Consider the following 55,111-nt stretch of genomic DNA (forward strand, 5'->3'; position numbering starts at 1 on the left):
ACGCCGACCACGCCGGTGATCAGCGCGCCCCGGCGGAAGTCGATGAGACGGGGGGCCAGGTTGGCCAGGTCGTAGGCCGGGGAGACGACGTTGGCCGCGATGTTCACCGAGATCGTCGCGATGAGGACGGTGACCAGGGCGAACAGCAGCCCGAAGACGCTGTCGGTCTTGGCGACGAGCTCCACGGGGTCCCAGATCGGGGCCCCGTACACCGCCTCCGAGCCGGAGGTGACGAACACCGACAGCAGCGCGAAGAGGGTCATCGTCGTGGGCAGCCCGAGGGTCTGCCCGAGGATCTGGGAGCGCTGGCCCGCGCCGAAGCGGGTGAAGTCGGGGATGTTGAGGGAGAGGGTGGACCAGAACGCGATCATCCCCATGAGGGAGGGGAAGAAGACGGGCCAGAACTCCGCGCCCCAGCCGAGCCGCGACGGCTGGTCGAGCAGTTCGCCGAAGCCGCCCGCCTTCGTCCCGATCCACACCAGCAGGGTCAGCGCGCCGACGATGACGAAGGGTGCGGCCCAGTTCTCGAAGCGTCTCAGGGCCTCCATCCCCCGGTAGATGATGGCGAGTTCGAGGGCCCAGAAGACGACGAAGCACAGCCACAGCGTCCACGGCTCGCCGCCGATCTCGGCGGCCCCCGCCCAGCCCCCGAAGATCTTCCCGAGCAGGACGAAGATGCCGGAGCCGCCGATCCAGGTCTGGATCCCGAACCAGCAGCAGGCCACGGCTGCCCGGATGAGCGCGGCCAGGTTGGCTCCGCGGACCCCGAACGAGGCCCGGGCCAGAACGGGGAACGGGATCCCGTACTTGGGGCCGGCGTGCCCGGTGAGGAGCATCGGCACGAGCACGACGAGGTTGGCGAGCGCGATGGTGAAGACGGCCTGCTTCCAGTCCATCCCCAGGGCGACCAGCCCGGAGGCGAGCAGCCAGGAGGGGATGTTGTGCGCCATGCCGACCCACAGGGCGGTGAAGTTGTACGTCGTCCAGCGCCGCGCCCCGACCGGTACGGGGAGCAGGTCGGGGTTGGCGAAGCGGCCGTCGGAGGGGACTTCGCCGGGGGCGAGCTCGACGCGGTCCCCGGTCTCGGAGGTCGAGTGGTCGGGCATGTACGCACACCCCTTCGGGTCGGGTGGAGAAGCCGGTCGGGAGGGGACCCGGTGCGGGACTCCCCTCCAGGAGCCCCTCCATCGTGTCGCCCCGCACCGCTCGGGAGCGAGAGGGACACCATGCCTTCCCGGCACGCGCCGCGCCACGGGTTCCGCCTGCCCATCGACTCCGTGCGCCGGCGGCGGCGCGCGCTGTCGGTCGGCTGTCGGCGGGGGCCGCCTTCTGTCGGTGCGGTGTGAGCGGACTCCGGGACCTTGGGAGGCGGGCAGGGACCGGCCGGTGAACGGACCGGGGCCGCCCGCCGTGACCACACCCCTGAGCATCCGGGAGCCACCATGCCCTCCACCCCCTCCGTGCCCCTCACCCCGCCGTGGGACGTCCACCGGCTGCCTTCCGCCGCCGGGAAGACCTTCCTGGTCACCGGCGGCAACGCGGGCATCGGCTACTTCGTCGCCGAGCAACTCGCCGGCACGGGCGCCACGGTCGTCCTCGGCAGCCGCGACAGGGCGAGGGCCGAAGCGGCGATCGCCTCGATCGGTGCGCGCGTCCCCGGCGCAGCCGTGCGGCACGTGCCCCTGGACCTGGCCGATCCCGCTTCGCTCAGGGCCTGCGTGGACGCGCTCGGGCTGGACCGCCTCGACGCGGTCGTGCACAACGCCGGCGTGGCCCTCGACCACCCACCGCGCCGGGACACCGCGGACGGCCACGAGCTGATGTTCGCGACCAACCACCTGGGCCACTTCGCACTGACCCACCACCTGGCCCCCCTGCTCATGGCGGCTCCCGGCAGCCGGATCGTCACCACCGGCAGCTTCGCCGCCAAGTCGGAGCGCCTGGACCTCGACGATCTCCAGAGCCGCCACGACTACCGGCCCAAGCGCGCCTACGCGCGTTCCAAGCTGGCCCAGATGCTCTTCGCCCTGGAGCTGGACCGCCGTCTGCGGGCCGCCGACAGCACGACGCTGAGCGTGCTCGTCCACCCCGGCGGCGCGCTCGACTCCCTCACCCCCTCGCGCCCGCCCGTCCACGTCCGCACCCCGGGCGCACGGCTGAGCCGCCTGCCGCTGCGCCTCGTCGTCCAGGGCAAGGACGCCGCCGCGTGGCCCGCCGTCCGGGCGGTGCTCGACCCGGCGGTGCGCGGCGGCGTGATGCTCGGCCCCCGGGCGTTCGGGCTGCGCGGCACGCCCAGGATCGAACCCCTCTGGGAACACCTGGCCGACACCGCGACCGCGGCCCGGCTGTGGGCGGCCAGCCGCGACCTGACCCGGCTCGAACCGGCTTTCAGGTGACGGCCGTTCGGGATTTCCCAAAACCCCTTGCCCAATGGTCAAGAAGCGTTGACCATTGCTGTCATGCCTACCGATGATCTTCCCGAGACGTTCCACGTCACCACGGACGAGCAGCTGCGCGCCGTCTCCAACCTCACGCGCCACCGGATCATGGCCGTGCTCCGCTTCGAGCCCGCGACGATCACGCAGATCGCCGCCCGGGTCGGCCTCGCGAAGGGCAGTTCCAGCTACCACGTGCGGCTGCTGGAGCGGGCCGGCCTGGTGAAGGTGGTGCGGACGCGGAAGGTCCGCGGGGTCAACGAGCGGTACTACGCGATGGCCGCGCGGTCGATCCTGCTGCCCGACCCGGGCGAGGGCGAGCCGGACCTGCTGATGCGGCACGCGGTGGCGGACCTGGAGGCCGCGCCCGCGAACAGCGAGCGGCACGTGCGGATGGCGCACCTGCGGCTCACCGACGAGCAGTTCGCGGAGCTGGGGGCGCGGCTGATGGCGCTCGCGGACGAGTTCCGCGAGCTGTCCGACCCGTCGCTGCCCGACGCGTCGCTCGTCTTCGCGCTGTTCCACCCGGCGACGGGCGAGCAGGCCGCAGGGGAGGCCCAGTGACCTCCGAACTCCGCAAGCTCCCGGCCGGCTTCGGCCGGCTGTGGACCGCGCAGACGGTGTCGTCGCTCGGCGACGGGGTGATCCACGCCGCGCTGCCGCTGATCGCGCTGACCCTGACCCGGGACCCGCTCGCCCTCGCCGTCGTCACGGCCGCCGGAACGCTGCCCTGGCTGCTGTTCGGGGTGCTCGGCGGTGCGCTGGTGGACCGCTGGGACCGGCGGCGCACGATGTGGGTCACGGACGCGCTGCGTGCGGCGCTGCTCGCGATACCCGTGACGGCGGCCGCGCTCGACGTGCTGAGCATCGCGCTGCTCGCGGCCGTCGCCTTCCTGCTCGGCCTCGGCGGACTCTTCTTCGACACGGCCGCCACCGCCTATCTGCCGGACCTCCTCGGCCGCGACCCCGCGCTCCTGGAGCGCGCCAACTCCCGCCTGCGCGGCACCCAGACGGCCGCGTCCGGCTTCGCCGGGCCGCCCGCGGGCAGCGCCCTGCTCGCCCTCGGGCGGGCCGTGCCCCTGCTCGCCGACGCGGTCTCGTTCGCGGTCTCCGCCCTGCTCGTGCGGTCGCTGCCCGCCGTGCCCCGGCCGGTGCCGCAGGCCCGCGAGTCGCTGCTGCGCCAGGCACGGGCCGGCGCCTCCTACGTGTTCCGGGACCGGCTGCTGCTGGGACTGGCACTGCGCCCGGCGGTCGGGAACGTCGCCTTCCTCGCCGTGGAGACCGTCCTCGCCCTGTTCGCGCACGACCGCCTCGGCATCGGCACCCTCGGCTTCGGCCTGCTCCTGACGGCGGAGGCCACGGGCGGTCTGCTCGGCGCCGCCACCGCCTCCTTCCTCGGCCGCCGCCTCGGCACCGGCACCGCCCTGACCTGCACGGCCGCGATCGAGGGCCTCGCCGTCCTGGGCCTCGCCGCCGCCCCGAACCCGTACGTCGCCGGCCTGGCGCTCGCCGTCTGCGGCGCGGGCATGGGCGCCACGATGGTGCTCGCCCCCTCCCTGCGCCAGACGATCGTGCCGCCCGAGCTGATGGGCCGGGTCGCCTCCACCTCCCGGATGCTCGCCATGTGCGCCGCCCCGTTCGGCGCCTTCCTCGGCGGCTGGCTGGCGACCGCCTACGACGTCCGCACCCCGCTCTACACCGCCGCCGGCCTCCTCCTCGCGATGACGGCCGTCACCGCGACCATGACGAGCAACCGCCGGGTCGAGGCGGCGCTGCGCGGCGTCGCCCCTGCGGCCGGGGAGCCCCCGACGGCCGGGGAGCCGGCCCGGGAGGGCGCGCTCGGCGCCTCGTGACCCGGGCCCCCCGCCCCTCGCCCCCTCAGTCGGCGGCGTGGGGCGCCGCCGTGCGGGCGCGTACCTGCTCGGGGGTCAGGTAGTCGTCTCCGTGCTCGAACTCCCGCAGGGTCGGCGGCTTGCCGGCCCGCAGGCCCATCCGGACGAAGTCGTCCCCGGCCACGGCGTTGAGCAGCCAGTTGGTCAGGACGCGCGTCTTGGCCACGTTGGTGCGCAGCGCGGACCAGTGGTAGCCGCGGGCCACGGCCTGGGCCGGGAGGCCGCGCAGCGGGACGCCCAGGGGCTTGGACACCGCGTCGGTGCCGCCGAGGTCGACGACGAGCCCCAGGTCCTTGTGCACGTACGGCCGCAGCGGCCGGTTGCGCAGCGTCGCGATCAGGTTGTCCGCGAGGACGCGGCCCTGGCGCAGGGCGTGCTGGGCGGTGGGCGGGCAGACGGCCCCCTCCTGTCCGGAGGCGAGGTCGGGGACGGCCGCGGCGTCGCCCAGCGCGAAGACCCCGGGGGCGTCGGGCACCGTCATCTCGGGCGTCACCAGCAGCCTGCCGCGGACGGTTTCCGCGCCGAGCGTGCCGATCAGGGGACTGGCCGCCACCCCGGCCGTCCAGATGAGGGTCCTGCTGGGCAGGACCCGGCCGTCGGTGAGGGTCACCTCCGTGGGTCCGGCCTTGGCGACGCTGACGCCGAGGGAGACCTGGATGCCGCGGCGGCGCAGCACGTCCAGGGCGGTGCGGCCCAGGGAGTCGCCGAGTTCGGGCATCAGCTTCGGGGCGAGGTCGAGGAGGTGCCAGGTGATCTCGCGGTGGTCCAGCCGGGGGTAGCGCTTGACGGCGTGGTGGGTGAGCCGTTGCAGGCAGGCCGCCGTCTCGGTGCCGGCGTACCCGCCGCCGACCACGACGAAGCACAGCCGCGAGGCCCGTTCCGCCTCGTCCTCGCTCGCGTCGGCCAGGTCCAGCTGGGAGATGACGTGGTCGCGCAGGTGGGTGGCCTCGGCGAGGGTCTTCATGCCCCGGGCGTGCTCGGTGAGTCCGGGGATGTCGAAGGTGCGGGTGATGCTGCCGGGAGCCAGCACCAGATGGTCGTACGGCTGGTCCACCAGCTCGCCGGTGATCTTGCGGATGACGCAGACCTTCGCCCGGGTGTCCACGCCGACGGCGCTGCCGGGGATGATCCGGGTGCGGTGGCGGCTGCTGCGCCGCAGGGAGACGGCGACGGACTGCGGGGTGAGCACTCCGGACGCCACCTGGGGCAGCAACGGGAGGTAGAGCTGGTAGGAGTTGGGGGTGACCAGGGCGATGTCCGCCTCGGCGGGCGCCAGCCCGCGCTCCAGCCGGCGGATGCACTCCACCCCGGCGAATCCGGCTCCCACCACGAGGATCCTCGGTCGTTCCACGGTGTCCGTCCCTTCTCGGGCCTGCCAGGTCTCCCCTTCACCTGCCCGCCGCGGGCGAGGCGGAACGGATCGGTTCCGCGCTACTCCCGGGCGGGGAGCCCGCTGCTCCGTGCGGGCTATGCCCGGCGGCATCGCGGCTTACCGGGCGACGGGCAGGGCAGGTGTGGAGGCGTGAGAGAACACGTGAACCACCGCTACGCCGTCGCCGTCCTCCGCCGCGGCGGCGGCTGGGAGTGCGTCCGGCTGGAGCGCACCGCGCTGACCGGACTCGACGAGGCGATCGGCGCGGTGCGCCAGGCGGCGACCGAAGACGCGGACGCGGTGTTCGGGTTCTTCAACGCGGACGAGGCGTTCTTCCTGATCGTGCGGCCCACGGAGGCCGGCACGGACCTGATGCTGTCGGACACCCGGGCCGCCGAGCAGCACACGCTCGCCGCCGAGGTCCTGGACGTCCTGCGCCCCGGCGCGCCCGCGCAGGGTGTGGCCGGGCCTTCGCCGGCCGGCGCGCTGGGCATCCTGGCCGACGCCGGGATCGGCCCGGCCGACATGGCCGCCCTCCTGCGGGCGGGTGGCGTGCCCGACGAGCAGTTGCGGAGCCTGGCCGAGCAGGCGGGTTTCGGAGCCGGGTTCGAGGACGCCCGGCGGTAGCGCGCCGTAGCCGAACTCCCGTTAGTTGAGCGGAAAATATCTATTTGGAAGCCGTGCTGGCCGAAAATATTTTCCCAATTTGGTGATCGACGTACTGATGTTTCATCATCATGACTGAGCGTCACATCCTGGCGCACATCGAGCGGGCGGCCCGGACCGTGCCCGCTCGCGCCGCGCACAGCCGCGGCTCCGTACCGATCCGTCACCTAGGCAAAGGCCCATGTCCGCCCAGCAGCTCTCGGACCTCATACGTTTCGCCCGCCACAACTCGCCCTTCTACCGGGACCTCTACGCGTCCCTGCCGCCCGGCACCGACCGCCTCACCGATCTGCCGGTGGTCGACCAGCAGGCGTTCTGGGCAGCCAACACCCCGCAGGACAACCGCGTCCTGACCGGCCCGCTCAGCGAGGCCACCGTCTACAAGACCGGCGGCACCACCGGGTCGCCCAAGTTCTCCGTCTACACCCGCGACGAGTGGCGCACCTTCGTCACCGCCTTCGGACAGGGACTCGTGGACACGGGCCTGCGCCCGGGACACCGTGTCGCCGACCTCTTCTACGCCGGGGAGCTGTACGCCAGCTTCCTCTTCGTCCTCGACTCCCTCGCCCACGCGCCCGTGGACAACGTCCGCCTCCCCATCGGCGGCGGCGCGCCGCCGGAGTCGACGATCCCCACCCTGCGCGACCTCGCGGCCCAGGTGCTCGCCGGAACGCCGACCACCTTGTGCCGGCTCGCCGAGCAGGTCGTCTCGTCCGGTGTCCGGCTCGACGCGGTGGAGCTGCTGCTCTTCGGCGGCGAGGCCCTCTTCGACGACCAGCGGCGCCTGCTGGCCACCGCGTTCCCTCGCGCCGAGGCCCGTTCCGTCGGATACGCCAGCGTCGACGCCGGACTGCTCGGCCGTCCCGTCCCCGGCCCCGACACCCGGGTGCACCGCCCCTTCGCGCCGTACTCGGTCGTCGAGATCCTCGACGACTGCACCGGTGAGCCCGTCACCGAGCCGGGCCGGCCCGGCCGGGTCGTGGTCACCAGCCTCTTCCGCCGCCTCATGCCGATCATCCGCTACCCCGCGGGCGACCGGGCCGAGTGGACCGGCACGGGGCCCGGGCACTTCCGGATCCTCGGCCGGGCCGAGGAGGGCGTACGGGTGGGACCCGTCTCCCTCTACACCCAGGACGCCCAGGACGCCGTCGCCGCGGCGGACACCGCCGGGCAGGTGGTCGGCGTGCAGCTCGTCGTCCGCCGCTGGGAGGGCCGTGACGGCCTCGTCCTGCGGCTGGCCGCCGCCCCCGGTGCCGGGCAGGGCCGGGAGGAGCTGGCCGGGTCCGTCGTCGCGCGGCTGGAGGAGGTCCGGCCGCTGTATCCGGACAGCGTGCGCGCCGGGTTCGTGCACCCGCTGTCCGTGGAGTGGGTGCGCCACCGCGACCTCGCCGTCAACCCGCGCTCGGGCAAGCTCGTCCGGGTCCTCGACGAGAGGCCGACCGCATGACCACCACCCCGCCCACCGCCGAGACCCCGACGCGGCCGACGACCACGACACCGGACGCGACGGAGAAACCGACCGCGCCGGAGACCGGGACCGCGGCCGGCCGGCGGCGCGCTCCGCTGGTCCTGCGCAACCGCGCATTCGGCGCCGTGTGGCTCGGCCAGGTCCTCACCCAGGCCGCCGTGCGGATGTTCCAGGTCGGCGTGGCCTGGTGGATCGTCGCCTACGCCGTGGAAGAGGCGCGCGGGCTCGCCTCCGGGCTGTTCATGGCGGCCTGCACGCTGCCCGCCGTGGCACTGGCGCCGGTGGTGGCCGCGGCGGTCGCCCGGTGCGCGCACCGGGCGGTGCTGCGCAGCGCCGCCGCCCTGGCCGGATGCGCCTCGGGGGCCCTCGCCCTCTCGGCGTACGGCGGCGGCCTCCCGCTCGCCGCCGTGTACGCGTCCGGTCTCGCCCTCGCGGCCTGCCAGGCGTTCTTCGACCCCTGCCTGACCACCTCGGTGCCCGAAAGCGTCGACGACGCCGACGTCGAGACGGCCACCGGCTTCGAGCTGTCCACCCAGTCCCTGGCCGGGCTGGGCGGAGCGCTGCTCGGCGCGCTGACCGTCGACCGGGCCGGTGTGGCCGGGCTGGCCGCCGGCTGCGCGGCCGCCTACCTCGGCGCCGCCCTCCTCGTCGCGAGCGCCCGGTTCCGTACCGACCGCACGGGAGCCGAAGCCGAGGCCGACGCCCAAGGCGCGGCCGCGGACCCGCCGCGGCGGCGCACGCTGCGCGGCATCCTCGGGGACCTCCCCTACGTACGGCGGATCCTGGTCTGCTTCACCGCGGCGAACCTCTTCACCGCCGCCGTGTTCGTCGTCATCCCCCTCTACACCCGTTCGGTCCTCGCGGGCGGTGGCGGCACCGTGGCCCTGCTGGAGGCCGCACTGGGCACCGGCACGCTCGTCGGCGCCTTCACCGGCACCCGCCTGCCGGGCCGCCCCACGGTCGCCGGCGCGTACGCTCTGGGCCTGATGGCCCTCGCCCTCGCGCTGCCGGGGCTGTTCGCACACCGCCTGGTGATCATGGGCTGCCTGGCGGTGGCCGGCTGGTGCGCCGGGGCCGTCAGCGTCCGTTTCGTGGCCCTGTTCCAGCGGCTGGTGCCGCCGGCCGACAAGCCCGGCTTCTTCGCCGTGATGCAGGCCGTGCTGGGTGCCTCGCTGCCGGTGGCCTCCCTCGCGTTCGGACTCGCCGGGGACTTCCTCTCCCCGCGGGTGCTGTGCCTGGTGCAGGGCGCCGGACTGGTCCCCGCGGCCTTCGCGCTGGCCCTGCTGAAGGCCCCCGCTGCCGCGTCCGCCGGAGGTGAGCGGTGAGTCCCGTCGTCACCCCCGCCGCGTGCTCGGACATCGCCGAACTGCGCCAGCTCTACTACGCGGTCTACGGACCCCACTACCCCGTGGCCCTCGGCACGGACCCGGCCGAGATGGCCCGGCTGATCGAGGACCCGCACTCGCTGTGGCTGGTCGCCCGCTGCGCCGACACCGGGGCGCTGACCGCGTCCGCCGCCATCCACGGCGAGGCCGGCAGCCGGATCGGCCGCCTGGAGGGCATCGCCGTGCACCCCGGGCACCGCTCGGCGGGCCTGGCCGCCACCCTCACCGGGGCCCTGTGCGCGGGCATGCTCGACACGGGCCGGCTGGACTCGGTGTACGCGACCGTGCGCACCGTCAGCGCCGGCCCGCAGCGCGTCGTCGCCCGCAACGGCTTCCGGCCGCTGGGCATCCTGCCCAACGCGGTGGATCTCCGCAGCCGCGAGAGCCTCGCACTCTACGCGCGTCACTCCGCCGGGGTGCTGGACCGGCGGCTCCCCGTCGCCGAAGTACCCGCCCCGCTCCTGCCGTTGCTGCGCACCGCCGAGGCGGCGCTGGGCATCGGCTACCCCGGGGTGCGGGCCGCCGCCGGCCCGCGTCCGGCCCCGCCCGCGGTGCGGAATCCCACGGACGACCGGCTGGAGGTGGTCGAGGCGCCGGCCTTCGTCCGCCGCCGCTTCCGCGAACGGTTCCCCGGCGCCGAGGGCTGGTTCTACCCGCTGCACACCCCGAACGTGCTGCTGACCCCCGAGGACGGCCGGTTCGAGGTGTACGCCTACCTCAACCGGGCCGGCGGCTACTGCTCCCTGCTGACCGCCCACCCCGACCCGGCCGCCGCGGCCGCGTGCCTGGAACCCGTCACCCGGGCCCTGGCCCGGGCCGGGGCGGGATACGTCGAGGCCCTCGTACCGCTCGCGCACCAGGAGGTCCTCGCGGCCTTCCTGGCCGAGGGGTTCGTCGCCGGAGCCGTCTACCCGGCGATGCGCGCGGACGGCGACGGCTTCCACGACTACGCCGTCCTGTCCCGGTCGAGCGAACGCATCGACTTCCGCGGCGTCGCCGTCGAACCGCCCCTCCAGCCCTATCTGGACTGCTACGTGTCGGCCTGGGCGTCGACACACCTGCCCACGTCATCCGAGGTTGCCCCATGAACCCCCATCTCGCGCCGGTCGCCGTACCCGACCCGGCCCTCCTGCCGCACGTACAGCAGCTGTGCGACCTGACCGACCCCTACGCCTTCGGCGCGGCCGAGGACGAGCTGTTCGCCGCCGCCATGGCGGAGACCAACGCCTGGCACGCCGAACGGTCCCCCTTCTTCCGCTCCCTGTACGAGGCCACTCCCCCGGCCGAGCCCTACCGCACACCGCTCGTCCACGCGAACTTCTTCAAGCGGCACGAGGTGCTCTCCATCCCGCGCGAGGACGTCGAGCTGCACCTGACCTCCTCCGGCACCACCGGCCAGAAGTCGCAGATGTTCTTCGACCGGTGGACGATCCGCTCCGCCCAGCGGATGGTCGCCCGGATCTTCGAGCGCAACGGCTGGATCACCCCCCGCCAGGAGGTCAACTACCTCCTGTACAGCTACGAACCGGCCCCCTCCCTCAACCTCGGGACCGCCTTCACCGACAACTACCTGTGCGACTTCGCCCCGGCGCGCAGCGTGGAGTACGCCCTGCGCAACACCGGCGGCGACCACGAGTTCGACCCCTTCGGCTGCATCGCCGCCCTGCGCCGCTTCGAGCGGGAGGACGCACCCGTCCGCATCCTCGGCTTCCCGGCCTTCCTCTTCTTCACCCTGGAGCGGATGCGGGCCATGGGGCTGCCCCCGCTGCGCCTGCCCGAGGGCTCCCTCGTCGTCCTCGGCGGCGGCTGGAAGGGGCACGCCGACCGGCGCATCGGCAAGGAGGAGCTGTACGCCCGCGTCACCGAGCAGCTCGGCATCCCGGGCGAGCGGATCCGGGACACCTTCGGGTCGGTCGAGCACTGCGTCCCGTACATCGAGTGCGACCACCACCGCCTCCACGCCCCCGTGTGGTCCCGGGTCACGATCCGCTCCACGCGCACCCTCGAACCCCTGCCCTACGGGGAGCGGGGCTACCTGCACCTGGTGTCCCCGTACATCACCTCGGTACCGGCGCAGAGCGTGGTCATGGGCGACCTCGCCTCCCTGCGGCCGGGCGAGGCCTGCGGGTGCGAGCTGAGGACCCCCTGGTTCACCGTCCACGGCCGGGCCGGGGTGAGCCGCAACCGCAGCTGCGCGGTGGCCGCAGCGGAACTGATGAAGGGCATGGCCTGACCGTGACGGAGAACATGACCGCGACCGCGTACGCACGGCACGGCGCGGCGGACGCCCCCCACTACTGGCAGGGCGCCTTCATCGGCGACGAGGAGGCGGGGCGCCGCCTCGCCGCCCTGCCGACCGCCGTGGAGGCCGCCCTGGCCACGGTGCTGGAGACCGAGACCGTGCTGGCCGCCTGCGCGGCCCTCGCCGCCGCCCTGCGCGACCCGGCACACCCGGTGCACGCCCGGCTCGCCGCGCAGCTGCCCGAGGGAGAGGACCCGGCCGTCCTCGCCGAGCTGGGCGGTCTGCTGGACCGGCGGGAGCTGACCCGCAAGCTGCGCCGCGAACTCGGCGGCGCCTCTCCCGGACGGCTCAACCGGGCCGATCCGCGCGAGAGCGTCTACGAGGCGTGGGCACCCGTCGGCCTGGTCGCCCACATCGCCCCCGGCAACGCCGCGACGGTCGCGCCGCTGAGCATCGTCGAGGGCCTCCTGGCCGGGAACGTCAACGTCCTGAAGACCAGTGGCGCCGACTCCCTGTTCACCCAGCACCTGGCGGCCGAGCTGGCGGCCCTCGATCCCACCGGCGCGCTCGCCGCCCGGGTGATCGTGCTGCGCTTCCCGTCCGCCCGGCAGGAGTGGCTGCGCCTGATGTGCGCGCCCGCGGACGCCGTCGCCGTGTGGGGCGGGGAGGACGCCGTCCAGGGGGTGGCGGCCCATGTACCGGCCGGCTGCCGACTGGTGGAGTGGGGGCACCGGATCTCCTTCGCCTATCTGACGGGTGACGTGTGGTCGGATCCGGGCACGCTGGAAGCCCTCGCGGACGATGTGTGCCGGTACGAGCAGCAGGCCTGTTCCAGCCCGCAGGTGGTCTACCTCGACACCGAGGACGAGGAGGAGCTGTTCGCCTTCGCCGGGCGTTTCGCCGCGGTCCTCGCGACCCGCCCGCCGGCGCCGGACACCGCGTCGCGGAGCGGGGCGGACCCCGCCGAGGCCGCCGAGCTGACCACCACCGAACTGGTGGCCCGGCTGGAGGAACACCTCGGGCTGACGCGGGTGTTCGCCGCGCCCGACGGCTCGTGGCGGGTCATGGCCGACACCCGCTCACCGCTCACGGCCTCGCCGCTGCACCGCAGCGTGTGGGTCAAGCCGCTGCCCCGCGAGCGGCTCATCGCCACGCTGCGCCCGATGCGCCGCTACCTGCAGACGGCGGGCATCGCGGGCAGCCGCTGCGACGTCGCCGAGCTGTCGCGCACCGCGCTGGCCGCGGGCGTCACCCGTGTCACGCCGGTCGGCGCCATGCAGGCCAGCTACGCGGGCGAGCCGCACGACGGGGTCTACGCCCTCCAGCGCTACAGCCGCCGCGTCGCCGTCCAGGCGGACCCGGCCGCGTTCGCCACCACCGCCTGCCTCGACGACCTGGTCCGCCCGGTCGTCCTGCCGCCGCCGACGGGCCCGCTGCTGGGCAAGGAGGACGTGCAGGCCCCGGCCCGGGGGCTGGCGCGGGCCGATGCCGAGCTGTACTTCCGCAGCGGCGGCAGCACGGGGGCTCCGGCCCTGTCGGTCTTCAGCTACGACGACTACGACGTCCAGATGCACGCCGCCGCGCGGGGCCTGCTCGCCGCCGGCTACGACCCGGCCGGGGACCGGACCGCCAACCTCTTCTACTGCGGGGGCATGTACGGCAGCTTCATCAGTTTCTTCTCCGTGCTCGAACGGCTCGGCGGGGTGCAGCTGCCCCTGGCCGCGGGCCCGGACCACCGGGCCACGGCCGAGGCGCTGATCGAGCACGGGGCCGACACCCTCTTCGGCATGCCCTCCTACCTGTGGCAGCTGCTGCACGCGGAGGCCGACGCACTGCGCGCGTACGGGGGCCTGCGCAAGGTCTTCTACGGCGGGGAGCACTTCACGCCGGAGCAGCAGCGCACGCTCAAGGCGGAGTTCGGCATCGAGGTCGTCCGCTCGATCACCTACGGCAGCACGGACCTCGGCCCGCTGGGCTACCAGTGCGCGGACAGCTCCGGCGGTGTCCACCACCTGCACGCCGATCTGCACACCCTGGAGATCGTGGACCTGGCCGAGGACCGGCCGGTGGCCCCGGGCGAGACGGGCCGGCTGGTGTTCACCACGCACGCCCGGCGCGGCCAGGACCTGGGCCGCTACCTGATCGGCGACCTCGGCCGGGAGATACCGGGCCGCTGCCCGTGCGGGCGGCGGGCGCCCCGCTTCGAGCTGATGGGGCGCACCGGTGACGTGATGCGGGTGGCCACGTACTTCCTCCACCACCGGCGCTTCCTGGCGCTGGCCGAGGAGCGGGGCGGCCACCGCGGCGAGCTGCAGATCCGGCTCGACGGCACGCAGGCGCGCGAGCGGCTGACCGTACGGGTGGAGAAGGCGCCGGCGACGGAACCGGAGCGGCTGCGGGAGGTCTTCCTGTCCGGCTACCCGGAGCTCCGCTCGGCGGTGGCGGAGGGGCTGCTGGACCTGGTGGTCGAGCCGGTCGACGGGGCGTCGCTGGACCGCAGCCCCACCAGCGGCAAGCTCCTCGCGGTGGTGGACGCCCGCCGCTAGCCGTCTCCTTCGGATCCTGTCGGTCAGGCCCGCGTCGGCCGGCGCCTCTCCCCCGCCCCTCCCGGCCCTGGTCCGGGAGGGGCGGGTGGAGGCGTCCGTCAGCGGTCGAGGGGCGCGTGGGCGCTCTCCGGCAGCCGCAGGTACACCGCCGAGGAGCACAGGCACAGGGCGGCGACGTACCAGGGGAACAGTCCGGGCCGGCCCAGGTCCTGCAACAGGGTGCCGAGATAGGGGGCCGTGCCGCCGAAGAGGGCGACGGTCAGCGAGTACGGGAAGCCGATGCCCGCCGCCCGCACCCGGGCCGGGAAGACCTCCGCGTTCACGGCCGCCGAGACCGAGGTGAAGCCGGTGAGCAGCACCATGCCGGCGCACTGGACGAGCAGCAGGGACAGGAACGAACCGTCCAGCGCGCGCAGCAGCGGTACGACGAGCAGGGCGAAGCCGAGTCCGAAGAACAGCAGGGCCGGCTTGCGTCCGTAGCGGTCGGACAGCAGGCCGCCCAGCGGTTGGAGCAGGGCGAAGAACGCCAGGGACAGCGTGCCGGCGAGCAGCGCGTCGCCCTTGGCGATGCCGGTCCGGAGCTCGGCGTACGTCGGCAGGTACGAGGTCCACGTGTAGTACGCGAGGGTGCCGCCGGCGGTGATGCCGGCGATCCGCAGGGAGGCACGGGGGTGGTGGCGCAGCGCGTCGAAGAGGCCGGGGCGCGGCGCGGCGGGGCGCGCGGCGAGGGTCTCCTGGGCGCCGCGCCGGATCCAGAACCCCGCGAGGCTGAGGACGGCGCCGAGCAGGAAGGGCACGCGCCACCCCCAGCCGCTCATGGCGTCCTCGGGGAGCAGGGCCACGAGCAGCGCGGCCAGGCCGGAGGCGGCGAGCTGGCCGATGGTGGTGGAGACGTACTGGAACGAGGAGAACAGGCCCCTGCGGCCGGGCCCGGCGGACTCCACGAGGAAGGTGGTCGAGGCGGCGAACTCCCCGCCGACGGACAGGCCCTGGAGCAGCCGCGCGGCCACCAGGACGACCGGGGAGAGCAGGCCGGCGGCCGCGTACGGCGGGGTGAGGCCGACCAGCAGGCTGCTGCCTCCCATGAGCAGGATGGTGGCGGTCAGCGCGGTGCGCCGGCCCTTCCGGTCGGCGATCGCGCCCATCAGGAGCCCGCCGACCGGGCGCATGAAGAAGCCGACGGCGAAGACGGCGAAGGTGGAGAGCAGCGGGAGGAGGGAGTCGCCGGCGCCGGAGGGGAAGACCTGCCGGGCGATGTGGGTGGCCAGGAAGGTGTAGGCGTACCAGTCGTACCATTCCACGGCGTTGCCGACGGAGGCGGACAGCAGCTGGCGTAACGGGTGGCGCGGCGGGGCGGGAGCGCGCGTCTCAATCTCTGTCATGATCACGTCCTACCCGGAGGGGGCGGTGCGGCACTCCCCGCCCGAGGGCGGCGCACGACGGCGGCAGACGGCCGTGATGGGTCTATACCTGTCGGCGGGCGGCCCCGGAGACTGCGGGGATGGACCCGCTGCGGAACCCCCGCCTCCCCGACCTGCCCCTGCACCGCCTCGAAGTCCCCCTCCCCCACCTGATGCCCTTCGCCATCGGGACCTTCGACACCATCGGCCCCCTGTCACGCGCCTCCTTCCCGCACCGGCACACCTTCTACGAGATCGTCCACGTGACCGGCGGGAGCGGCGCGCACGTGCTGGACCTGGTGCGCCGCCCGGTGGAGCCCCCGCAGCTGTGCGTGATCACCCCCGGCCAGGTCCACCACTGGGCCGAGGCGGACGGGCTCACCGGGCAGGTGGTCCTCTTCGACGAGGACTTCCTGCTGCCCCACGCGGACGACGCGGCCGCCCTGCGGGTGCTGGCCGGCCGGCCCGGGCACCCGGCCGCCGACCAGGCCGCGCCGATCGCCGCTCTCCTGGCCGAGATGGGCCGCGAGTACCGTGACCTGCGGCCCGGCTACCGGAACGTGCTGCGGGCCTGCCTGCACATCCTGATCACCCGGGCGTCCCGGACGCCCGGCCCTCCCCCGGGCGCGCCGGCCCCGGCGCGCGACCGGTCCGCCGAACTGGCCGCGGCCTTCGGCCGACTGCTCTGCGAACCCGGCGGAGCGGGCCGCCCGGTCGGCTGGTACGCACGGGAACTCGGCCTGTCGGCGGGGCACTTCCAGACGCTCGTGCGGCGGGCCACGGGCCTCTCCCCCGGCCGTCTGATCCGCCGGCAGCAGACACTGGAGGCGAAGCGGCTCCTCTCCGGAACCACCATGACCGTCCGTCAGATCGCCCATCTGACGGGGTTCTCGGATCCGGCGTACTTCTGCCGGTTCTTCAGGAGGGAGACGGGAATGTCGCCGGGCGAGTTCCGGGACCGGGCCGGTCGAAATCACCACGATCCCCGGATCGAGTCCATCGCCGCGCACCCGGACGGACCGTAGGTTGGCTACCGGCCGCGATCGGACGGGCCGCCCGGGCCGACGGCCCCGGCGGGCTCCGCCCTCCCCCGTCGCGCCCCCACCCCCGCCCCACCCACCCGTCCAGGCGAGGAGGCCTCGATGCCCACACCCACACCACAGGAGTCCACCCCGGCACCGGAACCCATCGGCGAAGGACGCCGGGTCAGCCGCAAGGCCGTCCTGCGCGCGGCCGCCGCGCTCGGCGCCGCCCCGCTGCTGCTCGGGGGGCGCGTGGCGCTCGCCCGTGACCTGCCGGCGCCGGGCCCCGCCGGCCTCGCCCCGACCCCGGACTGCCACGACGGCGACGAACCGACGGTGGAACAGACGGAGGGACCGTACTTCAAGCCCGCCTCTCCGCTGCGCGATTCGCTGATCACGCCCGGTACGCCCGGCACCCGGCTCACGGTCACCGGGTACGTCTTCGGGCGCGGTTGCCGGCCGATCCCGGGCGTGCTGTTGGACTTCTGGCAGGCGGACGACAACGGCGCGTACGACAACAGCGGCTACGCCTTCCGCGGGCACCAGTTCAGCACGGCGCAGGGCTCGTTCAGCCTGACCACCATCGTGCCGGGGCTCTATCCCGGGCGCACCCGCCACCTGCACGTCGAACTCCAGGCACCCGGGCGCCGGGTGGTCACGACGCAGTTGTACTTCCCGGGCGAGCCGCGCAACGGCACGGACTCCCTCTTCGACAGCCGCCTGCTGATGAACCTGCGCCAGGCGGGGCCCGGCCAGGAGGGCACCTTCGACTTCGTCCTGGACGTGCCCCAGGACCCGACCACCCCGCCGACCACTCCCCCGCCGACGACTCCGCCCACGGGCACCTGGACGGCGGGCCGGGCGTACCGGGCCGGCGACGGGGTCACGTACGCCGGGATCGCCTACCGCTGCCTGCAGGCGCACACCGCCGTCGCGGGCTGGGAGCCGCCGAACGTCCCGGCGCTCTGGCAGCGCCTCTGAGGACCGCCCGGCCGGCCGGCCGACCGGATGCTTTCGCGAGACGAAACGTCTTGTTAGGGACCTGGGTGATCACCTAGAGTTTGGCGAGACGGAACGTCTCGTCGAACGAAAGGGGTGGGCCTGTGCGTGCTTCAGAGGGTGGTAGCCAGGTCGTGCTGGCCGAGGTCGGCAAGCGGTACGGCACCCGGACCGTGCTGGACCGGGTCGGGTTCTCCGTGCGGCCCGGGGAGCGGATCGGGGTCGTGGGGGACAACGGGGCGGGCAAGTCGACGTTGCTCAGGCTGCTGGCCGGATGGGAACGCGCGGACGCGGGCGAGGTCCGCGTACGGGCGCCCGGCGGGGTGGGATACCTCGCCCAGACCCTCGAACTCCCGCCCGGGGCACGGGTCGGCGACGCCGTGGACCGGGCACTGGCCGGCTTGCGGGAGCTGGAGCGGCGGATCCGGGCCGCCGAGGAGCGGCTCCACCTGGCCGGCCCCGAGGAGGTCGAGGCGTACGGGCGGCTCGTCGCCGAGTACGAGGTGCGGGGCGGACGGGACGCCGACCGGCGGGTGGCCGCCATCCTGCGACGCCTCGGCGAGCGGGAGCCGATCGAACGGGGCCGGGTGCTGGGCACGCTGTCCGGCGGCCAGCGCCAACGGCTGGCACTGGCCGCGGCCCTGGCGGCCGAGCCGGAGCTGCTGCTCCTCGACGAACCCACCAACGACCTGGACGACGAGGCGGTCGGATGGCTGGAGGACCATCTGGTGCGGCGGACCGGCACCCTCGTGGCCGTCACCCACGACCGGATGTTCCTCGACCGGGTCACCACCGCGATCCTGGAGGTCGACCACGAACGGTCCACCGTGCACCGGCACGGCAACGGCTACGCCGGCCACCTGGTCGCGCGCGCCGCCGCACGCGCACGCCGGGAGCGGGAGTACGAGGAATGGACGGCGGAGAAGCAGCGGGTGGAACGGCTGGCCGACGGCAACATCGGACGGCTCGCCCAGATCCCGCGCAAGGCGCCCGCCGCGTTCAGCGGGGCGGGGGCCTTCCGCGCCCGGTCGCGGGCGCACGGGGCGATGAGCCGCATCCGCAACGCGCGGGAACGGCTCGCGCGGCTGACGGAGCATCCGGTCGAGGCACCGCCGCAGCCCCTGCGGTTCACCGGGCGGTTCGGGGCCGACGGGGGCCCGGCCGGCGGGGTGGACGTCCAGGACCTGGCCGTGCCGGGGCGCCTCGCCCCGGTGTCGTTCCGGCTGGCTCCGGGTGAGCGGATGCTCGTCACGGGGCCCAACGGGTCCGGGAAGTCGACCCTGTTGCAGGTGCTCGCGGGTCTCGTGCCGGCCGGGCACGGGAGCGTACGGGCACCGGAACGGGTCGGGCTGCTGCGGCAGGACGACCCCTGGTCCGGCGAAAGCCGGTGCGCCGCGGCGGCGTTCGGGGAGGAGGTGGCGCAGGCCCTGGTGCGGTACGGGCTGCTGGGCACTGCCGACGCGGGCAAGCCGGTACGGGAGCTGTCCGCGGGGCAGCGGCGCAAGCTGGAGCTGGGCCGGCTCGTCGCGGGCGGACCCTACGACCTGCTCCTCCTCGACGAGCCGACCAACCACCTGGCGCCCGGCGTCGTGGAGGACCTCGAGGCGGCGCTGGGCCCGTACACCGGGACCCTGATCGTCGTCAGCCACGACCGGCGGCTCCGCTCCGGGTTCACCGGGAAGCGCCTGGAACTGAGCCGGGACGAGGCCCCGGAGCTCCGCTCCCGGACCGGGCGGCACCCGCGTCAGCGCCCGGTCGAGCCGTCGATCCCCTCACGCAGGATGTCCGCGTGACCCGCGTGCCGGGCGGTCTCCTCGATCATGTGGACCAGCACCCAGCGCATCGACGGCGGCGGGGTCTCCCGCAGCGAGCGGGCGCCCGGGCGGTCGAGGTCCGGGCAGGCGAGGACGACCTCGTTCGCCCGGGCGGCCGCCTGACGGTAGGCGTGCGCCAGGCCCGCCGCGGTGTCGTCGGCGCGGACCGCTTCCTCGTCGTCCCAGGGGTCGCGGTCGGCGCCGTCGTAGGCCCAGACGAACCAGTTGAGCTCGACGGCCGTCAGGTGCTTGAGCAGGCCGAGCAGGCTGGTCCCGGAGGGCACGCCGGCCGTGCGGACGGCCGGCTCCGGGACCCCTGCCGCCTTGGCGAGGACGGACTCGCGCAGGTAGTCCAGGAAGGCCAACAGGGTTTCCCTCTCACCGGCGTTCAGGCTGGGAGGCCGGAGATCGGGGCGGGGCTCGGCGGTCGTCACGGCACCACCGTAGACGATCGCCCAACGGCCCCGGCGTGCGCGTGGCGGACATCGTCGAGGTGCGGGGCGGAGGCGCCCAACTGAACGGCGCGGTCGACGCGCTCGGCGGCGACGGCGAGTGGTCCGCGCGCCTTGTCGGTGGACCGGCGCCCTGCTGGGGCCTGTACGGCGGATCATGGCCGGACAGGCCCTGGCTTCGAGCGATTTGATCACTCGGAGGGGGAGGTGGCCGGAGGTGACCAGCTCCGGGGTCCGGCGCGTGGCCGGGTTCGTACTGCTCGCGGCGGTCGCCGGGTGCGGAAGTCCGGCGCGGCCGCACCCGTCGGCACCGGCCTCGCCGACGCCGCCGCTGTCGGCCGCCGAGCTGCGCACGCACCTCCTGCCCGCGGTCATGCCGGGCGGCTGGACCTCCCAGGCCGACCCCCAGGACCAGAGCCCGAAGACCTCGTCCCCGCCCCCGGCGCCCTCGTCCTGCGGGGGCCTGCTGGACGGGCAGAGCGTCGTGGACGCGAGCACGACGGCCGCCTCCGCCGACGCGACCGCCATGTTCAGCGGCGGGCACTCCGCCGGAAACGGCGTCATCCCCGGCATGGAGAAGCTGTACGCCTTTCCGGACGGCGGCGCGCACCGGGCGATCGAGGACATCCGCGCCCCGGTGGCCCGCTGCCGGAACGTGGAGTCGCCGCACGCGACGGGCGAACCGGCCGAGACCGCCGGCTTCGCCGTCGCCGCGGGTCCCCGGCTCGGGGCGGGCATAGGGCGTCGGCGGACCGGGGGCGGGGGCGCAGCGTCCTCGGCCAGGGTGCGGACCGCGCCGCGCCGCGCCGCGGCCTGACGGTCATCGGCGGGCCCCGGGCTACCGACGCTCCTGCCGCGCACCGGCACCGGCACCGGCACCGGCACCGGCTGATTCACATCCTCCGGTGCGCGTGCAGGAGGTATTCCTCGCGGTTCAGCGGATTGTGGTCGCCGCGCGCCCGCACGCGCGGGGTGCGGGCCGGGCGGTGGTGGGCGAACTCCGTCTCCAGGACGCCCGTCCCGCCGGTGAGCTCCGGCAGTTCCCGCTCCAGGCCGTGCACCCGGTCCGCCGGCAAGTGGCCCTCGACCACGTACGCGTCCCCCGCCGCCACCGGGGGGCCGGGCAGGGCCCCGTGGCGGGCCAGGGCCAGCGCGACCGCGGGGTAGGCGTCCTGCGCGAACTCCAGCCGGAACCGGTGCACCGGTTCGTGCACCCGCGTCGTGGCCCGCCGCAGCGCGGCCATCAGGACGAGCGGCGTCAGGGCCCTGAACTCGCCGGCCGTGCTGCGGATGCTGCAGAAGCCCGAGTGGGTCATGGTCACCGCGCAGTCGGGCACCTGCCAGCCGGACAGGCCCTGCCGCAGTGTCGTGCGCACGGTCTCCTCGACGGCCCGCATGTAGCCCGGCGGGAGCGAGCCCAGTTCGACCTCCCGGCGGAAGACGACCCCGCTGCCGGGCGGAGCCGGCTCCACCCGCAGCCCCACCGTCGCCAGGAACGGGTTCCCCTCGTGGTCGAGGACCTCGTACGCGGCGCCCGTCCCCGTGACGCGTTCCACGCAGATCGGTGTCGTCTCGCGGAAGGAGACCTCGATCCCGTACTCCTCGGCGAGGGTGGCCGCGAGGACCTCCTTCTGGACCTCTCCGTAGAGGGACACCGACGGCTCACCTCCGTGCGGGTCCTGGCGCAGGCCGATCAGCGGATCCTGCTCGGCGAGCTGGGCGAGGGCCGTGTGGAGGTCGCCCGCGCGCTCCGGACCGGCCGTGGGCACCACGACGCTCTCCAGGGTGGGCGCGGCGAAGACACGGCCGTACGGGCGGCCTTCGGGCTCCCGGCCCACCACGTCCCCGATCCGGACCGTCGGCAGGCCGCGGAGCGTCGCGATCTGCCCGGCCCGCGCCGCCGTACGGCGCACCGCCGTGCCGCGGTCGAAGACGGCCAGCCCCGTGACCTTGTGCCCGGTGCCGCGGACCGTGACCTGCTCGCGGGTCCGGAGCTCGCCCGAGAACAGCCGGACGTAGGCGATCCGTTCACCCCTCTCCCCGCGCTCCACCTTGAACACCCGTCCCGACAGCGGTCCGCCGGCATCTCCGGGGGCGGCGGGCAGCAGGTCCCCGATGCCCTCGACGAGGGCATCGACGCCGGCGCCGGTGATCGCCGAGCCGACGTACACCGGGTGCAATCGCGCACGGCTCGTCTGCCGCGCGAGCGAGGTCCGCAGGCGGGCGTACGGGAGGGAGGTCCCGTGGTCCAGGTAGGCGGCGAGGAGGTCGTCGTCGTGGGTGGTGAGCACGTCGAGGAGGTCCCGGGTGAACGCCTCGTCCTCCCCGGCGGGTGCCGAGATCCGGGCCGTCCTCGTGCCGAGCCCGGAGGTCACCCGTCCCATGGGGACGACGGGCACGGCGAGTTCGCGCGCGATCTGCCGCAGCACCCGGACGTCGTCGGCGCCGGGCCGGTCGACCTTGTTGACGAACACCAGGGCCGGGATGGAGAGCCGCCGCAGCGTCCGCATCAGGACGCGGGTCTGCGGCTGCACGCCCTCGACCGCGGAGACGACGAGCACGGCGCCGTCGAGGACGCCGAGGACGCGTTCCACCTCTGCGATGAAATCGGGGTGACCGGGGGTGTCGATGAGGTTGACGGAGACGGCCGACTCCCCGCTCCCGAGGGGGAAGTTGACCACCGCCGCCTTGATGGTGATGCCGCGGCGGCGTTCCAGTTCCAGGCTGTCGGACCGGGTGTTGCCGGCGTCGACGCTGCCGATCTCGTCGATGACCCCGGCCGCGTACAGCAGCCGCTCGGTCAGGCTGGTCTTACCGGCGTCGACGTGGGCGAGGATCCCCAGGTTGAGCGTGCGTGGCGTGGGTTGCACAGAGCGTCATGTCCTTCGGGTGGATGATCGTTCCTTTCGCGGGGGACATGAACGGTCGGCGCATCGGTGGTCTCCTCGGAGGCGGCGGGCTGTCCCCGGAACGGTCGCACACCGGCTGCGGGGACACCACCGAATACTGGGGGGGATGCCACCGGATACTGGGGGGATGCGTGCCGCCCGCCTGATCCGTATGGCCCTCCTGATCCAGTCCCATCCCGGTCTGACCGCGGCCGCTCTCGCCCGTGAGCTGGAGGTCTCCGAGCGGACCGTGATCCGTGACGCCCAGGCCCTACAGGAGGCCGGCGTGCCCGTCCGGTCGGAACGGGGGCGGGTGGGCGGGTACTTCCTCGCCGCGGGCTACCGGACGCGGCTCACCACGCTGCACCCGAGCGAGGCGGAGACCCTCTTCCTGTCCGGTCTGCCCTCGGCGCTGCGGGACCTGGGGCTGTCGGACGCGGCGCAGACCGCCCGGCTGAAGCTGACAGCGACCCTGTTGCCGTCGCTGCGGCAGGCCGCCGAGTCCTCCGTGCGCCGCTTCCACCTCGACGCCCCGGCCTGGTTCCGTGAGCCCGCCGCCCCGCCGCTGCTGCCGGAACTGGCCCGCGCGGTGTGGGCGGACCGGCCCGTCGAGCTGTCGTACGTGCGGCCGGGCCGCGGCGGTGCGCCGGCGGCTGCCGTGACGCGGGTGGTGGAGCCGTACGGGCTCGTGCTGAAGGCCGGGGCCTGGTACGCCGTGGCCCGCGTCCCGGGTGGGGGGCCGGAGCCGGACGGCGGCTGGCGCACCTACCGCGTCGACCGCATCACCGCCCTCGGCCCCGCCCCGGGAGCGCGGGAGCCCTTCGTGCGGGACCCGGACTTCGAGCTGGCCGCGCACTGGGCGGCCCGCTCGGCCGCCTTCGCCCGTACCCTGCTGCGCACCGGCGTGACGGTCCGGCTGACCGCCCGGGGGCTGCGCCGGCTGCCCGCCGTCGTGGACGGAGCCGCGGTCGCCGACGCGCTCGCCTCCGCGAGCGCCCCGGACGCCGCCGGCCTGGTCACGCTCGACCTGCCGGCGGAGTCGGAGGACGTCGCGTTCGACCAGCTGGCCCGGCTGGGCGCGGACGCCGAGGTACTGGCCCCGGCCGGCCTGCGCGACCGGTTCCGTGCACACGCGGCGGCCCTGGCCGCCCTCTACGGGGCGGACCCTCAGCGGTAGTCGTCGGCGGTGCGTTCCCTGCCGCCGTGGACGACGTCCTCGAAGTACGCCCAGGCGTCCGGCCGGCTGCCGTCGACGTCCGTCACCCCGTACACCCGGGCGAGTTCCGCGCTGGAGGTGGACCTGCCGTTCCACCTGCGCGCGCGGTCCGGGTCGGCGGCGAGCGCCACGATGGTACGGGCCAGGTAGTACGGGGACTCGGCGATCGCGAACGACGGCTCCCGGGCGATCGCGTCCCGCCAGTTCTCCTCCCCCACTCCGAAGTGGGAGAGCATCTGCTCCGAGCGCAGGAAACCGGGTGAGACGGCGACGGCCGCACCGCCGTACTCCGCGAGCTCCTGGCCCAGCCCGAACGCGAGGCGGATCGGGGCGTTCTTCGCCAGGTCGTAGTACATGTTCTCCCGGTAGCGGCGGTTGTAGCGGGCGGTGCCGTCGGTGACCTCCACGTGCAGCGGTGCGTCGGAGCGGATCAGCAGGGGCAGCAGCAGGGCCGCCGTGACGACGTGCGAGCGCGCGCCGAGTTCCAGGATGCGCAGGCCGTCGGCGAGGGGTGTCTCCCAGCTCTTCTTCCCGAACACCGAGGTGGCCAGGAGGTGCTCGCCGCCCCACAGGTCGTTGACGAGGATGTCGAGCCGGCCGTGCTCCCGGTCGATCCGCCCGGCGAGGGCGCGGACCTGGGCTTCGTCGAGGTGGTCGGTGGGAACGGCGATCCCGGTGCCGCCTCCCGCCGCGGTGACCAGTTCGGCGGTCTCCTCGATGGTCTCGCTGGTCCGGCCGACCTCGCTGGCCCGGGCCCGGGTGGTGCGGCCGGTGACGTACACGGTCGCACCGGCCCGCCCGAGCTCCACGGCCTGGGCCCGCCCCGCCCCGCGGGTGGCGCCGGCCACGAGCGCGATCCGCCCGGTGAGCGGGCCCGCCGGACCGGGGTGATCGGTGTCGTGACGGTTGTCGATGGTGTTCTCCTGGTCGCTCATGTCATCCAGCGTCCGCCCCATACCCGACAGAACACGTCACCTTTTCGCGAGGGTGTCGCGCGTCACCCGGGCCACGGGCCACGCCGCCCGCCCGACAGCCGCGCCCGCGGGCGTACGGTGACCCCATGGAGCAGCGCATCACCCTGGTCACCCTGGGAATCTCCGACCTCGCCCGTGCCAAGGCCTTCTACCAGGCGCTGGGCTGGCGGGGCCAGGAGGTCGAGGAGACCGTCTTCTTCCAGGCGGGCGGCCTGGGACTCGTCCTGTGGGACCGCGGCAGACTCGCGGACGAGTGCGGCCTGGAGGACACACCGCAGCCGGCGCCCGGCTTCGGCGGCATCGCCCTGTCGCACAACGTCCGCTCCGACGCCGAGGTAGACACCCTGCTGGCGGCGGCGCGACGCGCGGGCGGGAGGATCACGAAGTCGGCGTCCGTGAACGCACTCGGCTTCCGCTCCGGCGCCTTCACCGACCCCGACGGCCACCCCTGGGAGATCGCGCACAACCCCGGCTTCCCCTTCAACGAGGACGGCTCGATCACCCTCCCGGACTTCGGCGGCGCCTAGGCCGTGCCTGAGGTGCCCCCACCGGCGGACACCGGCACGCTCCGAGCCTCGGCGATTCGGCCAACGCCCGTTTGTGGCAGTGCCGTTGCGGGCGGCGGGTCGGTGTAGTCTCCACCCTCGCCCGCCCGCCGAATCCCGGGGTTTCCGAGCCGACCGAAAGACGTGTGTTCGAAAAACCTGGGGCTGTCGTTGAGCTCACGACAGCGTCCGACCGGCGATCCAGGGGGCCGAATGACCACGCCCGGGGCACACCGCACGCCAACCGAAGCACCGCCTCCGCCGCCGCCCGCGGAGATCACCTACAGCGGTCAGTACTCCGTGAATCCCCTCGCCGAGGTGTCCTTCCGGGCGATGTGCGCGACGCTCCCGGCGGTGCTGGCGCGGATCGGGCGGCTGTCGTGGCGCACCGACCCGCGGGCCGTGCGGCTGCTGGTCGGGTGCCAGGTCGTCACCGGTGCCTCGGCCGCGGTGCTGCTGGCCGCGACCGCCCGTGCAATGGGGCCCGTACTCGGCGCCGGAAGCGCCGCCGACCGGCTGTACGGAGCCCTGCCCGCGTTGCTGGTCGTCGCCGGCGCCGCGGCGTTGAACCGGGTCTCGGGGGCGGTGGCCACGTACGCGGAGCGCAGGATCACTCCCCTGCTGACTTCGCACACGGACAGCGCGCTGGTGGAGGCGGTCTGCCGGGTCGAGGCCGCCGCCTACGCCGGGGACGGCTTCTCCGACCGGCAGGAGGCGGCCGAGATGGGGGTGGTCCGCACGCATGTGATGGTGACCGACGCCCAGCGGTTCGTGTCCTCGCTGATCCGCCTGGTCACCGCCGGCGGTGTCCTGTCGCTGCTGAACGTCCTGATGCTGCCCCTGCTGCTGCTCGCCGTGCTGCCGGCCGGGGTCGGGGCCGTGCTGACCGCCCGGGTCGACTACGAGATCCACTACGCCAATGTCTCCGACAGGAACGTACGGGGGATGATGCGCTGGTGGGCCACCGCGTCCCAGTACGGGGACGAGGTCCGCGCCAACTCGATGACGGACTACCTCGTCTACTGGTACCGCGCCCTGTCCGAGCGGTGCGACCGGCGGAACCTGGCCGCGGCGCCGCGGACCCTGCGGATCTCGCTGGTGTCCTCGCTGGCCGGCGGCGTGTTCCTCCTGGCGACGTGGGGAGCGCTCGCCTGGCTCGCGGTGACGGGCCGCATCGAGCCCGCCGTCGCCGCCACCGCCGTCATCGCCGTGCAGACGGCGCTCGCCGCCCTCTCCCAGGTCGTCGTCAACGGCGCCGCCGTCTTCCACACCAGCCTGTACCTGAGCGACATGCAGTCCTTCCTCGACGAGGCCGCCGCCCGTGCACCCCGGCGGGGCCCGGACAGGATCAGCGGCCCGGTCGAGCGGATCCGGCTCGACGAGGTCGTCTACCGCTACCCCGGCAAGGACAGGCCCGCCGTGGACGGCGTCTCCCTCACCCTGGAGCGCGGGCAGATCCTCGCGATCGTCGGCGCCAACGGCTCGGGGAAGTCAACCCTGACGCGGCTGATCACCGGGATCTACCTCGCCGACAAGGGCAAGGTCACCTGGAACGGATCCGACCTGGCCGACACCGACCCCGGCACCGTCTGGCGCCGTACCGGGCTGGTGCCGCAGGACTTCGCGCGCTGGCCGCTGCGGGTCCGCGAGAACATCACGCTCGGGCAGCCCCGCACCCACGACGACGGGCCCGTGTGGGAGGCCGTCGACGCGGTCGGTCTGCGCGAGGCCGTCGAGGAGCTCCCGAGCGGCCTGGACACCCTCCAGGCCCGCGACGTCTGGGGCGGGGTGGAGTTCTCCGGCGGGCAGTGGCAGCGCGAGGCCTGTGCCCGCGCCCTGTACCGGCAGCCCGAGCTGCTGATCCTGGACGAGCCGACGTCCCAGATGGACCCGCGCGGGGAGCACCAGATCTTCGAGGAGATCAAGGCCATCGCCGCCGACCGCATCACCATCATGGTCACCCACCGGCTGGAGAACACGAAGGTCGCCGACCACATCGTCGTGCTGGAACACGGGCGCATCACCGAACAGGGCCGCTACGACGACCTCGTCCACGGCGGCGGAACCTTCGCCGAACTCCTCGCGCTCTCCCAGGACCGATAGTCCCCTGACTCCCCGGCCCAGCCGCCCGCCCACCCGCCCGCATCCCCCGTTGGAGGACTTGGTGACCACCGAGAAGGACACCCTCGCAGTCTGGAACACCTACGGCGCCCACCAGCTGGCCCGAGGCCTGGAGCCACCCGAACTGGACCCGTGGGACTGGGGAGTTCCGCAGGCCGGTCCCGGAATCGGCGCGCTCGGCGAGGTGGCGGGGCTACGCGTCCTCGACCTCGGCAGCGGACTGGGCCGGCACGCCGCGAAGCTGGCCTCCCTGGGCGCCGAGGTCACCGCCGTGGACGCCTCCCCCGCCCAGCACCGGCGGGCCGTCACCCGCTACCCGAGCACCCCCGGCCTGCACCTCGTGTGTGCCGACGCCGTGGCCCACCTGCGCGACGCCGGGCCGTACGACCTGATCTACTCCGTCTGCTCCCTGCCCTACCTGGACCCCGACCGCGCGCTGCCGGCCCTGGCCGGCGCCCTCGCACCGCGCGGCCGCCTGCTCTTCTCCGCCCTGCACACCAACTCCGCGGGCGCCGGCCCGTCGAGCGAGGTGGCACCGCGGCCCGAGGTCCTGCGGCTGCCCGGCACCACCGAGGAGCACCCGGTGGCCATGTGGGTGCTCACGCCGACCCTGTGGGAAGACCTCCTGGTCCAGTACGGCCTCACCCTGGACACGGTCACGGCCATCGACGCGCCGGACCCCGACAGCCCGCTCTCCTACCGGCTGTACGCGGCCCGCCGCCGCCCGGCCCGCGTGTCGCGCCCTCTTCTCACCAGCTCTGACGCCCCCTCGGCTCTCCCCCACCCCTCGTAGCAGAAGGCGGAACCGATGGCGATGGAGCAGACGGGCCGTTTCGCCCATCGCCCTCGCCCGGGGAGCACGGGCCCTCGCCGTCCCGCCCCGGGCTCAGGCCCGGGGTGCGACGGCTTCGAGCTCGCCGACGGTGCCGGACATGACGACCCGCAGGTGGGCGGTGAGGTGTTCGGTGGGCCAGTCCCACCAGGCGAGGGCGCACAGGCGGGCGACCTCGTCGGCGGTGTAGCGGGTGCGCAGGAGCCTGGCCGGGTTGCCGCCGACGATCCCGTAGTCGGGCACGTCGTCCACGACCACGGCACCGGAGGCGATCACCGCACCGTGCCCGATGCGTACTCCGGGCATGACCATGGCGTGGTAGCCGATCCAGACGTCGTTGCCGACGACGGTGTCGCCCCGGCCGGGGAGGCCGGTGATCAGGTCGAAGTGTTCGGCCCAGGCTCCGCCCATGATGGGGAAGGGAAAGGTGGAGGGGCCGTCCATCCGGTGGTTGGCCCCGTTCATCAGGAAGCGCACCCCGGTGCCCAGCGCGCAGAACTTGCCGATGCGCAGCTTCTCCGGCCCGTAGTGGTAGAGCACGTTGCGGGTCTCGAACGCGGTCGGATCGTCCGGATCGTCGTAGTAGGAGTACTCCCCGACCTCGATCAGGGGCGAGGTCACCAGCGGCTTCAACAGGACCACGCGCGGCTGACCGGGGAACGGGTGCAGCACCGTCGGGTCAGGGGGCAGGCGATGCATGGCGGTCCCTCTCTACAGGCGATGGCAATGGGGCAGGCGGAGGTGGAAGCGGAAGCACTCCCATTCTGCGCGTGCGCGCCCCTCAGTCGGCCCGGGGTGCCCAGGTGGCGGCGTGGGCCGCGGCGGTGCGACCGCGCGTCAAGGCCACGACCGCCCCGGAGACGGCCACCATGGTGAGCCCAACGCCGAGCAGGGCCGGGGACATCCAGCCGCCCTTGCCCAGGTTGATCATCAGGCCGCCCAGGAGGGCCGCCGCCCCCGCTCCGAGGACTCCGACGGCCATCAGTGGCAGGGCGTCATGGGTCCGATCAGGTGCCGGTACGCGGCCCGTTCGACCGCGTCCACGCCCGCCGCGCCGTCGCGGTTGACGACGAGGAACCCGAAGAGGGCCTTGTCCCCGGCCCCGGGAGCGCCGCACGCGCACACCGTGGCGGGCGCGGCGGGCAGCATGTCCCGTGCGGCAAGCATCTCCCGGCCCAGCGGAGACAGCCCGCCGAACGCCCGCTCCATGCCGACGGGCCGGTCCGGACAGGAGGCGAGGGTGCCGAGCTCCGCCAGGCTCCGGCAGGTACCGCTCAGCCGCAGCCCGGCCCCGCCGGGATAGCAGACTCTGCAGACGTCGGCACGACGACCGGCGGTGGCTCATGCGCGGCCGCCGCCGGTCGAGTCTGTCCCAGGACGGGTCGCGAAAGTAGATCTTGAACCTGCCACGCTGCCCGGCCGTGGCGCCCAGCAGTCCCCGAGCAGGGACCTGCGATCACGCCCCGGCTACGTCGAGGAGGATCCGCGCCAGTTCGAGCGGCTGGGAGAACATCGGCCAGTGGCCCGTGTCCATCTCGACCAGCTGCCAGCGCCCGCCGGTCAGCAGCTCGGCCACGTCGTCGCTCGGCTCGGGGTCGCCGAGCGTGCACTTGACGTACGTCGCCGGGAGGTCGCCGAGCGGCCCTTCCAGCACAGCAGGCTCAGTCAGCGTGGCACCCGGATGCGGCGTCGAGCCGGCCACGATCCGTGCGATCTGGTCATCGGTGAGACCGTGGCCCTCGAAGTGGGCCGCGGGCGCCACCGGCCAGAACCCGCCGTTGTCGGCGATCAGTTCCCTCATCTCCACCCCGCCGTCCGGCCAGGCGGAGACGAAGGGTTCGCCGTCGGCCGGGAGACCGGAGTCGAGGAAGACCACGTGCGACAGCCGGTCGCCGATCCGCACGGCGGCCTGACCACCGGGGACACCCGCGTAGCTGTGACCCACCAGCACGACATCGCGCAGGTCCTGGCGCTCGATCTCGTCGACGATGTCCTGGACGTGGGTCTGCTGTCCGGCGGGCACGCCTTGCTTCTCAGCGAGGCCGGAAAGGGTCAGCGGGTGGATGTCATGGCCGGCCGCGCGGAGATGGGGCACCACGTCGTCCCACGCCCACGAGCCGAGTCGAGCACCTGCGATCAGTACGAAGTTCGTCATGGCCGCACCGTAGCGGGGCGGCTGGTGCAGCGGGCGGCCACGGCCTGGATGGCGGGCAGTGGGAGGGCCGGGTTTCGGGCGGTCGCCCAGGCCGTGTGCGGGTCGAGCAGCCGCGTGGCAAGTACGCCGGCGGGCAGTGCGGGGTGGCCGAGCGCGCGGTCGCGTACCTGGTCGTCCGGGTCTTCGGTGAGGCGGGCCGCGTCGGTCGCCGACAGGCGGGGGTCTTCGGCGGCCCGGCGGCGCACCTCGGGGTCGCGGTCGTGGGCGAAGCGGGCGACGAGCGCGGGTGTCGACAGCGGGTCGTCGAGTGCCAGGCGGCGCATGCGCCCGTGGGGGTCGTCGGCGTACCCGAGGAGGCCGGTGCGGGGGAAGTTGGGGTGCGTGCGGGGGCGCCCGGGGGACGACAGGCTGCCGGTCCACCAGGTCCACACGCGAAGGAGCATCTCGGCCGGGGCGTCGTCGCAGGACTCGGCGAGGAACAGTTGCACGGCCCGGTCGGTGTCCCAGGCGAGGCGGGCGGCCACATCGGGCGGGAGGCGGCGGGCACGGGCGACGCTGCGGCGCACCAGGACGTGGGAGGAGGCGGCGAGCCGGCGCATGGCCTCCGCGTCCCCGTGCAGGTCCGCGACCCACTCCAGGGTCCTGTAGTGGCCGCCGGGAGAGACGGTGACGGGAATCGCGGCCCGCTGCTCCTCGGTGAGGTCCGCGCGGAGTGCGACCACGTGTCGGACCCCTTCGTCGGTGTCCGCGGCGAGCCGGGCCACGGTGTCCGCAGGCAGGCGGGGGTTCGCGGCGAGGGCTTCGCGCAGGCCCGGGTCTCCGGTGGTGAGGAGGTGGTCGACGAGGCCGGGGGCGAGGAGGCAGGAGCGCACGGCCCGTTCGCCGAGCGCTTCGCCTCCGGAGGCCTCGGAGTCCTGGAAGTCCTCGAAGTCCTCGCGGGACAGGGGAACCTCGGCGTGGTGGCACAGCCGGGCCGCGATCCGCACGCCGGCGGCCGTGTCGGCGAGCAGCATGCGGCGGCGCTCGGCGGGCAGGGCGGCCCAGGCCCTCGGGCAGGCCGCCGCACGCACCCTCGGGTCGGGGTCCCCGGCCAGGGCGATCGCGTCCCGGTCGGGCAGACCGGCGAGCCGGGCCGTCTCGGTGCGGATCCGTGCGGAGGGGTCGGCCGCCAGTGCGGCGTAGGTGGCGTCGTCGAGGGGGCTGCGCGTGTCGGCAGCGGTGAACGCGAGGATCCACCGCTCGCGTTCGGTGGCGGCCGCATCGAACAAGCGGGTCCAGTGAGCGGGGCCGAGGTCGCGGCCCCGCTCGGCGACATGGCGTTTCAGCTCCGGGTCGGGTGCGGCGAGGGCCGCCTCCACGGCTTCGTCCGCCGGGAGGAGCCACAGCAGGTTGGGGTGACCGTGTATCAGGTCCAGCCGCACGTCGCGCGGGGTGCTCGGGTTCACGGCAAGGCCTCGGCGCCAGTCGTCGAGGACGGCGCTCACGGCGTTCGCGTCGGCAGCCTCGGCGGCCGGCCGGGCGGCGGGTGCTCCGAGGGCGTCGGCGAAGTCCGCCCAGACCGCCGCGCCCTCCTCCGCGGTCTCCCGGCCGGCGGCCTCGGCCGCCGCCTCGACGCGGGCGGTCCATCCGGTCAGGGCGAGCGGCCGCCGGGCGTCGTCCGGTCCGGCGGCCACCCCGGCCACCGTCTCCCCGTCCGTCGCGGCCAGCAGCAGGCTGCGGGGGTCCGGGTCCGCCGCGGTGAGCAGCCGCGCGACGGCGGCGACCGGGTCGGCGGCCAGGCTGCGCACCCGGTGCCACGCCCAGTCCGCGTGGCCGCGCGGGGCGTACGGTCCGCCGAGGGCGAGCAGGAACTCCCGGCCCTCCCCGAGCACGAGCCGGGCCGCCGCGCGGGAGGTGCCGGTGCCGGTCCCGCCGTCCCTGGCGGCCTCGTCCAGCAGCCGCCGGGCCGACCAGGCCTTCCTCACGCCGGGGACCCACCAGGTGCCGAGGGGCTCCAGGCCCATGGCTGCGAGCAGGGCCGCGTAACCGCGTTCCCCTTCCCGTTCCCGCTCCCCCACCCGTGGGCCGTGCGTGTTCCCCATGCCCTGATCCGTCCCCTCTCCCTACCGGCTCCTGCGACCGGCCATCCTCCCTGACGGGGTACCGCCCGGGCACGGCGGGGGCGCGCCGGGGCCCGCCGGGGCTGCCGCTGGGCTGAACCGTAGGCTCGGGCAAGGAGTTCTGTACGACGCGTGGAGACGAGTGCGCGATCATCTGGACGGTGACCTCTATGACTCCGTCCGAGCCCGTCGCCGCCGAGAGCAATCGGCTCAAGATGTGGTTCCGCTTCGTACCGCGTGAAGGCTGGCTTCCGCAAGACACCGAGGGGCTGTGGGCAACGCGGCTGAGCGCCGATACCGCCCGGGTGGAGAACATCCCCTTCCTGCAGAACGGGGTGGCCGAAGGCGAGATCGTGCGGTTCGTGACGGACGCCGACGGTGTCCACTGGGCCAAGGAGCGGGTGGAGGCGTCGGGCAACTGCACCATCCGAGTCCTGCCCGTCCCCTCCGGTCCGCTGGGTCGGAGCGCTCGGGCTGTGCACGAGCGGCTGTCGCCGTTCGGCCTGGGCGGTGAGGTCTTCAGCGAGGAGTTCCCGTTGGTCGCCTTTTCCGTGCCGGCCGATGCGGACATTGCGGGGATCAAGTCATTGCTCGTCCGGGGCGAGGAGGACGGATGGTGGCACTTCGAAGCCGGTTGTGTCACGGACGCGTGGCGTAACGCGTAGTCCAGCCGTCCCGAGAACGGTGGCATCGAGGTTCGTCTCGCCTGTTCTGGCCCGCCGGCCACTCCCCGAGCGGACCTGTCAGACGTAGTTCATGGGGCACTGCCGGCGGAGTGCGTGCTCGGCAGCACGGAGATAGAGCGCCGCGTAGTACGCGGCATCCAGGTCGTCGGCCCACGTCCCGGGGTGGGCCGCGGCGGCCTGGGCTACGGCCGGGCTGTCGAACCAGTCGCCGAGGTCGAGGTTGTCGCAGTGCCGGGGCAGCTGCGGTGGCAGGGCGAGCCGGACGGCGAGACGCTGCGCCGCCGCGAGCGTGCGATGTGCGCTGTGGACGGTGGTGGTGTCGCTGTAGGCCGACGGCACGGGGAGGACCAGAGCGCCTTCGAAGTCGACCGGTATCAGCAGATCCCAGCCGAGCAGCGCCTCGCAGCACTCCTCCCCGTCGGGCTGCGCACGACACAGGGCCTCGAAGCTCCGCATCGGCCGGTAGAGCTTCTCCTCGAATTCCAATCCGGACTGCGGAACGAAGTCGGCCGGTGGCGGCGGCGTGCCGAGCGCGAGGCCGCGCGCGCCCAGTTCGAGGCCGAGCAGCTGCGCGACCGGCCCGAGGATCTCATCGTCCGCCCAGTCGTCGGCGTCCACGCTGCACAGGTAGGTTCCCATGCGGGCAATCTACGATCCACGTCTGACAACGCACCGTCGAGCAACGCCCCGCGGTGGTAGCAGCTCCAGGAGCTCAGGACCCGGCGGTGCGTGCGGGCGAAGCAGGCCGGGTTGTCCACGACGAACTGCCCGTAGGCGAGGTGGCCGGGGGCGCCGGACAGGGCGAGACCACGGAGCTCATCGCGGATGACGGCCAGGATCTCCAGGACGAAGGGGACAACCCACGGGTCGGTCGAGCTGACGGCACCACGAGCCCCGACCCCCACCGCCGTCGGAGTTGCTGAGGGGACGGGGGTCGGGGGTCAGCGCAGGCTGGCGAGTTCGTCGACGTGGCGGGTGGGAGTGCCGAGGAACAGGCCGGGCCGTGCTGGACCGTGGACGATGTTGAGCGTGTCGAGACGGTAGGTCCATTCGCCGCCGCACCAACGGGTGAAGCGGTAGTTGATCTGCCAGCGGAGCCACTCGCCACGGGCGAGGTGAACGGCCGGGGGCCGCCGCCATCTGCGCGGCATGCCGAAGGGTGTCGCTTCCAGCTGCACCCGCAGAAGTCCGTCGACTTCGCGTAGGAGCACTCCGGCGTCGGTTCCGGAGGCGGGCATGCCGTCGTGCACCACCGACCGGGGATGGAAGTCCTCGGCTTCGTGCATCCGGACCTCGTGCGTGAACGGTGGAGAGCAGGGCGGCAGTTCGAAGGCCACCGGGGTCGCGTTCCTGCGTGCGGCTTCCAGCCCGCCGCGGGACTGCTTGGTCCACGACGTCCGGACCCACTGCACCACTGTCTCCACGAGGCTGATCCTGCGGCATGGAATGGGCCAGCCGCTACTGCGATTCGGCAAGGCCGCCCATGCCAGGCCGAGCAGCCCTGAACCCGCCAACCAGGCGCTTGGCCTTCGGTGCATGCATCAGCCGCAAAGGCGGGACCGGCGCCCGGCTCGCCGCGCGTCGGCGGAGCCGGCACTCTGGCGGAGCATCAACAGCGCATACTGACAGGCACGCTCGTCCGGTCCGGCTCTCAGCCGCACCCACACCCTCACTCACGGCTTACCTGTTCATCCGCTGCAGCACGGGCTCGCTTGCCGATGTGGGTACGCAGCAGCTGAACCGCCAGGTCGTGCCCGTAGCGGCCGGCAATCTCCAAGGGAGTGCGGCCATCCGGATCCGCGAGTTCAGGATCCGCGCCGAAAGCCAGCAGCACGGCAGTGGTGTGCACGGTCAAGGGCTGGCCACTCTGCAGCGCGCCGTCCCCCTCGGCATCGATCGCGTGCGTCAGCAGCGTCATGTTGAGGTAGACCTCATCGGGATCCGAACCGCCGGCGAGCAAACGGGCCAGGGCTTCGGCGTCCTCGTGCTCGACCGCGTGATGGGCGGGCGTCCAGTAGTCATTCACCCGGGCATTGAACATCGATCGAAACGCTCCTACCAGCGATTATCTGGCGCTGCGCGACCCGGGTTCACCCCCAGGTGATGACCTCGACGGCTGCCGGCCTGGGAAACGGTGTCGTGTCCCAACCCAAAGGCCAGTCTCCCTCGCGGTGCTCTGAGGCCTCGACCTCCAGGCGGCGGGGAACGCGCCGGTCCCACCACCCGGCCCCCTCCTCAGGCCGGTCCGGCCAGGGAACGGTAGCCCGGCGGTACTGCTCGTCGATGCGGTCGAGCTCGGGTTGCCTGATCGACCGGACGCGCGGGGGCAGCAGGGGCCAGGCCTGCGCGAGGACGCTTCGGCACCGGATGCTGTGGTGGAACTCGGGTGCGCAGTCCGAGTATCCCTCCTGTTCCAGCTCTGCGGCGATGTCGCTCCACTGTTGGAACAGGGAGTTGAGGGTGGGCTGCTGCCCGCCGGCCCGGGGGCCGACGACGCAGGCGGTGAGGGCTGCGCGTACCGCGTCGTATTCTTCGGCGCTCAGAGCGATCGCGTCCGTCTGATCGTCCGTCGGGTCCATGCGTCGGCTTCCTCTGGCTGCTCAGGGGTGGTGGTCAGAGTCGGGAGTGCCGTTGCTCCCGGCCGAGTTCAGGGTAGGCACGAATCCCGAAGAACGGTCACCACAGGAAGGAACGGCACCCATGCCCTTACCCAGCCTGCTCGGAGTCTTCGCGCACCCGGACGACGAGTCGCTGCTCGCCGGCGGTGTCCTGGCGCAGCACCACGCCGCCGGTGCCCGCACCGCCGTCGTCACCGCCACCTGGGCACCTGACAGCCGCCGGGTGCCCGAGCTCGCCGACGCGCTCTCCGTTCTCGGCGCGGGCGCCCCCCGTCTGCTGGGCTACGGCGACGCCCGCAACCCGGAGGCGGCTCCCTCGCGGCCCCGGCTCCTCGACGCGCCTCTCGACGAGGCCGTCGGGCGGCTGGTCGCCCATATCCGCGGCTTCAGGCCCGACGTGGTCGTCGGCCATGACGCGCTCGGGCAGCTGACGGGCCACCCGGACCACGTACGGACGCACCAGATCACCCTGCTCGCCGTCGAAGCGGCGGGGCTCGCGAACCTCCATCCCGACGCGGGCCCACCCTGGCAGCCGTCCGCCCTGTATGCCGCCACACACCCCGAGTCCGGTGTGGGCCTGCTCGGCCCGCTGCTGGGGGGCGTCGGCAAAACCGTCCTCACGGTGCCGGACGCGTACGTGACCACGAGCGTCGATGTCACACCCTGGGCCGAGCTGAAATGGGCCGCGATCCTGGCGCACCGTGGCGAGGTGGCACGCGTACGGCCCCTGCCCGCCGTCCTCGCCCGCCTGCCCGAAGCCGACCGCAACCGGATCATCCGGACCGAGCACTTCACCCGGCTCACCCCCGGCCCCACGCCGGGCGTGCGGAACCGGCTCACCGCCTGACGCACCTCGGTTCGGCCGGCCGCCACCCACCACTCCCCCGGATGTGTGTCGGCCTCACTCCATCGACTCCAGGAGGCGGTCCAGCGTCCGGCGTCCCATCCTGCTCATGGTCGGATTGGTTTCGACGTAGTACCAGACGAGGCCCATGGCCTGTTGGAACGCCCATGCCTTGCCGCGCTCCCATTCGAGGTCGTCGCAGCCCAGCGCCTCCCGGAGCACCTTCCTCGGCCCCGGCTGCAGCAGATGCCAGGCACTGACCAGATCCAGTGCGGGGTCGGCCGGGGCGAACCCGCCGGTGTCGAGAACTCCGCCGAGGCGGTCGCCCGTGACCAGGATGTTGCCGGGGATCAAGTCACCGTGGTTCATCACGTCGGCGCCCGCGCGCGGCAACTCCCGCAGACGGCTCCACGCTCGGCGGAGCCGGGGCACGTCGAGCAGTTCCCCGCTCTCCTCGAAGCACTTCGCCATCCAGTCGTCGTGGTGGGTCAGGACCCCGCCCCGGCCCGTACCGCTGAACTGCCGCCCCCGGGTGTCGGCCCGCCGGAGGGCGGCGATGAAGGCCGCGAGGTCCTCGGCGAAGGCGTCCGAGCCGCCGGGGTCGGCGTCCGAGGCGACCGTTCCCGTCAGCCACGTCTGGACCGACCAGGGCATGGGATAGCCGGCTCCGGGTTCTCCCAGCGCAACGGGTTCCGGAACGGGGAACGGGGACACCCGCGCCAGTTCGGCACTCGCCCGGGCTTCCCGCCGCAGGGCCGCGAGCGCCTCGGCGGCGTCGGCCAGGCGCAGGGGGAAACGGGCGGCGAGGTCGTTGCCGATGCGGAAGATGGCGTTGTCCGTGCCCGTCGACTGCAGGAACCGGATCTTCTGGCCGGTCCACTGGGGGAACTGATCCTGAATCAAGGCGGCGACCGTCTCGGTCGTCACGTTCACCTGATCTGCGTGCATGGTCACCTGCTTCGTGAACGGCATTGACAGAAGGAGAGCAGATCACCGGGGACCGCAGCCAGCAGTTATTCCCCGGAGACCAGAGACCAGAGACCAGGTCGGCCGCCCACGTCTCCTGCGTCAGGAAAGGACCCAGCGGGGCGGGTGTCCCGGGTCGGTCGGGCAGGTGAAGACGTGGAGGTCCCGGTCACGGCCGAAGCGGAGCCGGGTCGGTTGGGTGACGGACTGGCCGCCCCGGATCGAGGCCATCCCCCGCAGCGCCGGATCGCGGTCTTCGAGCGGCATCCAGCTGTGCGAGTCGGAGTCCATCTCATGGCCCTCGGCAGTCAGCAGGAGCCGCATCGGGGCCGCACACGCCGCGCACGTGATGTCCATCGGCCCCGTCGACGCCCAGCTGGGAAAGCCTCCGACGCGCCAGCCGGGCGGGATCGAGAGGGCACCCTGGTAGCTGGGCACGTCACGGCCGCCTACCGCCGTCCGGGCATCTTCCCAGGCGTCGATGCGGGCGATCAGAGCGGCGGGCAGCGCGTCGTCCTCCGCCCACGGATAGGTATCGACCTCCTCGGGGTGCAGGACACAGGGCTCGGGGAGTTCGTGCTCCCACGGGAGCAACGGCATTTCGGGCGCGGCGGGGAGGAAGTGGTCCGCGCTCTCGGTCTGCGAGGCCCGTCGCCACCGCAGGAGGTACCGGCGCTCCAGGTACGGGCCGTGGGTGAGCGGGCAGCGGAGGAGCTGCACCAGGTCGGCGCCGCCGGGGCCGGCGGCCAGGTTGGGGACGTCCCGGCCGAAGAACTGTGCGAGCGCCACGAAGGGCACCGGTCCGCCCGTCGCCGGGCTGTCGGCGCGTGGCCACGGCCGGCTCCGCGGCCATGCGCCCACGGCCCGGGCGGCGCGGATCTCGTCCGGTGCGTACCCTTCGGTCTCGGGCTGGTGGGGCTCATGGCAGACCGGCCACGGCTCATCGCCCGGCCACAGCAACGGCCCGCCGACGTGGCTGTCGTGCCGCCCCGGCCGCCCGGGCCGCGGGTGCAGACGGGTGGTCCGCCCTCGGTACGCGGCCAGCTCCGGGAATTCGGCCTCCACGTCGACCGGCCTGGCCGCGTTGTCCTGGTCATGCGCGGAAGGTATGCGGCCGGGAGCACCCCGCGCCAACGGGTTACCGCGAAACCCTCCTTCCCCGAGGGCGCAGCAGCGGCATCCCGTACCGGCCCGCGCACGCCCGCGGTCCGCGACCCGCGCCGGGATGCCAGGGGCGATACCGATGCCCCGGCTGCCTCGGAAGACCGGGGCTGCCCCGTCAGCACCCCGAGACGCCGCACCCCGGGCTCTCAGCCGACTCCTCGCTCCGCTTGGGTTCGGGCCGAACCGCGCGCGTATGCCGTGGATCCGGTCCGGATGGCGTCGCGGCCGCAGACGGGCCGGTCGACGACGGCCGGGCCCTGCACCACCGGAAGCACGGCCCACGCCGAGCCCGCCATCGCCGGACGGCACGGGCTGCCGCTGATGCGTCCGGCCGAGTCGAACCCGCGCGGCGGATGTCGCCGTTCAGCCCTTGCGGGTCAGCGGCTGCTCCGCGAAGCTCACCCCGGCCAGGCCGTGGGCCATCAGGTTGCGGATGTTGCCGTGGTCGGAGCCCTCCGGCGTCGCCAGCACGCTGCGGTAGTGCTCGCCGAAGGCCAGCAGCGCCTCCTGGTCGCTCAGCCCCTCCAGGAGGGCCAGTCCCAGCGTCTTGCAGGAGCCCTCGTTCTCGCCCGCGGCGTTCTCCGCCTCCCCGTTGCGGAACGCCTGCGGCTGATAGTCGTAGTGCGCCGCGATGAAGGCCAGGGTGTCGGCGAACTCGTGCTCGCCCGACGCGAGGCTCGCCCGCAGCGAGTTCAGATCATCAGTCATGTCGGTTCCCTCGGGGTTGGACGGACGACCGGTTGCCGTCCGCGACCGGACGACAGTACCGCCCTCGCGGCCGACCGGTGATGTGCGGCATCTCCGCAGGTCACGATGTGAGATGGTGCGATCCGCCGAGAGATCGTTCCGGGTCGGCCGAGCGGGGTGGCGTCACCACCGGGGCATTGTCAGTGCCGGGCAGCATGATGACCTTCATGACCGAAAACAGTGCCCTCCTGCTCTCCCCCGCCGCCTACACCGAGGCCGTCACCACCGCCCTCGCGGCGTCGGCCGCGTACTACGGCGACGGGACCACCCCGCTCGGGGACGACGAGTACGACGGGCTGCTGCGCGCCATCGCCGCCTACGAGGAGGCCCACCCGGACGAGGTGCTCGCCGAGTCGCCGACGGGGAAGGTGGCGGGCGGGGCCGTTCAGGGCGACGTGCCGCACTCGGTGCCGATGCTCTCCCTCGACAACGTCTTCGACGCCGACGAGCTCGCCGAGTGGGCCGCCGGGCTGGAACGGCGCCTCGGGCACCCGGTGGCCGGCTGGTGCGTGGAGCCCAAGCTCGACGGGCTCGCCGTGGCCGCCCGCTACCGGGCCGGCCGGCTCGTGCAGCTCCTCACCCGCGGCGACGGGCTGGCCGGCGAGGACATCACCCACGCCGCCGACGCCGTCCTCGGCCTGCCGCCGGTCCTCACCGAGCCGGCCGACGTCGAACTGCGCGGCGAGGTGCTGCTGACCACCGCGCAGTTCGAGGAGGCCAACCGGATCCGCCTCGCCCACGAGGCCACGCCCTTCGCGCACCCGCGCAGCGGAGCGGCCGGCACCCTGCGGGCCAAGGACCGCCCCTACCGGGTCGAGCTGACCTTCTTCGCCTACAGCGCGATCGGTCTGGACGAGGGCCTCGGCCACCTCGCCCTGCTGGGGAAGCTGGCCGAACTCGGCGCGAACACGGCCGCGAGCACGGCCGCCGCCCCGATGCGGTGCGAGACCCTGGAGCAGGTGCGGGAACGGATCGACGTGATCGCCGGACTGCGCGCGGACCTGCCGTTCGGGATCGACGGTGTCGTCGTCAAGGCCGACACGGCCGAGGACCAGCGGGCGGCGGGCAACGGCTCGCGCGCCCCCAGATGGGCGGTGGCCCGGAAGCTGGCGGCCGAGCACAAGGTGACGCGGCTGCTGGCGGTGGAGTGGAACGTCGGCCGGACCGGGATCATCGCCCCGCGCGCGGTCCTGGAACCGGTGGTGATCGACGGGGTGACGGTCACCTACGCCACGCTGCACAATCCGTCCGACATCACCCGTCGCGGGCTCATGATCGGCGACCAGGTGTTCGTGTACCGGGCCGGGGACGTGATCCCCCGGGTCGAGGCACCCCTGGCCGACCAGCGGACCGGCGCCGAGACCCCGATCGCCTTCCCCGAGGCCTGCCCCCGCTGCGGGGACGCGATCGACACCTCCGAGCAGCGCTGGCGCTGCGTGCGCGGCCGCAGCTGCCAGGCCGTGGCCTCGGTGATCTACGCCGCCGGGCGCGACCAGCTCGACATCGAGGGCCTCGGTGGCACGCGGGCCGTCCAGCTGGTCGAGGCCGGCCTGGTCAAGGACATCGCCGACCTGTTCACGCTGACCCGCGAGCAGCTCCTCGGTCTGGAACGGATGGGCGAGACCAGCGCCACCAACCTCCTGGCCGCGCTCGAGACCGCCCGCGGGGCGGCGCTGAGCCGCGTCTTCTGCGCCCTGGGGGTGCGCGGCACCGGGCGCACGATGTCCCGCAGGATCGCCGCGCACTTCGGCTCGATGGCCGCCATCCGGACCGCCGACGCGGACACGCTGGCCGGGGTCGACGGCATCGGCGCCGAGAAGGCCCGCGTCATCGCGGCCGAACTCGTCGAACTCGCCCCGCTCCTCGACAAGCTCCAGGCCCAGGGGGTCGGGACGCAGATCACCGAGCCGCAGCACAAGCCCGCCGCCGCCGAGACGGCCGACGGCGAGTCCCCGGCGGCCAGCACGGCGGGCGGCCCGCTGGCCGGGCAGGCCGTCGTCGTCACCGGCTCCATGACCGGCCCCCTCGCGGAGCTGTCCCGCAACGAGATGAACGAGCTGATCGAGCGGGCCGGCGGAAAGGCGTCGTCGTCGGTGTCCAAGCGCACGACCCTCCTGGTGGCAGGCGAGAAGGCCGGCTCCAAGCGGGCCAAGGCCGAAGAACTGGGCATCCGCGTCCTCGGCCCGGAGGAGTTCGCCGCCCTCGTCGCCGACCTCCTCCCCTAGCCACGGCAGCCGCGCGCCACGGCGGACGGTCACTGGTCGGGGGCCGGAGGATCGGGGGTCGGGGGAACGGGGGCCGGAGGATCGGGGCCGGCATGCGGATCCGCTTCCCGAGCGGTACGTTCGCTGTGACCCCTGCGCGGGATCCGCCCGATCGAGGAGCGCGAGCACCGTGACGCGCTCCGCCGTCCGGAGAGGACATACCGATGAAGGGACGACTCGCCTTCGCCGCTCTCGCCGCGGCGGTTGTCGCCGTACTTCCCGCCGCCGCGCCGGCTCAGGCCGTCCCGGTCCAGCCCAGTGGGGACTGCGCCTCACTCATCAGCCTGATCTCGGACCCGAACGTCTCCGTCCAGGAGAAGAAGCAGGCGGCCCGGGACTACCTGGACAGCCACACCAGGGACGAGATCAACGAGTGCCGCCAGAGCTACCACGGCAGCATCCCGCAGTAGCCGTCCCCGCGTCGGCGAGGTGTACGACAATGCGCACCTCCGGCTTGGCGTTGGAGGCCATCCGCTCGTTGAGCCCGTAGGGCACGTCAAGGTCCAGGTGAAACACTACGACCGTGATCGACGAGACATCCGCAGACCGCCCGGACGCTACAGCAGCCGGTTCACTGCCGGCCGCCGCGCGGGCAGAACTCGCCGGTACCGCCTGGGAGGAGCGGCCACACAGCTGTACCGGGCGCCACGGTGTGCCTGACACCCCTGACGTGCTCGCTGCGGTGCTCGCCGCCGACCCGGCGCTTCGCGTGCGGGCCGTGGGGGATCTGTACCGGCTGCTCCTCAATCAGGAGCGGGTGTTTCCGGCGACCGCCCCGGCGGCTCTGGTCCTAGCCGCCCTTCTCGACGATCCGCGCACCCTTGCCGAGGCCGCGTGGGAGCGTCGGGCGGGGCGGCGGCCGCTGCGCGCCGAGCTGCTGAACTGGCTGGTTTCGTTCGCCGACCTGGCCCGTCTGGACGGCGTCGAGGACGGCGTGGGCGCGGCGCGGGATCTGGCCGCCGCCCGGGCGGTGCGGCCGGTGCTGTTCGCCCGCATCGCGGAGTTCTGCGACAGCGAGGATCTGCGGGTGAGCGAGGCCGCGCTCGCGGCCACGGCACTGCTCCTGGCCGACCCCGCCCTCGCTTCGTCCGTCCCCGCCTACGCGCCCGCCGTGCGCGATGTCCTCGCCGTGAGCGTGGATTCGTATTACCGATGGATCGCCCGTGAGCGCCTGGCCGCCTGGGGCGAGGACGTCGCCGGTCTCGTCGCGGCTGAGAAGGAGCACCGCGCGGCTCTGAGCCGGGCACAGGACGTGGCGGAGGACCCGTTCGGGGAGGGCCAGAAGCAGGCGATCCACTGGTTGGAGGAGCAGCCCGAGGACACGGCGGCTGCGGAGTGGATGGCCCATCGGTGGGAGGAGTGGCACGGGGACGTACCGGCGGCCTCACCCGGGCCGGCGCCCGAGCCGCCCGTTGCCGCCTCGGGGAGTGAGGCGGGGTACTGCGGCCCGTGGCGGATCGCGCGGGAGGAGGAGCGCGCCGAGTGGACGTTCACGCCGTACGTGGGGGTCGGGCCCTTGCACTTCGGGATGACCCTGGAGGAGATCATCGGAGCCCTGGGTGAACGGCCGGCCGTCTGCTCCTACTCCCGTTACGGCGAAGACCAGGAGCTCGATTACGCCGACTTCACCGAGAGCGGGATCAGGGCCTTGTTCGGCGACGACCGCCTGGGGTGTGTCGCCGTCGACGCGCTCACCGGCCCCCAGGTGAGACTGGACGCGGCCCCGCTGACCGGCTGCGCGCTTTCCCGTGTGGAGAACTGGCTCTTCCACCGTACGACCCGGCCCGGCAGCCTGAGGTACAGCGTCGGCGGCGACCCGGTCTACCCCGACCTGGGCCTGGCGATCCGGTCCCAGCGGGCCGGCGACACCACCCTGACCCGCCCGCTCTTCCTGCTCCGCGGCTGGCTGGACCTGTGGCATTCGCTGCCCAGCGACGAGTGGGACTCCGTCTGAGCCACCGTCACCGGCCTGCCCCGCCCGCAGACCTGCGGGGCAGCAGCGCCGCCTCGGCCGGCGGCCACCCGTGACACGCCTGTGCCGGGCAGTGTGGCCCACGCCATGGCCCGGCACGCACCTCCCCGATGGGGCGGCGAATGCCCCCACGCCCGCGACGGGCGTGCCCGGGCACGGTCCGGCTGGGGCGGGGTACCCCTGGGCCCCCGGGGCGACCGGAGTCGAGGTCCCCCAGGTGACCAAGGTCCCCGCCGCCGAGGCACCGCCGACGCGCGGTGCGGCGACGGTGACACCCCCACCTCGATCTCGGCACGCCCGCCTGCCTAGAGCCCCTTCCGGAATCTGCTCCCGGCTCCCCGACTCGTGGGCCCATCGGCTTCCGAGAACCCTCTAGCCAGGGAACGAGTAGTAGAGCGCGGTGCTGTAGAAGGACCCGAGGTCGTCTTGCCAGTCGGCGCGAACCGAGGCGAGCCAATCGTCGTTCTCACCGGCGATCGCCGCCTCGGCCTGGGCGACGGCGGCGGGGATGTCGTGGGAGACCAGCCGCTGAACCGCCGCCACCGGGTCCTCGCTCGAGAGGGAGATCATCTCCCCGGTCTCCAGGAGGAAGTATCGCGCCCGCTGCTTTTCCAGGTGGGACGTCGTCTTCTCCACGCACCGGCCGAACTCGTCGTCGTCCTCGAGTCCCTGCCCGACCGCCTTCAGGAGGTCGCCGAGCAGCGCCGCGCCCTTGTCGTAGTCCGCCGCGATGCCGATGCGAGGACTCCAGATCATGGACGGAACGATCGTCGTCCCGTACCCGACCAGCAGCTTGTGCGCGAGCGGGATACCCCAGTTGTGCTCCGATATGCATCGGATCGCCTCGGGGATGTCGTCCTCGTTCGGCATCGAATCGGCGGAGTAGAGATATGAACGGTTTGCCATGTCGGCGACCCTAACAGCGAGGTCTGACAGTAAATTGAGGTGCCGGCACCGGGCGGGCGTTCCTACCCTCGCCCCATGCGCCGTGAATCCGTTCTGCTGAACGTCATCGATGTGGAAGCCACCTGCTGGGATGGCCAGCCGCCGCCCGGCTCCGTGAACGAGATCATCGAGATCGGTCTCACGGTCGTGGACCTGTCCGCAGGGCGCCGTGTGTCACGGCATCGCATCCTGGTCCGCCCGGTCCGGTCGACGGTGAGCGACTTCTGCACCGAACTGACCGGTCTGACACAGGCCGAGGCGGAACGGGGCGTCACCTTCGCCGAGGCATGCCGGGTCCTCGTGGAGGAGTACGAGGCCGGGAAGCGCCCCTGGGCGAGCTGGGGGGAGTACGACCGCCGGCAGTTCGCCCGGCAGAGTCAGGCGGACGGGGTGGCCTATCCGTTCGGCTATCCGACGGAGCGCAGCCACACGAACGCCAAGGCCGTGTTCACCGCGGCCTACGGGCTCCGCCGGAAACCTGGCATGGCGCACGCGCTGCAGATGGCCGGACTGCCGCTTGAGGGACGGCATCACCGCGGAGAGGACGACGCGTGGAACATCGCCGCACTCGTCCTCGATCTCTCGGGCCGCGGGGCATGGCCGGCCCCGGCCACCGCCTCCGTCTAGATGATCTGTGCCAAGGAGTCGGTGATCGTAGACGATCAACGAGCGAACGAAGCCGATGTGCGTCATCCACGCGCGAGCCGTGTAGATCGCGACCTGCAGTGCGGCCCGCAGGCGATCCTCCGCATCAGGGCGCGGGCCGCCCTCCCGCCGTGGGTAGCGGGCCGGTGGAACGACGTTGTTCGTGTTGAGGGCACCGCGGTCGGCTCAGTTAGGCTGACGGGCAGCTCTCGGGGAGGGAACACCAGATCGATGACCACGCCTTTGCTGCCGTTCAGTACGGAACGGCTCCTGTTGCGTCTGTTCACGCCGGACGACCTCGATGACCTGTACGCGTATCAGGGCCTCCCCGACGTCGCTCGCTACCTCTACCGGCCGCCGCTCACTCGTGAACAGTGCGTGCAGAGCCTGACGCGGCGTGCGGCCGGCACGGCGTGGGCCAAGGACGGTGACGACCTGGTGGTCGCCGTCTGCCCGGTCGGTGAGGCGAAGGTCGTCGGCGAGGTCGTCCTGAAGCTCGCGAGCGCGCGGGCGCGCCAGGTAGAGATCGGCTGGGTCTTCAACCCGGAGTACGGCGGCCGGGGTTACGCGACCGAGGCAGCCCGTGCGATCGCCGCGCTGGCCTTTTCCGAGCTGGATGCTCACCGGCTCTTCGCGCGCCTCGACGTGCTCAACACGGGGTCGGTGCGGGTCTGCGAGCGCCTCGGCATGCGCCGGGAGGCGTACCTTGTCGAGAACGATCTCGACGGCGAGCGCTGGGGTAGCGAGTACGTCTACGCGATGCTCGCCCGAGAGTGGAAGGTTGATCGGACCTGACAGGAGGGCTCGGCGCGCTACGGCACGCCCCTGCCCGGCTCGGCGTGCGCCCGGTACACGCACTGTTCGACCTACTGCGGGGCGGCGTCCGCGAACCGCACCGCTGGGGCGCGCTGGGCCACCCGTGCCCACCTAGGCAAGACCTCCAACCATGACGCCGCCTCCGGCTACGTCGTTATGGACGCCGTCTTCGGCCCCCGCACCCGCGGCGAGACCAGCCACGGCAAGCGCCCCCTGTCCCGCTAGGCCTACAAGGCCACCATCAGCATCGACACCCTCTCGACAGAGGCGTCGGCCTTGGCTTGAAGAGGGCTGAACGGCACCTTCGATGAATCCTGCTCGACCGGCACACGCCCCGGAGGCAATCATGGACCAGTGACACCGACCGAAGCAGCAGCGATTGCCCTACAGGACCGTGCCGTCCTCTGGAGTGTGGGGGAATGCAGTGCGAGCGATGTCGTCGATTCCGCCTGTGATGCGCTCGTCGCCGGACTCGACACCCCGGGCCTTCGGATCCTCGCCGCGTGCACGCGTGCCGAGGCACACTACGACGTCCATGACCTGCTGCCCCCGGCACTTGACGAACTCGGCCTCGCCTTCCCTCCAGTCGCCGGCGGAGCTGGTGAAGACGCCGTCGCGCGAGCACTCGCACGGCGCATGCTCGCTGGCGAGCTCAAACCTTGGGAGCTCACTTTCCGGATTTATCAGCGCTACGGACATGAGCTGCCCCTGACGAAACGGCTTGCCGAACTCGACGACGAGTACGCCATCCTCGAACACATCGGCAGAACCGTGGAGCAGGTCAATGCGGAGGTCACAGCCGAAGCACGCCGCCTCGCGGCCCATCCCCGTGTCCCCGCCGAACCCACGGACGTCCCCAGCTGATGCACGCGGACTGCGGCCGTCCATGGGACCCACCGAGATCGATGGTCGACGCGAGGAGCCACGTGATCACTCAAGGCGTACGCGTCACGGGACGGTGCAGTGTCTGCGGGGGCACCACCGTCTCCGACATCGGCCAGTTCTTCGACTGCGGCCGACTCCGCTGGGGCACCGAAGTCTGGTGTGAGGGCTGTACTCACGGCTGGTGCGAGCTGGACACCGGGCCCGTGACCCCCGAACACATCCGGCAGGCGCTGCTGCGGGAACACGGGCCCGCCCGGCTGCGTCTGTCCGCGGACCCGCCGAGCCTCGTCCCCGTGCTCAAGGCCCTGCGCGACGCCGGCGACGGGCTCTCCCTCGGCGAAACGCGGAAGCGCGCCGCGGTGCTCGTCGCGGACGGGCTCGTCGGAACGCTCGTGGAGATGGAGATCCTGGCCGGCCATATGCGTGCGCGCGGCGTGCCGGTGACCGTCGGGCCGGCCGTCGGGTGACACGGCGGCGGGGGCGGAACGTGGCGGGGGCCTGGGGCGGGCGGGCGGAGGGGTGGGGTCGTCGGGTTCTGGCGGGCGGGGCGAGGTGTCAGCCCGCAGTAGGTGCCGGGGCTGTCCGTACTGGACCGACCAAGGCCGGCTGCTGCTCGACTCCCCGTCCTCTCTTCCTGTGCCCGGGTCACGAGCCGCGCCCTCTCCCCCGGCCCCGGCCGCCGGGGCGAGGAGGAGGCTGGGACCTGGGGCGGCGCGGGCCGCCGTGCTCGGTGAGGCCGGTGGAACGCCGGTCCCCGACGGGGAGGGAGAGGTCGGACTCGGGGCGGGTGTGGGTCGGCGGGAGTGCTGGGGTTCAGCGGCGAGCTCGCCCGGGCCGGGGGTGGCGAGGCGTCGGCGGCAGGGCCAGGACCGCCCAGACGGCCTTGCCGCCGCCGGGCAGCCGCCGCACGCCGTGACGGTGGGAGACGGCCGCGACCAGGGCCATGCCGCGGCCGTGCGGGGCACCCGGCGCGGGCCTCCGTGAGACCGGCAGCCGCGGGTCCGCGTCGCGCACCTCCACCCGTACCCGGCCGCTGTGGAGGACGACCATCAGCAGCGGCTCGCAGAAGGTGTGGTCGAACACGTTGGTGACCAGCTCGGAGACCGCCAGGGCGGCGTCCTCCACCGTGCCGGAGTCGACGGCGCGGGCTTCGAGGGCGCACCGGGTCAGGCCCCGGGCGAACGCCGCCCGGCCCCGGCCGCGCCCGAGCCGCACGGCGAAGCCTGTGACCGGCGGCCGCGCGGGGGCCTGGGCCCCGGGCGGGTCCGGGCGGGTGGCAGCCGGAACGGGAGGCCTGCCGCGGGTCCGGCGCAGTGGCGGGACCGGCGTGTGCGCGGTGCGGGCCATCCCCTGATCACCTCCGGGCTTCGGACGGGCCGGCTCCCCCCTCGTCTGCCCGGCCTGGCGGTCGCCATCCCGGACGGCATCGGATTCCTCGGCGCTGCCGCCGTGTGGCCCCGTACGGCGGAGCGGCGTCCGGTCGGGGCCCCGTACCGGAGCGGTGTCGGGCGGGACGTGTACGCGGCCGCGGCGGCGTCACGGCTGGTAGCGGTTCCAGCGGCCCAGGCGGGCGAGCTCGCGGCGGGCGGTGTCCTCGGTCAGGCCGAGCGCGGTCGCGGCCTGTTGCGGGGTGGCGTCGTGCTGGGCGGAGCGGGCGGCCCAGTACCCGGCCTGGCGGCCGGTGGCCTCCAGGCGCGGGACCGCCCGGACCGCGGCGAGGGGCGAGGACGTGCCGAGTTTGCCGATCTCCGCCTCCAGCTGCTCCAGCAGGGCGGTGACCGTCTCCGGCAGCGGGATCGTGGCCGCCTCGACCGCGGCCGTGTGGCCGTCCCAGTCGTCGCAGCACGCATCCGCCTGGTCACCGGCGGCGTCCTCCCAGTCCACGGGGTACTCCGGACCCGCCCATCCGCACGAGCACACCCCGCGCAGCGCCGCCGCCCGCGGGAGGTGCGCGAAGTGGCCGTCGTAGACGGACCAGTGCGAGCTCCGGTGCACGTCGGAGCCGGATCCGGTGTCGAACGTCGCGGGCTGCGGGACGGTGCCGTCGTCCACGTCTCCCGGTCGTCCGCCATCGCTCCGCCTCTCCCACGCGGCGGCCCGCCACGACGGCGGGCGCTGGTACGACCAGGGCGCATCGGGCTCCGGCGGTCAGGTGAACGCGTCGACCTCCGCCCCGTCGGGGGACCGTCGCCGGCCGGGGGCGGGGCGGCCGCGGGGTGTACCCAGGTCCACCCCGGCCGGGTTGCCAGGTGCAGTGGCCCGGCGGGCGGCGGGCGGCATCGTGGTCGGCGTACCGGTTCGATGGATGGACGACGGGGAGGGGCGCACATGCCGAGGGGACGCTTGGGCGGGGACGGCGCGGACGGCGCCGGGGGCACGGGACGGGCCGGGGTGCGGGGTACGGCGGCGGGGTTCGCCGGTGTGGCCTTCGTGACGGCCGGGGTGCTGGGGGCGGTGCAGCCGGGGACCGGGGTGCCGGAGGAGGTCGTGCAGCTGACCCAGTTCGGGCCGGCGATCGCGGTGGGCGTGCTCGCGCTGTGCCGCCCCCGGCGGACTCGCGAGCTGCTGCGGGGCTCGGGGACCGGCTCGGGGGCAGGGGCGCGGCTCCTCGGCCGGGCGGGGCTGCTCGGGGCCGCCGGACTGATCGTCGCGCTCACCGTGCTCGGGTACTGCGCGGTGGGCGGGGAGGCCCGCTTCACGCCGCCGGGGTCGCTGCGGTATCCCTTCGCGCTGGTCGCCGTGGCCCAGCTGGTGGGGGCGTGCGGGGAGGAGGTGGGCTGGCGGTGCTTCCTCCAGCCGCTGCTGCGCACCCGCCTGGGGACGGTCGCCTCCTCGGTGACGGTGGGGGTGCTGTGGGGGGCCTGGCACGTGCCGGTCTTCGGGCGGGCCCCCGCCTACGCCGCCGCTTTCCTGGTGGCCACCGTGGCGATGGCGGTGGTCCTGGGGGTGGCGCTGGAGGGCACGGGTGGGTGGCGGCGGCTGCTGCTCGCGGGCGGCTTCCACACGCTGGTCAACCTCGGCCTGCTCCTGTTCCTGGACGAGGAGTCGGGTGCGGCGGGGCCGATGGTGTGCTTCGGGCTGTCCTGCCTGGGGGTGGCCGCCGCGGTGGTCGCGCTGCGGGCGGGCGGGCGCGCGACGGGGTACACGTCCTGCTCGCGCATGGGGACGCGGACGCCGGCGGACCGCGGCTGCGCGTCACCGTCACCGACGACGGCCGCGGGGGCGCGGACCCCTCCCGGGGGACCGGGCTGCGGGGCGTCCGGGGGCGGTTGGCTACCTTCGACGGGACCCTCGCCCTGCACAGCCCGCGGGGCGGCCCGACCCATGTCACCCTGGAGATCCCGTGCGCGTCGTCCTTGCCGAAGACCTCTTCCTGCTGAGGGACGGCCTGGTCCGCACGCTCACCGAGCACGGCTTCGACGTCGTCGCCGCCGTGGACAACGGACCCGGTCTGCTGCGCGCCCTGCTGGAGGAGCGGCCGGACGTCGCCGTCGTCGACGTCCGCCTGCCGCCGACCCACACCGACGAGGGCCTCCAGGCCGCCCTCGAAGCCCGCCGCCGCCACCGCGGCCTGCCGGTGCTCGTGCTGTCGCAGTACGTCGACCAGCTCTATGCCAACGATCTCCTCTCCGGCGGCGACGGCGCGGTGGGCTACCTGCTCAAGGACCGGGTCACCGACACCGGCCAGTTCATCGACGCCGTACGGCGGGTCGCCGCGGGCGGCACGGTCCTGGACCCGCAGGTGATCGGACGCCTGCTGGCGCGCGGCACGGCCCGCGGCACCCTCTCCGCCCTCACCACGCGCGAACGCGACGTGCTGGAACTCATGGCGGAGGGCCGCTCCAACGCCGCCATCGCGGCGGCGCTGCACTTCAGCGAGAGCGCCGTCGCCAAACACACGGCGGGCATCTTCGCCAAGCTCGGCATCGCCGCCTCGGCCGAGGGCAACCGGCGGGTCCTCGCCGTCCTCGCCTATCTGCGAGGCTGAGGACCGTCCGTCGCGGACGTCGCGGACGGTGACACGGCGTCCGCCGCTTCCGGTGCGGCCGTTGCCGTGTGGCATCCTGCGGAGGGTTCCGGCGGGTCGGCCGCCGGCGGCGGAGAGGACCCCCGTGACCCGCAGCGCGCTCCTGGTCGGAGCCACCGGACTGGTCGGCGGACAACTGCTGGCGCGCCTGCTGCGCGATCCGCGCCACGAGCGCGTCACCGTGCTGGCCCGCCGCCCGCTCGGCCTCGAACACCCGCGGCTGGACGCCCGGGTGGTGGACTTCGCCTCGCTCGGCGCCGAGGACGTGCCCGCAGGGGCCGACGTCTACGGGGCGCTGGGCACCACCATCCGGCAGGCGGGCTCGCAGGAGGCCTTCCGCGAGGTGGACCAGCACCACACGGTGCGGGTGGCCGCGCTGGCGCGGGAGGCGGGCGCAGAGCGGATCGCGGTGGTCTCCTCGGTCGGCGCCGGATCCGGTTCCCGGGCCTTCTACCTGCGGGTCAAGGGGGACATGGAGGCGGAGGTGACGGCCCTGGGCTTCCGGCAGACCGAGTTCTTCCGGCCCTCCTTCATCCTCGGCCGCCGCCCCGCGCACCGTTTCGGCGAGGGTCTCGCCAGCTCGGCGGCGACGGCGCTGGCCCCGCTGCTGGCCGGGCCGGCCCGCCCCTACCGGCCGGTGCCCGCAGGGCGGCTGGCGGCGGCGATGATCGCCGCGCTGGCCGAGGACCGGCCCGGGGTCCGGGTCCGCACCCACGAGGACTTCCTGGCCCTCGCTCCGGAACCGGCCGCGACGGGCCGGGCGTAACCCCGGACAGGAGCAACCGCGGACAGGCGTAACCGCGGCCGGGCGTAACCGCGGCCGTCCGGCGCTCGTTGGGGAGGCCGATGGCCGGGAGGGGTCCGGCCCGGGCGAGCGGAGGCGGTGCGCCGTGCAGGCTGGCGGACTGGTCGACCTGACCGGCAGGTCGTGCCTGGTGACGGGCGCGGCCAGCGGCATCGGACGGGCCACCGCGGCCCTCTTCTCCCGGCTCGGCGCCCGGGTCACCGCCGCCGACCTGGACACGGCGGGGCTGACGGCGCTGCGCCGCGACTGCGCCGACCGGGGTGACGTGTACGGGGTGACCGTGGTGACCGGGGACGTGTCCCGGCCCGAGGACGCCGAGCGGATGACGGGCGCGGCGGTGACGGCGGGAGGCGGGCTGGACGTGCTGGTCGCGAACGCCGGGATCCTGCCGCTGTCGGACCTGCTGGAGACCAGCGCCGAGGACTGGGACCGGGTGATGGCCGTCGACGGCCGCGGGATGTTCCTCTCCTGCAAGTACGCCGTCGCCCGGATGGCCGAGCAGGAGACGGGCGGGTCGGTGGTGTGCGTCTCCTCGATCTCCGGCGTGGCCGGCCAGGCCCGCCAAGCCGCCTACGGACCGGCCAAGTTCGTCGCCTCCGGGCTCACGAAGCACCTCGCGGTGGAGTGGGCCGCGCGCGGCATCAGGGTGAACGCGGTCGCCCCCGGAACCATCCGCACCGAACGCGTCCGGCGCCTCGCCGACGAGCCCGGCGGCTCCGAGTATCTCGACCGCGTCACGGGCCTCCACCCGGTCGGTCGGCTCGGCGAGCCCGAGGAAGTGGCCCGCGCGATCGCCTTCCTCGCCTCCGACGCCGCCTCGTTCATCACCGGCGCCGTCCTCCCCGTCGACGGCGGCTACCTGGCCCAGTAGCCGTTCGCGGTCAGCGGCGGTGGTGGCGGTCCAGTTCCGCGAGGGCCGTGTTGACCACGGCGACGGCGGCGAAGACGAGGGCGGGCCGGGTGCGGCCGAGGGAGTACAGGGCGGCCGTGGCCGAGCCGAAGAAGAGGGCCTTCACCAGGAGCACGGCCGCGAGCGGGACGGTGAAGGTGGCCTTGGGGGCGGCGAACAGGCCCCAGACGGTGGCCGCGAGCGCGGGCGCGCCGACGGACAGCAGGATCCGCAGCACCGTGTTCTGGCCGGCGGACCACCCCCACCAGGCCAGCAGGGCCGGCCCGGCCGGCTCCATGAGGAAGGCCAGGCCCTCGTTGACGAGGTGGAGCGGGGTGGGAAGCATCGGCCGGGCTGCCTTTCGTGGGCCGGACGGCGAACGGTCGATGCATTAGATCAGGCCGGGGGTGGTCGTGAACAGGCCAGGAACAGCCCCGGGTTCGGGCGGCCGCGCGGGCCCCTGCCGGGTCGGCAGGGGCCCGCGGGACGCAGGGGACATCGGCCCCCCGGTTCACCGTTTCCCGGCGGGGGCCTGACGGCCCGTCGTCACTTCAGGTGCCGGGTGAAGAACCGGGCCGCGTCCTCCCCCGCGGACCGGGGGACGCCGGTGTGCCCGCCCATGTTGGCGCAGAGGGTCTTCTCCTCGGAGCCGAAGGCGTCGAACAGGTCGAGGGCCGCCTGCCGGTCGTTGCCCTCGTCGTCCCACTGCAGCAGGACGTGCAGGGGAACGGTCACCCGGCGGGCCTCCTCGACCATGGCGCGGGGCACGAAGCTGCCGGCGAAGAGCCCGGCGGCCCTGATGCGCGGCTCGACCACCGCGAGGCGGATGCCGATGGAGATCACTCCGCCCGAGTAGCCGACCGGGCCGTCGATCTCCGGCAGTTCCAGGAGGGCGTCCAGGGCGGCCCGCAGCTCGGGGACCGCCCGGTCGACGAGGGGGAGGACGAGGGCGTCGACGATCTCCTCGCCGACGGGTTCCCCTGCCTGAACGGCCCGGCGCAGGTCGGCGCGGGCCTGTTCGAGGGCATCCCAGCGCGGGCGGTCGCCGCTTCCGGGGAGCTCGACGGCGGCCGCGGCGAAGCCGTCCGCCGCGGCGTGCCGGGCCCGGGCCGCCAGCCGCGGGTACATCTTCGCCAGACCCAGCGCCGGGTGGCCGAGCAGGATCAGCGGTACCGGGGCGGTTGCGGAGGCGGATGCGGGCGTCCAGAGGATGCCGGGGATACCGTCGAGGGTGAACTCGCGCTCGAGTACGTCGTCGTCGAGGTGCTGTTCGGAAGTGAAGTGCACGGTCGTGCCTTTCGGGAGTGCGCGTGGGGCGGCGCTCCCGGACGACCTATCGCCCGACCGTGACCCCGGAGGGGAGCACCCATGTCGATACTGCGTTCACGGGTACCACCTCCTCGTTCTCCTGCACGGCTTCCGGAAAGGTAGCAGGGGGCCCCACCGGCCGCCAACCGGATTCCCGCGCGCCCGGTCTCAGCCGCGGAGGAAGGAACGGACGAGGTGGGCGCTCGGCTTCGGTGTCCGGTCGCGGTCGAACAGGCCGAAGGGGACGGTGTGGCCGTCCAGCCGTTCGTAGTTGTCCACGCCGGTCCACAGGTGCACGCCGGTGATGTCCATCCCGCCCGCGAGGGCCCGGCGGACCTCTTCCAGGGCGTCGGACAGGTAGGCGGTGCGCCGGGCGTCGTCCTCGCCGCCGAGGCCGATCTCGGCGACGAGGAACTTCCTGCCGGGCAGCTCGGCGTGGAGCCGGGCGAGGACCTCGCCCAGGCCCGGGGCCCACGGGGCGTATCCCTGCGGGCCCACACGGTGTCCGGCGGGGTGGGGCAGGCGAAGTAGTAGCTGAAGCCGTACTGGTCGAAGACGTCCTCGTAGCGAGGGGTCCTGGCCAGGTTGAGCCAGGTGCCCCGGAGGACGGCGTCGATGAGGGCGGTGGCCCCGGCGGCTTCGGCGCTCGCGTCCGCCGGGTGCAGGGAGACCAGCGCCTCGTTGGGGGAGGTGGGCCTCCCGGTCTGGCGCAGCCGCAGCGCGGCCTCGAACTCCGCCTCGTGGACGGCCCGCAGGACGGTGAGGAACTCCTCCTGGGAGGCGTGCCCGGGCGGGAACGTGCCGCGCAGGTAGGCCTTCTCGGCGTAGCCGGCCGGGTTGTTGACCGGCATCCAGCCGTCGACGAGGTCACCGAAGGACTCGGCGGCGAAGTCGACGTGCCGGGCCCAGGTGGCGGCGGCCGCCGGGGCCAGGAAGCCGCCGTCGGCGGCGAACCACGCGGGCAGGGCGGCGTGCAGGAGGCACGCGCACATCGACAGGCCCGCCCG

At 73.8% G+C, this 55,111-nt stretch carries 54 protein-coding genes and 3 pseudogenes (2 of these 57 running past the window's edge); 31 read left to right on the plus strand and 26 right to left on the minus strand.

The features are described from left to right. Positions 1-1,106, minus strand: the 5' portion of a protein-coding gene (locus tag ACFY0O_RS02010) for an NCS1 family nucleobase:cation symporter-1 (RefSeq protein ID WP_388941553.1). It extends 427 nt beyond the left edge of the window; the window shows 1,106 of its 1,533 coding nt (coding positions 1-1,106); its start codon is at positions 1,104-1,106; its stop codon lies beyond the left edge, outside the window. Positions 1,107-1,442: 336 nt separating this feature from the next. Between ACFY0O_RS02010 and ACFY0O_RS02015 the strand changes: the two genes are divergently transcribed. The 3 genes from ACFY0O_RS02015 (at position 1,443) to ACFY0O_RS02025 (ending at position 4,288) form a co-directional block, all read left to right on the plus strand. Further along, positions 1,443-2,396, plus strand: coding sequence for an SDR family NAD(P)-dependent oxidoreductase (locus ACFY0O_RS02015; protein ID WP_388941556.1), 954 nt, complete (start codon positions 1,443-1,445; stop codon positions 2,394-2,396). A gap of 63 nt (positions 2,397-2,459) precedes the next feature. Continuing rightward, entirely contained in the window at positions 2,460-2,999 is a 540-nt protein-coding gene (locus tag ACFY0O_RS02020; RefSeq protein WP_388941558.1) for an ArsR/SmtB family transcription factor, read from the plus strand. After that, positions 2,996-4,288, plus strand: a complete 1,293-nt coding sequence (locus tag ACFY0O_RS02025; protein ID WP_388941560.1) for an MFS transporter — start codon at positions 2,996-2,998, stop codon at positions 4,286-4,288. Before ACFY0O_RS02020 ends, ACFY0O_RS02025 begins: the two co-directional genes overlap by 4 nt. A gap of 25 nt (positions 4,289-4,313) precedes the next feature. Here the strand turns inward: ACFY0O_RS02025 and ACFY0O_RS02030 are convergent, their stop codons facing one another. Next, positions 4,314-5,678 (minus strand): NAD(P)/FAD-dependent oxidoreductase, encoded by a 1,365-nt coding sequence (locus ACFY0O_RS02030; protein WP_388941563.1) that lies wholly within the window; start codon positions 5,676-5,678, stop codon positions 4,314-4,316. 171 nt (positions 5,679-5,849) lie between these two features. Here ACFY0O_RS02030 and ACFY0O_RS02035 point away from each other — a divergent pair, with 171 nt between their 5' ends. The 6 genes from ACFY0O_RS02035 (at position 5,850) to ACFY0O_RS02060 (ending at position 14,006) form a co-directional block, all read left to right on the plus strand. Then, positions 5,850-6,326, plus strand: a complete 477-nt coding sequence (locus ACFY0O_RS02035) for a tRNA adenosine deaminase-associated protein (protein WP_388941565.1) — start codon at positions 5,850-5,852, stop codon at positions 6,324-6,326. A 220-nt stretch (positions 6,327-6,546) separates the two neighbouring features. After that, positions 6,547-7,812: a phenylacetate--CoA ligase family protein gene (locus tag ACFY0O_RS02040; protein ID WP_388941568.1), complete on the plus strand. Its 1,266-nt coding sequence runs from the start codon at positions 6,547-6,549 to the stop codon at positions 7,810-7,812. After that, positions 7,809-9,158 (plus strand): MFS transporter, encoded by a 1,350-nt coding sequence (locus ACFY0O_RS02045; RefSeq protein ID WP_388941570.1) that lies wholly within the window; start codon positions 7,809-7,811, stop codon positions 9,156-9,158. Before ACFY0O_RS02040 ends, ACFY0O_RS02045 begins: the two co-directional genes overlap by 4 nt. Beyond that, positions 9,155-10,306, plus strand: coding sequence for a GNAT family N-acetyltransferase (locus ACFY0O_RS02050; protein ID WP_388941572.1), 1,152 nt, complete (start codon positions 9,155-9,157; stop codon positions 10,304-10,306). The genes ACFY0O_RS02045 and ACFY0O_RS02050 overlap by 4 nt, the downstream gene beginning before the upstream one ends. Further along, a complete protein-coding gene (locus tag ACFY0O_RS02055; protein ID WP_388941573.1) occupies positions 10,303-11,451 on the plus strand; it encodes an acyl-protein synthase in 1,149 nt (382 codons plus the stop codon). The genes ACFY0O_RS02050 and ACFY0O_RS02055 overlap by 4 nt, the downstream gene beginning before the upstream one ends. 14 nt (positions 11,452-11,465) lie before the next feature. After that, positions 11,466-14,006, plus strand: coding sequence for an acyl-CoA reductase (locus ACFY0O_RS02060; protein WP_388941576.1), 2,541 nt, complete (start codon positions 11,466-11,468; stop codon positions 14,004-14,006). A 98-nt stretch (positions 14,007-14,104) separates the two neighbouring features. Here the strand turns inward: ACFY0O_RS02060 and ACFY0O_RS02065 are convergent, their stop codons facing one another. Further along, the gene (locus ACFY0O_RS02065; protein ID WP_388941578.1) at positions 14,105-15,388 is read right to left on the minus strand and encodes an MFS transporter; all 1,284 of its coding nucleotides are present in this window, start codon (positions 15,386-15,388) and stop codon (positions 14,105-14,107) included. 119 nt (positions 15,389-15,507) lie between these two features. Between ACFY0O_RS02065 and ACFY0O_RS02070 the strand changes: the two genes are divergently transcribed. The 3 genes from ACFY0O_RS02070 to ACFY0O_RS02080 all read left to right on the plus strand — a co-directional run bounded on the left by ACFY0O_RS02070 (position 15,508) and on the right by ACFY0O_RS02080 (position 19,220). Then, the gene (locus ACFY0O_RS02070; protein WP_388941581.1) at positions 15,508-16,431 is read left to right on the plus strand and encodes an AraC family transcriptional regulator; all 924 of its coding nucleotides are present in this window, start codon (positions 15,508-15,510) and stop codon (positions 16,429-16,431) included. A gap of 117 nt (positions 16,432-16,548) precedes the next feature. Beyond that, positions 16,549-17,409: a carbohydrate-binding protein gene (locus tag ACFY0O_RS02075; RefSeq protein WP_388941583.1), complete on the plus strand. Its 861-nt coding sequence runs from the start codon at positions 16,549-16,551 to the stop codon at positions 17,407-17,409. 122 nt (positions 17,410-17,531) lie between these two features. Next, on the plus strand, positions 17,532-19,220 hold the full coding sequence (locus tag ACFY0O_RS02080; RefSeq protein ID WP_388941585.1) for an ABC-F family ATP-binding cassette domain-containing protein: 1,689 nt from the start codon (positions 17,532-17,534) through the stop codon (positions 19,218-19,220). Here the strand turns inward: ACFY0O_RS02080 and ACFY0O_RS02085 are convergent. Then, positions 19,172-19,675: a DinB family protein gene (locus tag ACFY0O_RS02085; RefSeq protein ID WP_388941587.1), complete on the minus strand. Its 504-nt coding sequence runs from the start codon at positions 19,673-19,675 to the stop codon at positions 19,172-19,174. The genes ACFY0O_RS02080 and ACFY0O_RS02085 overlap by 49 nt on opposite strands. A 235-nt stretch (positions 19,676-19,910) precedes the next feature. On the opposite strand from ACFY0O_RS02085, the gene ACFY0O_RS02090 reads away from it, so the two are divergent. After that, complete coding sequence (locus tag ACFY0O_RS02090; RefSeq protein WP_388941590.1) at positions 19,911-20,510, plus strand: hypothetical protein; 600 nt, start codon at positions 19,911-19,913, stop codon at positions 20,508-20,510. A gap of 76 nt (positions 20,511-20,586) precedes the next feature. Here the strand turns inward: ACFY0O_RS02090 and ACFY0O_RS02095 are convergent, their stop codons facing one another. Next, positions 20,587-22,563: a GTP-binding protein gene (locus ACFY0O_RS02095; protein WP_388941591.1), complete on the minus strand. Its 1,977-nt coding sequence runs from the start codon at positions 22,561-22,563 to the stop codon at positions 20,587-20,589. Between the two features lie 166 nt (positions 22,564-22,729). Between ACFY0O_RS02095 and ACFY0O_RS02100 the strand changes: the two genes are divergently transcribed. Continuing rightward, positions 22,730-23,758: a helix-turn-helix transcriptional regulator gene (locus ACFY0O_RS02100; RefSeq protein WP_388941594.1), complete on the plus strand. Its 1,029-nt coding sequence runs from the start codon at positions 22,730-22,732 to the stop codon at positions 23,756-23,758. Here the strand turns inward: ACFY0O_RS02100 and ACFY0O_RS02105 are convergent. Then, positions 23,749-24,732 carry an SDR family oxidoreductase gene (locus ACFY0O_RS02105; RefSeq protein ID WP_388941596.1) on the minus strand — a complete coding sequence of 328 codons (984 nt, stop codon included), beginning with the start codon at positions 24,730-24,732 and terminating at the stop codon, positions 23,749-23,751. The two genes, ACFY0O_RS02100 and ACFY0O_RS02105, sit on opposite strands and share 10 nt — an antisense overlap. Positions 24,733-24,857: 125 nt before the next feature. On the opposite strand from ACFY0O_RS02105, the gene ACFY0O_RS02110 reads away from it, so the two are divergent. The 3 genes from ACFY0O_RS02110 to ACFY0O_RS02120 all read left to right on the plus strand — a co-directional run bounded on the left by ACFY0O_RS02110 (position 24,858) and on the right by ACFY0O_RS02120 (position 28,230). Then, positions 24,858-25,298 (plus strand): VOC family protein, encoded by a 441-nt coding sequence (locus ACFY0O_RS02110; protein WP_388941599.1) that lies wholly within the window; start codon positions 24,858-24,860, stop codon positions 25,296-25,298. A gap of 231 nt (positions 25,299-25,529) precedes the next feature. Then, positions 25,530-27,419 (plus strand): ATP-binding cassette domain-containing protein, encoded by a 1,890-nt coding sequence (locus ACFY0O_RS02115; protein ID WP_388941601.1) that lies wholly within the window; start codon positions 25,530-25,532, stop codon positions 27,417-27,419. A 61-nt stretch (positions 27,420-27,480) separates the two neighbouring features. Next, positions 27,481-28,230, plus strand: coding sequence for a class I SAM-dependent methyltransferase (locus tag ACFY0O_RS02120; RefSeq protein WP_388941603.1), 750 nt, complete (start codon positions 27,481-27,483; stop codon positions 28,228-28,230). Between the two features lie 93 nt (positions 28,231-28,323). Here the strand turns inward: ACFY0O_RS02120 and ACFY0O_RS02125 are convergent, their stop codons facing one another. From ACFY0O_RS02125 to ACFY0O_RS02145, 5 genes are all read right to left on the minus strand, one after another. Next, positions 28,324-28,968, minus strand: coding sequence for a CatB-related O-acetyltransferase (locus ACFY0O_RS02125; RefSeq protein WP_388941606.1), 645 nt, complete (start codon positions 28,966-28,968; stop codon positions 28,324-28,326). Positions 28,969-29,050: 82 nt separating this feature from the next. Beyond that, positions 29,051-29,251, minus strand: a complete 201-nt coding sequence (locus ACFY0O_RS02130; protein ID WP_388941608.1) for a hypothetical protein — start codon at positions 29,249-29,251, stop codon at positions 29,051-29,053. Beyond that, a complete protein-coding gene (locus ACFY0O_RS02135; RefSeq protein WP_388941610.1) occupies positions 29,251-29,436 on the minus strand; it encodes a hypothetical protein in 186 nt (61 codons plus the stop codon). Before ACFY0O_RS02135 ends, ACFY0O_RS02130 begins: the two co-directional genes overlap by 1 nt. Before the next feature lie 289 nt (positions 29,437-29,725). After that, entirely contained in the window at positions 29,726-30,424 is a 699-nt protein-coding gene (locus ACFY0O_RS02140; protein WP_388941612.1) for an alpha/beta fold hydrolase, read from the minus strand. Then, positions 30,421-32,505 carry a PE-PGRS family protein gene (locus tag ACFY0O_RS02145; protein WP_388941615.1) on the minus strand — a complete coding sequence of 695 codons (2,085 nt, stop codon included), beginning with the start codon at positions 32,503-32,505 and terminating at the stop codon, positions 30,421-30,423. Before ACFY0O_RS02145 ends, ACFY0O_RS02140 begins: the two co-directional genes overlap by 4 nt. Positions 32,506-32,693: 188 nt before the next feature. Between ACFY0O_RS02145 and ACFY0O_RS02150 the strand changes: the two genes are divergently transcribed. Beyond that, positions 32,694-33,188, plus strand: a complete 495-nt coding sequence (locus tag ACFY0O_RS02150) for a DUF4265 domain-containing protein (RefSeq protein WP_388941618.1) — start codon at positions 32,694-32,696, stop codon at positions 33,186-33,188. 78 nt (positions 33,189-33,266) lie between these two features. On the opposite strand, the gene ACFY0O_RS02155 is transcribed toward ACFY0O_RS02150, so the two are convergent. The 4 genes from ACFY0O_RS02155 to ACFY0O_RS02170 form a co-directional block, all read right to left on the minus strand. Then, positions 33,267-33,848, minus strand: a complete 582-nt coding sequence (locus ACFY0O_RS02155) for a hypothetical protein (RefSeq protein WP_388941621.1) — start codon at positions 33,846-33,848, stop codon at positions 33,267-33,269. A 302-nt stretch (positions 33,849-34,150) separates the two neighbouring features. After that, positions 34,151-34,633 carry a hypothetical protein gene (locus ACFY0O_RS02160; protein WP_388941624.1) on the minus strand — a complete coding sequence of 161 codons (483 nt, stop codon included), beginning with the start codon at positions 34,631-34,633 and terminating at the stop codon, positions 34,151-34,153. Positions 34,634-34,878: 245 nt separating this feature from the next. Then, positions 34,879-35,250 (minus strand): ankyrin repeat domain-containing protein, encoded by a 372-nt coding sequence (locus tag ACFY0O_RS02165; protein WP_388941627.1) that lies wholly within the window; start codon positions 35,248-35,250, stop codon positions 34,879-34,881. 49 nt (positions 35,251-35,299) lie between these two features. Beyond that, the gene (locus tag ACFY0O_RS02170; RefSeq protein WP_388941630.1) at positions 35,300-35,788 is read right to left on the minus strand and encodes a hypothetical protein; all 489 of its coding nucleotides are present in this window, start codon (positions 35,786-35,788) and stop codon (positions 35,300-35,302) included. A 121-nt stretch (positions 35,789-35,909) separates the two neighbouring features. On the opposite strand from ACFY0O_RS02170, the gene ACFY0O_RS02175 reads away from it, so the two are divergent. Then, positions 35,910-36,674 carry a PIG-L deacetylase family protein gene (locus ACFY0O_RS02175; RefSeq protein WP_388941632.1) on the plus strand — a complete coding sequence of 255 codons (765 nt, stop codon included), beginning with the start codon at positions 35,910-35,912 and terminating at the stop codon, positions 36,672-36,674. Between the two features lie 54 nt (positions 36,675-36,728). Here the strand turns inward: ACFY0O_RS02175 and ACFY0O_RS02180 are convergent, their stop codons facing one another. The 3 genes from ACFY0O_RS02180 to ACFY0O_RS02190 all read right to left on the minus strand — a co-directional run bounded on the left by ACFY0O_RS02180 (position 36,729) and on the right by ACFY0O_RS02190 (position 39,509). Further along, positions 36,729-37,619, minus strand: a complete 891-nt coding sequence (locus tag ACFY0O_RS02180; RefSeq protein WP_388941635.1) for an aminoglycoside phosphotransferase family protein — start codon at positions 37,617-37,619, stop codon at positions 36,729-36,731. Between the two features lie 120 nt (positions 37,620-37,739). Further along, positions 37,740-38,426 carry a hypothetical protein gene (locus ACFY0O_RS02185; protein WP_388941638.1) on the minus strand — a complete coding sequence of 229 codons (687 nt, stop codon included), beginning with the start codon at positions 38,424-38,426 and terminating at the stop codon, positions 37,740-37,742. Between the two features lie 738 nt (positions 38,427-39,164). Continuing rightward, positions 39,165-39,509, minus strand: coding sequence for a HopJ type III effector protein (locus ACFY0O_RS02190; RefSeq protein WP_388941641.1), 345 nt, complete (start codon positions 39,507-39,509; stop codon positions 39,165-39,167). A 197-nt stretch (positions 39,510-39,706) separates the two neighbouring features. Here ACFY0O_RS02190 and ligA point away from each other — a divergent pair, with 197 nt between their 5' ends. The 3 genes from ligA to ACFY0O_RS02205 all read left to right on the plus strand — a co-directional run bounded on the left by ligA (position 39,707) and on the right by ACFY0O_RS02205 (position 43,766). Then, positions 39,707-41,773, plus strand: a complete 2,067-nt coding sequence (gene ligA, locus ACFY0O_RS02195) for an NAD-dependent DNA ligase LigA (RefSeq protein ID WP_388942241.1) — start codon at positions 39,707-39,709, stop codon at positions 41,771-41,773. Between the two features lie 203 nt (positions 41,774-41,976). Continuing rightward, positions 41,977-42,222, plus strand: a complete 246-nt coding sequence (locus ACFY0O_RS02200; protein WP_388941644.1) for a hypothetical protein — start codon at positions 41,977-41,979, stop codon at positions 42,220-42,222. A 242-nt stretch (positions 42,223-42,464) separates the two neighbouring features. Then, complete coding sequence (locus ACFY0O_RS02205) at positions 42,465-43,766, plus strand: hypothetical protein (RefSeq protein ID WP_388941647.1); 1,302 nt, start codon at positions 42,465-42,467, stop codon at positions 43,764-43,766. Positions 43,767-44,156: 390 nt separating this feature from the next. Here ACFY0O_RS02205 and ACFY0O_RS02210 read toward each other — a convergent pair whose 3' ends face one another. Next, complete coding sequence (locus tag ACFY0O_RS02210; protein ID WP_388941649.1) at positions 44,157-44,690, minus strand: hypothetical protein; 534 nt, start codon at positions 44,688-44,690, stop codon at positions 44,157-44,159. 75 nt (positions 44,691-44,765) lie between these two features. Between ACFY0O_RS02210 and ACFY0O_RS02215 the strand changes: the two genes are divergently transcribed. The 4 genes from ACFY0O_RS02215 (at position 44,766) to ACFY0O_RS02230 (ending at position 47,542) form a co-directional block, all read left to right on the plus strand. Next, a complete protein-coding gene (locus ACFY0O_RS02215) occupies positions 44,766-45,356 on the plus strand; it encodes an exonuclease domain-containing protein (protein WP_388941652.1) in 591 nt (196 codons plus the stop codon). 249 nt (positions 45,357-45,605) lie between these two features. Continuing rightward, positions 45,606-46,169 carry a GNAT family N-acetyltransferase gene (locus tag ACFY0O_RS02220; RefSeq protein WP_388941655.1) on the plus strand — a complete coding sequence of 188 codons (564 nt, stop codon included), beginning with the start codon at positions 45,606-45,608 and terminating at the stop codon, positions 46,167-46,169. 375 nt (positions 46,170-46,544) lie between these two features. Next, on the plus strand, positions 46,545-47,054 hold the full coding sequence (locus ACFY0O_RS02225; protein ID WP_388941658.1) for a hypothetical protein: 510 nt from the start codon (positions 46,545-46,547) through the stop codon (positions 47,052-47,054). A 62-nt stretch (positions 47,055-47,116) separates the two neighbouring features. Continuing rightward, positions 47,117-47,542 carry a hypothetical protein gene (locus ACFY0O_RS02230; RefSeq protein ID WP_388941661.1) on the plus strand — a complete coding sequence of 142 codons (426 nt, stop codon included), beginning with the start codon at positions 47,117-47,119 and terminating at the stop codon, positions 47,540-47,542. Between the two features lie 346 nt (positions 47,543-47,888). Here the strand turns inward: ACFY0O_RS02230 and ACFY0O_RS02235 are convergent, their stop codons facing one another. Further along, positions 47,889-48,422, minus strand: coding sequence for an ATP-binding protein (locus tag ACFY0O_RS02235; RefSeq protein WP_388941664.1), 534 nt, complete (start codon positions 48,420-48,422; stop codon positions 47,889-47,891). Positions 48,423-48,611: 189 nt separating this feature from the next. Then, the gene (locus ACFY0O_RS02240) at positions 48,612-49,127 is read right to left on the minus strand and encodes a hypothetical protein (protein ID WP_388941666.1); all 516 of its coding nucleotides are present in this window, start codon (positions 49,125-49,127) and stop codon (positions 48,612-48,614) included. Positions 49,128-49,403: 276 nt separating this feature from the next. Here ACFY0O_RS02240 and ACFY0O_RS02245 point away from each other — a divergent pair. After that, positions 49,404-50,033: pseudogene (locus tag ACFY0O_RS02245) on the plus strand (CPBP family intramembrane glutamic endopeptidase); the annotation flags it as partial. Here ACFY0O_RS02245 and ACFY0O_RS02250 read toward each other — a convergent pair. Then, a complete protein-coding gene (locus ACFY0O_RS02250; protein WP_388942281.1) occupies positions 49,970-50,236 on the minus strand; it encodes a hypothetical protein in 267 nt (88 codons plus the stop codon). The pseudogene ACFY0O_RS02245 and the gene ACFY0O_RS02250 sit on opposite strands and share 64 nt — an antisense overlap. Before the next feature lie 24 nt (positions 50,237-50,260). On the opposite strand from ACFY0O_RS02250, the pseudogene ACFY0O_RS02255 reads away from it, so the two are divergent. From ACFY0O_RS02255 to ACFY0O_RS02270, 4 genes and pseudogenes are all read left to right on the plus strand, one after another. After that, positions 50,261-50,455, plus strand: a pseudogene (locus ACFY0O_RS02255) (sensor histidine kinase); the annotation flags it as partial. Continuing rightward, positions 50,419-51,063 (plus strand): response regulator, encoded by a 645-nt coding sequence (locus ACFY0O_RS02260; RefSeq protein ID WP_388941669.1) that lies wholly within the window; start codon positions 50,419-50,421, stop codon positions 51,061-51,063. The pseudogene ACFY0O_RS02255 and the gene ACFY0O_RS02260, both read left to right, overlap by 37 nt. A gap of 124 nt (positions 51,064-51,187) precedes the next feature. Beyond that, on the plus strand, positions 51,188-51,868 hold the full coding sequence (locus ACFY0O_RS02265) for an NAD(P)H-binding protein (protein ID WP_388941671.1): 681 nt from the start codon (positions 51,188-51,190) through the stop codon (positions 51,866-51,868). Positions 51,869-51,992: 124 nt separating this feature from the next. Then, entirely contained in the window at positions 51,993-52,778 is a 786-nt protein-coding gene (locus tag ACFY0O_RS02270; RefSeq protein ID WP_358895295.1) for an SDR family NAD(P)-dependent oxidoreductase, read from the plus strand. A gap of 10 nt (positions 52,779-52,788) precedes the next feature. Here the strand turns inward: ACFY0O_RS02270 and ACFY0O_RS02275 are convergent, their stop codons facing one another. From ACFY0O_RS02275 to ACFY0O_RS02290, 4 genes and pseudogenes are all read right to left on the minus strand, one after another. Next, positions 52,789-53,142 (minus strand): YrdB family protein, encoded by a 354-nt coding sequence (locus ACFY0O_RS02275; RefSeq protein ID WP_388941674.1) that lies wholly within the window; start codon positions 53,140-53,142, stop codon positions 52,789-52,791. 200 nt (positions 53,143-53,342) lie between these two features. Then, positions 53,343-54,083, minus strand: coding sequence for an alpha/beta hydrolase (locus tag ACFY0O_RS02280; protein ID WP_388941677.1), 741 nt, complete (start codon positions 54,081-54,083; stop codon positions 53,343-53,345). Positions 54,084-54,272: 189 nt separating this feature from the next. Next, the gene (locus tag ACFY0O_RS02285) at positions 54,273-54,602 is read right to left on the minus strand and encodes a family 1 glycosylhydrolase (RefSeq protein WP_388941679.1); all 330 of its coding nucleotides are present in this window, start codon (positions 54,600-54,602) and stop codon (positions 54,273-54,275) included. 119 nt (positions 54,603-54,721) lie between these two features. Further along, positions 54,722-55,111: pseudogene (locus ACFY0O_RS02290) on the minus strand (family 1 glycosylhydrolase); its annotated part runs 246 nt beyond the window's last position; the annotation flags it as partial.

Origin of the sequence: Streptomyces sp. NPDC001594, assembly GCF_042893675.1 — a bacterium.
Taxonomy (GTDB): Bacteria; Actinomycetota; Actinomycetes; order Streptomycetales; family Streptomycetaceae; genus Streptomyces.

What these genes read in the sequence shown, in the direction of transcription:
- ACFY0O_RS02235 (WP_388941664.1), bottom strand. Translation starts at nt 48,422, where the DNA reads ATGGCCCGCACCGCGCACACGCCGGTCCCGCCACTGCGCCGGACCCGC.
- ACFY0O_RS02150 (WP_388941618.1), top strand. Translation starts at nt 32,694, where the DNA reads ATGACTCCGTCCGAGCCCGTCGCCGCCGAGAGCAATCGGCTCAAGATG.
- ACFY0O_RS02110 (WP_388941599.1), top strand. Translation starts at nt 24,858, where the DNA reads ATGGAGCAGCGCATCACCCTGGTCACCCTGGGAATCTCCGACCTCGCC.
- ACFY0O_RS02135 (WP_388941610.1), bottom strand. Translation starts at nt 29,436, where the DNA reads ATGCTTGCCGCACGGGACATGCTGCCCGCCGCGCCCGCCACGGTGTGC.
- ACFY0O_RS02015 (WP_388941556.1), top strand. Translation starts at nt 1,443, where the DNA reads ATGCCCTCCACCCCCTCCGTGCCCCTCACCCCGCCGTGGGACGTCCAC.
- ACFY0O_RS02180 (WP_388941635.1), bottom strand. Translation starts at nt 37,619, where the DNA reads ATGCACGCAGATCAGGTGAACGTGACGACCGAGACGGTCGCCGCCTTG.
- ACFY0O_RS02190 (WP_388941641.1), bottom strand. Translation starts at nt 39,509, where the DNA reads ATGACTGATGATCTGAACTCGCTGCGGGCGAGCCTCGCGTCGGGCGAG.
- ACFY0O_RS02215 (WP_388941652.1), top strand. Translation starts at nt 44,766, where the DNA reads ATGCGCCGTGAATCCGTTCTGCTGAACGTCATCGATGTGGAAGCCACC.
- ACFY0O_RS02175 (WP_388941632.1), top strand. Translation starts at nt 35,910, where the DNA reads ATGCCCTTACCCAGCCTGCTCGGAGTCTTCGCGCACCCGGACGACGAG.
- ACFY0O_RS02130 (WP_388941608.1), bottom strand. Translation starts at nt 29,251, where the DNA reads ATGGCCGTCGGAGTCCTCGGAGCGGGGGCGGCGGCCCTCCTGGGCGGC.
- ACFY0O_RS02045 (WP_388941570.1), top strand. Translation starts at nt 7,809, where the DNA reads ATGACCACCACCCCGCCCACCGCCGAGACCCCGACGCGGCCGACGACC.
- ACFY0O_RS02055 (WP_388941573.1), top strand. Translation starts at nt 10,303, where the DNA reads ATGAACCCCCATCTCGCGCCGGTCGCCGTACCCGACCCGGCCCTCCTG.
- ligA (WP_388942241.1), top strand. Translation starts at nt 39,707, where the DNA reads ATGACCTTCATGACCGAAAACAGTGCCCTCCTGCTCTCCCCCGCCGCC.
- ACFY0O_RS02145 (WP_388941615.1), bottom strand. Translation starts at nt 32,505, where the DNA reads ATGGGGAACACGCACGGCCCACGGGTGGGGGAGCGGGAACGGGAAGGG.
- ACFY0O_RS02200 (WP_388941644.1), top strand. Translation starts at nt 41,977, where the DNA reads ATGAAGGGACGACTCGCCTTCGCCGCTCTCGCCGCGGCGGTTGTCGCC.
- ACFY0O_RS02170 (WP_388941630.1), bottom strand. Translation starts at nt 35,788, where the DNA reads ATGGACCCGACGGACGATCAGACGGACGCGATCGCTCTGAGCGCCGAA.
- ACFY0O_RS02075 (WP_388941583.1), top strand. Translation starts at nt 16,549, where the DNA reads ATGCCCACACCCACACCACAGGAGTCCACCCCGGCACCGGAACCCATC.
- ACFY0O_RS02250 (WP_388942281.1), bottom strand. Translation starts at nt 50,236, where the DNA reads ATGCGCGAGCAGGACGTGTACCCCGTCGCGCGCCCGCCCGCCCGCAGC.
- ACFY0O_RS02100 (WP_388941594.1), top strand. Translation starts at nt 22,730, where the DNA reads ATGCGTGCCGCCCGCCTGATCCGTATGGCCCTCCTGATCCAGTCCCAT.
- ACFY0O_RS02065 (WP_388941578.1), bottom strand. Translation starts at nt 15,388, where the DNA reads ATGACAGAGATTGAGACGCGCGCTCCCGCCCCGCCGCGCCACCCGTTA.
- ACFY0O_RS02210 (WP_388941649.1), bottom strand. Translation starts at nt 44,690, where the DNA reads ATGGCAAACCGTTCATATCTCTACTCCGCCGATTCGATGCCGAACGAG.
- ACFY0O_RS02125 (WP_388941606.1), bottom strand. Translation starts at nt 28,968, where the DNA reads ATGCATCGCCTGCCCCCTGACCCGACGGTGCTGCACCCGTTCCCCGGT.
- ACFY0O_RS02275 (WP_388941674.1), bottom strand. Translation starts at nt 53,142, where the DNA reads ATGCTTCCCACCCCGCTCCACCTCGTCAACGAGGGCCTGGCCTTCCTC.
- ACFY0O_RS02060 (WP_388941576.1), top strand. Translation starts at nt 11,466, where the DNA reads ATGACCGCGACCGCGTACGCACGGCACGGCGCGGCGGACGCCCCCCAC.
- ACFY0O_RS02040 (WP_388941568.1), top strand. Translation starts at nt 6,547, where the DNA reads ATGTCCGCCCAGCAGCTCTCGGACCTCATACGTTTCGCCCGCCACAAC.
- ACFY0O_RS02020 (WP_388941558.1), top strand. Translation starts at nt 2,460, where the DNA reads ATGCCTACCGATGATCTTCCCGAGACGTTCCACGTCACCACGGACGAG.
- ACFY0O_RS02165 (WP_388941627.1), bottom strand. Translation starts at nt 35,250, where the DNA reads ATGTTCAATGCCCGGGTGAATGACTACTGGACGCCCGCCCATCACGCG.
- ACFY0O_RS02140 (WP_388941612.1), bottom strand. Translation starts at nt 30,424, where the DNA reads ATGACGAACTTCGTACTGATCGCAGGTGCTCGACTCGGCTCGTGGGCG.
- ACFY0O_RS02070 (WP_388941581.1), top strand. Translation starts at nt 15,508, where the DNA reads ATGGACCCGCTGCGGAACCCCCGCCTCCCCGACCTGCCCCTGCACCGC.
- ACFY0O_RS02115 (WP_388941601.1), top strand. Translation starts at nt 25,530, where the DNA reads ATGACCACGCCCGGGGCACACCGCACGCCAACCGAAGCACCGCCTCCG.
- ACFY0O_RS02220 (WP_388941655.1), top strand. Translation starts at nt 45,606, where the DNA reads ATGACCACGCCTTTGCTGCCGTTCAGTACGGAACGGCTCCTGTTGCGT.
- ACFY0O_RS02105 (WP_388941596.1), bottom strand. Translation starts at nt 24,732, where the DNA reads ATGAGCGACCAGGAGAACACCATCGACAACCGTCACGACACCGATCAC.
- ACFY0O_RS02155 (WP_388941621.1), bottom strand. Translation starts at nt 33,848, where the DNA reads ATGGGAACCTACCTGTGCAGCGTGGACGCCGACGACTGGGCGGACGAT.